General features: G+C 37.7%; 62 protein-coding genes, 1 riboswitch and 1 other annotated feature (1 of these 64 running past the window's edge). Of the genes, 43 read left to right on the top strand and 19 right to left on the bottom strand.

Translation table 11 applies throughout. The features are described from left to right. Both GSM42_RS18205 and GSM42_RS18200 read right to left on the bottom strand, forming a co-directional pair. Window positions 1-70, bottom strand: the beginning of a protein-coding gene (locus tag GSM42_RS18205; RefSeq protein WP_028778373.1) for a hypothetical protein. It extends 143 nt beyond the left edge of the window; the window shows 70 of its 213 coding nt (coding positions 1-70); the start codon lies at window positions 68-70; its stop codon lies beyond the left edge, outside the window. A 672-nt stretch (window positions 71-742) separates the two neighbouring features. Beyond that, window positions 743-943, bottom strand: coding sequence for a YgaP family membrane protein (locus tag GSM42_RS18200; protein WP_160802968.1), 201 nt, complete (start codon window positions 941-943; stop codon window positions 743-745). A 218-nt stretch (window positions 944-1,161) separates the two neighbouring features. Between GSM42_RS18200 and GSM42_RS18195 the strand changes: the two genes are divergently transcribed. The 3 genes from GSM42_RS18195 to GSM42_RS18185 all read left to right on the top strand — a co-directional run bounded on the left by GSM42_RS18195 (window position 1,162) and on the right by GSM42_RS18185 (window position 3,366). Continuing rightward, window positions 1,162-2,430: an O-antigen ligase family protein gene (locus GSM42_RS18195; protein ID WP_160802967.1), complete on the top strand. Its 1,269-nt coding sequence runs from the start codon at window positions 1,162-1,164 to the stop codon at window positions 2,428-2,430. A gap of 68 nt (window positions 2,431-2,498) precedes the next feature. Further along, complete coding sequence (locus GSM42_RS18190; protein ID WP_160802966.1) at window positions 2,499-3,122, top strand: 3D domain-containing protein; 624 nt, start codon at window positions 2,499-2,501, stop codon at window positions 3,120-3,122. 88 nt (window positions 3,123-3,210) lie between these two features. Continuing rightward, window positions 3,211-3,366 (top strand): hypothetical protein, encoded by a 156-nt coding sequence (locus GSM42_RS18185; protein ID WP_160802965.1) that lies wholly within the window; start codon window positions 3,211-3,213, stop codon window positions 3,364-3,366. Window positions 3,367-4,380: 1,014 nt separating this feature from the next. On the opposite strand, the gene GSM42_RS18180 is transcribed toward GSM42_RS18185, so the two are convergent. The 3 genes from GSM42_RS18180 to GSM42_RS18170 all read right to left on the bottom strand — a co-directional run bounded on the left by GSM42_RS18180 (window position 4,381) and on the right by GSM42_RS18170 (window position 8,659). Beyond that, complete coding sequence (locus GSM42_RS18180; protein WP_237446694.1) at window positions 4,381-5,403, bottom strand: NADP-dependent oxidoreductase; 1,023 nt, start codon at window positions 5,401-5,403, stop codon at window positions 4,381-4,383. Between the two features lie 1,332 nt (window positions 5,404-6,735). Beyond that, a complete protein-coding gene (locus GSM42_RS18175; protein ID WP_160802964.1) occupies window positions 6,736-7,653 on the bottom strand; it encodes a mechanosensitive ion channel family protein in 918 nt (305 codons plus the stop codon). 28 nt (window positions 7,654-7,681) lie between these two features. Then, a complete protein-coding gene (locus GSM42_RS18170; protein WP_160802963.1) occupies window positions 7,682-8,659 on the bottom strand; it encodes a metal-dependent hydrolase in 978 nt (325 codons plus the stop codon). Window positions 8,660-9,056: 397 nt separating this feature from the next. On the opposite strand from GSM42_RS18170, the gene mutY reads away from it, so the two are divergent. Both mutY and GSM42_RS21230 read left to right on the top strand, forming a co-directional pair. Next, a complete protein-coding gene (mutY, locus tag GSM42_RS18165) occupies window positions 9,057-10,130 on the top strand; it encodes an A/G-specific adenine glycosylase (protein WP_160802962.1) in 1,074 nt (357 codons plus the stop codon). A 13-nt stretch (window positions 10,131-10,143) separates the two neighbouring features. Then, window positions 10,144-11,310, top strand: coding sequence for a VanW family protein (locus GSM42_RS21230; RefSeq protein WP_160802961.1), 1,167 nt, complete (start codon window positions 10,144-10,146; stop codon window positions 11,308-11,310). A 76-nt stretch (window positions 11,311-11,386) separates the two neighbouring features. Here the strand turns inward: GSM42_RS21230 and GSM42_RS18155 are convergent, their stop codons facing one another. Continuing rightward, window positions 11,387-11,572: a cytosolic protein gene (locus GSM42_RS18155; protein ID WP_160802960.1), complete on the bottom strand. Its 186-nt coding sequence runs from the start codon at window positions 11,570-11,572 to the stop codon at window positions 11,387-11,389. Between the two features lie 126 nt (window positions 11,573-11,698). Between GSM42_RS18155 and GSM42_RS18150 the strand changes: the two genes are divergently transcribed. The 15 genes from GSM42_RS18150 (at window position 11,699) to GSM42_RS18085 (ending at window position 24,700) form a co-directional block, all read left to right on the top strand. Further along, a complete protein-coding gene (locus tag GSM42_RS18150) occupies window positions 11,699-12,379 on the top strand; it encodes a hypothetical protein (RefSeq protein WP_160802959.1) in 681 nt (226 codons plus the stop codon). A 46-nt stretch (window positions 12,380-12,425) separates the two neighbouring features. After that, window positions 12,426-12,631, top strand: a binding site (T-box leader). A 35-nt stretch (window positions 12,632-12,666) separates the two neighbouring features. Next, on the top strand, window positions 12,667-13,503 hold the full coding sequence (gene proC, locus GSM42_RS18145; RefSeq protein WP_160802958.1) for a pyrroline-5-carboxylate reductase: 837 nt from the start codon (window positions 12,667-12,669) through the stop codon (window positions 13,501-13,503). A gap of 140 nt (window positions 13,504-13,643) precedes the next feature. After that, a complete protein-coding gene (locus tag GSM42_RS18140) occupies window positions 13,644-14,210 on the top strand; it encodes a DUF402 domain-containing protein (RefSeq protein WP_160802957.1) in 567 nt (188 codons plus the stop codon). After that, complete coding sequence (lepB, locus tag GSM42_RS18135) at window positions 14,198-14,728, top strand: signal peptidase I (RefSeq protein ID WP_160802956.1); 531 nt, start codon at window positions 14,198-14,200, stop codon at window positions 14,726-14,728. The genes GSM42_RS18140 and lepB overlap by 13 nt, the downstream gene beginning before the upstream one ends. Window positions 14,729-14,952: 224 nt before the next feature. Beyond that, window positions 14,953-15,732, top strand: a complete 780-nt coding sequence (gene codY / locus GSM42_RS18130; protein ID WP_160802955.1) for a GTP-sensing pleiotropic transcriptional regulator CodY — start codon at window positions 14,953-14,955, stop codon at window positions 15,730-15,732. 404 nt (window positions 15,733-16,136) lie between these two features. Further along, window positions 16,137-17,057 carry a heme o synthase gene (cyoE, locus tag GSM42_RS18125; RefSeq protein WP_160802954.1) on the top strand — a complete coding sequence of 307 codons (921 nt, stop codon included), beginning with the start codon at window positions 16,137-16,139 and terminating at the stop codon, window positions 17,055-17,057. Then, on the top strand, window positions 16,964-18,088 hold the full coding sequence (coxB, locus tag GSM42_RS18120) for a cytochrome c oxidase subunit II (protein WP_338055335.1): 1,125 nt from the start codon (window positions 16,964-16,966) through the stop codon (window positions 18,086-18,088). Before cyoE ends, coxB begins: the two co-directional genes overlap by 94 nt. Window positions 18,089-18,290: 202 nt before the next feature. Next, window positions 18,291-20,153, top strand: a complete 1,863-nt coding sequence (gene ctaD / locus GSM42_RS18115) for a cytochrome c oxidase subunit I (protein ID WP_338055337.1) — start codon at window positions 18,291-18,293, stop codon at window positions 20,151-20,153. 2 nt (window positions 20,154-20,155) lie between these two features. Further along, the gene (locus tag GSM42_RS18110) at window positions 20,156-20,773 is read left to right on the top strand and encodes a cytochrome c oxidase subunit 3 (protein ID WP_160802952.1); all 618 of its coding nucleotides are present in this window, start codon (window positions 20,156-20,158) and stop codon (window positions 20,771-20,773) included. Window positions 20,774-20,776: 3 nt separating this feature from the next. Beyond that, on the top strand, window positions 20,777-21,073 hold the full coding sequence (locus GSM42_RS18105) for a cytochrome C oxidase subunit IV family protein (protein ID WP_160802951.1): 297 nt from the start codon (window positions 20,777-20,779) through the stop codon (window positions 21,071-21,073). Between the two features lie 62 nt (window positions 21,074-21,135). After that, window positions 21,136-21,690, top strand: coding sequence for a DUF420 domain-containing protein (locus tag GSM42_RS18100; protein ID WP_160802950.1), 555 nt, complete (start codon window positions 21,136-21,138; stop codon window positions 21,688-21,690). A gap of 160 nt (window positions 21,691-21,850) precedes the next feature. Further along, complete coding sequence (locus tag GSM42_RS18095; RefSeq protein WP_160802949.1) at window positions 21,851-22,522, top strand: L-2-amino-thiazoline-4-carboxylic acid hydrolase; 672 nt, start codon at window positions 21,851-21,853, stop codon at window positions 22,520-22,522. Then, a complete protein-coding gene (locus GSM42_RS18090; protein ID WP_160802948.1) occupies window positions 22,519-23,055 on the top strand; it encodes a PadR family transcriptional regulator in 537 nt (178 codons plus the stop codon). The genes GSM42_RS18095 and GSM42_RS18090 overlap by 4 nt, the downstream gene beginning before the upstream one ends. Window positions 23,056-23,088: 33 nt before the next feature. Next, complete coding sequence (locus GSM42_RS21075; RefSeq protein WP_275402172.1) at window positions 23,089-23,220, top strand: hypothetical protein; 132 nt, start codon at window positions 23,089-23,091, stop codon at window positions 23,218-23,220. 220 nt (window positions 23,221-23,440) lie between these two features. Continuing rightward, window positions 23,441-24,700 carry an alpha/beta hydrolase gene (locus GSM42_RS18085; protein ID WP_160802989.1) on the top strand — a complete coding sequence of 420 codons (1,260 nt, stop codon included), beginning with the start codon at window positions 23,441-23,443 and terminating at the stop codon, window positions 24,698-24,700. A 534-nt stretch (window positions 24,701-25,234) separates the two neighbouring features. Here GSM42_RS18085 and GSM42_RS18080 read toward each other — a convergent pair. Beyond that, window positions 25,235-26,413, bottom strand: a complete 1,179-nt coding sequence (locus tag GSM42_RS18080; RefSeq protein ID WP_160802988.1) for an MFS transporter — start codon at window positions 26,411-26,413, stop codon at window positions 25,235-25,237. 94 nt (window positions 26,414-26,507) lie between these two features. Then, window positions 26,508-27,089: a TetR/AcrR family transcriptional regulator gene (locus GSM42_RS18075; RefSeq protein WP_160802947.1), complete on the bottom strand. Its 582-nt coding sequence runs from the start codon at window positions 27,087-27,089 to the stop codon at window positions 26,508-26,510. 446 nt (window positions 27,090-27,535) lie between these two features. On the opposite strand from GSM42_RS18075, the gene GSM42_RS18070 reads away from it, so the two are divergent. After that, a complete protein-coding gene (locus GSM42_RS18070) occupies window positions 27,536-27,781 on the top strand; it encodes a hypothetical protein (RefSeq protein ID WP_160802946.1) in 246 nt (81 codons plus the stop codon). A 336-nt stretch (window positions 27,782-28,117) separates the two neighbouring features. On the opposite strand, the gene metA is transcribed toward GSM42_RS18070, so the two are convergent. Both metA and GSM42_RS18060 read right to left on the bottom strand, forming a co-directional pair. Beyond that, window positions 28,118-29,035 (bottom strand): homoserine O-acetyltransferase MetA, encoded by a 918-nt coding sequence (gene metA, locus GSM42_RS18065; protein WP_160802945.1) that lies wholly within the window; start codon window positions 29,033-29,035, stop codon window positions 28,118-28,120. 12 nt (window positions 29,036-29,047) lie between these two features. Continuing rightward, window positions 29,048-30,331 (bottom strand): homocysteine synthase, encoded by a 1,284-nt coding sequence (locus GSM42_RS18060; protein WP_420821012.1) that lies wholly within the window; start codon window positions 30,329-30,331, stop codon window positions 29,048-29,050. A gap of 71 nt (window positions 30,332-30,402) precedes the next feature. Then, window positions 30,403-30,514: riboswitch (SAM riboswitch) on the bottom strand. Window positions 30,515-31,173: 659 nt separating this feature from the next. Between GSM42_RS18060 and GSM42_RS21070 the strand changes: the two genes are divergently transcribed. Beyond that, window positions 31,174-31,425 (top strand): antibiotic biosynthesis monooxygenase, encoded by a 252-nt coding sequence (locus GSM42_RS21070; RefSeq protein WP_160802944.1) that lies wholly within the window; start codon window positions 31,174-31,176, stop codon window positions 31,423-31,425. A 162-nt stretch (window positions 31,426-31,587) separates the two neighbouring features. Here the strand turns inward: GSM42_RS21070 and GSM42_RS18050 are convergent, their stop codons facing one another. Genes GSM42_RS18050 through GSM42_RS18040 form a run of 3 tightly spaced genes read right to left on the bottom strand, consistent with a single transcriptional unit; the run spans window position 31,588 to window position 33,051 of the window. Next, the gene (locus GSM42_RS18050) at window positions 31,588-31,893 is read right to left on the bottom strand and encodes a hypothetical protein (protein ID WP_160802943.1); all 306 of its coding nucleotides are present in this window, start codon (window positions 31,891-31,893) and stop codon (window positions 31,588-31,590) included. A gap of 16 nt (window positions 31,894-31,909) precedes the next feature. Beyond that, the gene (locus GSM42_RS18045) at window positions 31,910-32,497 is read right to left on the bottom strand and encodes a hypothetical protein (RefSeq protein WP_160802942.1); all 588 of its coding nucleotides are present in this window, start codon (window positions 32,495-32,497) and stop codon (window positions 31,910-31,912) included. Window positions 32,498-32,523: 26 nt separating this feature from the next. Next, window positions 32,524-33,051 carry a DUF6557 family protein gene (locus GSM42_RS18040; RefSeq protein WP_160802941.1) on the bottom strand — a complete coding sequence of 176 codons (528 nt, stop codon included), beginning with the start codon at window positions 33,049-33,051 and terminating at the stop codon, window positions 32,524-32,526. Window positions 33,052-33,412: 361 nt separating this feature from the next. On the opposite strand from GSM42_RS18040, the gene GSM42_RS18035 reads away from it, so the two are divergent. Genes GSM42_RS18035 through GSM42_RS18025 form a run of 3 tightly spaced genes read left to right on the top strand, consistent with a single transcriptional unit; the run spans window position 33,413 to window position 39,014 of the window. Beyond that, window positions 33,413-35,137, top strand: a complete 1,725-nt coding sequence (locus GSM42_RS18035) for a fatty acyl-AMP ligase (RefSeq protein WP_160802940.1) — start codon at window positions 33,413-33,415, stop codon at window positions 35,135-35,137. After that, complete coding sequence (locus tag GSM42_RS18030; RefSeq protein ID WP_160802939.1) at window positions 35,124-38,255, top strand: type I polyketide synthase; 3,132 nt, start codon at window positions 35,124-35,126, stop codon at window positions 38,253-38,255. The genes GSM42_RS18035 and GSM42_RS18030 overlap by 14 nt, the downstream gene beginning before the upstream one ends. A 12-nt stretch (window positions 38,256-38,267) precedes the next feature. Continuing rightward, entirely contained in the window at window positions 38,268-39,014 is a 747-nt protein-coding gene (locus tag GSM42_RS18025; RefSeq protein WP_160802938.1) for a thioesterase II family protein, read from the top strand. 64 nt (window positions 39,015-39,078) lie between these two features. Here the strand turns inward: GSM42_RS18025 and GSM42_RS18020 are convergent, their stop codons facing one another. Both GSM42_RS18020 and GSM42_RS18015 read right to left on the bottom strand, forming a co-directional pair. Beyond that, complete coding sequence (locus GSM42_RS18020) at window positions 39,079-40,374, bottom strand: glutamate-1-semialdehyde 2,1-aminomutase (protein WP_160802937.1); 1,296 nt, start codon at window positions 40,372-40,374, stop codon at window positions 39,079-39,081. A 692-nt stretch (window positions 40,375-41,066) separates the two neighbouring features. Next, window positions 41,067-41,345, bottom strand: coding sequence for a hypothetical protein (locus tag GSM42_RS18015; RefSeq protein ID WP_160802936.1), 279 nt, complete (start codon window positions 41,343-41,345; stop codon window positions 41,067-41,069). 329 nt (window positions 41,346-41,674) lie between these two features. Here GSM42_RS18015 and GSM42_RS18010 point away from each other — a divergent pair, with 329 nt between their 5' ends. Genes GSM42_RS18010 through GSM42_RS18000 form a run of 3 tightly spaced genes read left to right on the top strand, consistent with a single transcriptional unit; the run spans window position 41,675 to window position 46,267 of the window. Continuing rightward, complete coding sequence (locus GSM42_RS18010; RefSeq protein WP_160802935.1) at window positions 41,675-44,707, top strand: hypothetical protein; 3,033 nt, start codon at window positions 41,675-41,677, stop codon at window positions 44,705-44,707. Window positions 44,708-44,751: 44 nt separating this feature from the next. Beyond that, window positions 44,752-45,495: a sporulation protein gene (locus GSM42_RS18005; protein WP_160802934.1), complete on the top strand. Its 744-nt coding sequence runs from the start codon at window positions 44,752-44,754 to the stop codon at window positions 45,493-45,495. Window positions 45,496-45,508: 13 nt separating this feature from the next. Continuing rightward, window positions 45,509-46,267, top strand: coding sequence for a sporulation protein (locus GSM42_RS18000; RefSeq protein ID WP_160802933.1), 759 nt, complete (start codon window positions 45,509-45,511; stop codon window positions 46,265-46,267). Window positions 46,268-46,404: 137 nt separating this feature from the next. Here GSM42_RS18000 and GSM42_RS17995 read toward each other — a convergent pair whose 3' ends face one another. Continuing rightward, on the bottom strand, window positions 46,405-46,701 hold the full coding sequence (locus tag GSM42_RS17995) for a hypothetical protein (protein ID WP_160802932.1): 297 nt from the start codon (window positions 46,699-46,701) through the stop codon (window positions 46,405-46,407). 137 nt (window positions 46,702-46,838) lie between these two features. After that, entirely contained in the window at window positions 46,839-47,117 is a 279-nt protein-coding gene (locus GSM42_RS17990) for a hypothetical protein (RefSeq protein WP_160802931.1), read from the bottom strand. Between the two features lie 268 nt (window positions 47,118-47,385). Here GSM42_RS17990 and GSM42_RS17985 point away from each other — a divergent pair, with 268 nt between their 5' ends. Genes GSM42_RS17985 through GSM42_RS17975 form a run of 3 tightly spaced genes read left to right on the top strand, consistent with a single transcriptional unit; the run spans window position 47,386 to window position 49,967 of the window. Further along, window positions 47,386-48,381, top strand: coding sequence for an ABC transporter ATP-binding protein (locus GSM42_RS17985; protein WP_160802930.1), 996 nt, complete (start codon window positions 47,386-47,388; stop codon window positions 48,379-48,381). A 7-nt stretch (window positions 48,382-48,388) separates the two neighbouring features. After that, on the top strand, window positions 48,389-49,180 hold the full coding sequence (locus GSM42_RS17980; protein ID WP_160802986.1) for an ABC transporter permease: 792 nt from the start codon (window positions 48,389-48,391) through the stop codon (window positions 49,178-49,180). Between the two features lies 1 nt (window position 49,181). Then, a complete protein-coding gene (locus GSM42_RS17975; RefSeq protein WP_160802929.1) occupies window positions 49,182-49,967 on the top strand; it encodes an ABC transporter permease in 786 nt (261 codons plus the stop codon). Here the strand turns inward: GSM42_RS17975 and gerPC are convergent. After that, on the bottom strand, window positions 49,879-50,247 hold the full coding sequence (gene gerPC, locus GSM42_RS17970) for a spore germination protein GerPC (RefSeq protein WP_160802928.1): 369 nt from the start codon (window positions 50,245-50,247) through the stop codon (window positions 49,879-49,881). The genes GSM42_RS17975 and gerPC overlap by 89 nt on opposite strands. A 106-nt stretch (window positions 50,248-50,353) precedes the next feature. Between gerPC and GSM42_RS17965 the strand changes: the two genes are divergently transcribed. The 8 genes from GSM42_RS17965 to perR all read left to right on the top strand — a co-directional run bounded on the left by GSM42_RS17965 (window position 50,354) and on the right by perR (window position 54,363). Continuing rightward, window positions 50,354-50,743 (top strand): Hsp20/alpha crystallin family protein, encoded by a 390-nt coding sequence (locus GSM42_RS17965; RefSeq protein ID WP_160802927.1) that lies wholly within the window; start codon window positions 50,354-50,356, stop codon window positions 50,741-50,743. Between the two features lie 15 nt (window positions 50,744-50,758). Next, window positions 50,759-50,977 carry a spore germination protein gene (locus GSM42_RS17960; protein WP_160802926.1) on the top strand — a complete coding sequence of 73 codons (219 nt, stop codon included), beginning with the start codon at window positions 50,759-50,761 and terminating at the stop codon, window positions 50,975-50,977. Then, a complete protein-coding gene (locus GSM42_RS17955; RefSeq protein ID WP_160802925.1) occupies window positions 50,977-51,225 on the top strand; it encodes a hypothetical protein in 249 nt (82 codons plus the stop codon). The genes GSM42_RS17960 and GSM42_RS17955 overlap by 1 nt, the downstream gene beginning before the upstream one ends. 149 nt (window positions 51,226-51,374) lie before the next feature. After that, entirely contained in the window at window positions 51,375-51,611 is a 237-nt protein-coding gene (locus GSM42_RS17950) for a hypothetical protein (protein ID WP_160802924.1), read from the top strand. Window positions 51,612-51,938: 327 nt separating this feature from the next. Further along, entirely contained in the window at window positions 51,939-52,406 is a 468-nt protein-coding gene (gene bcp, locus GSM42_RS17945; RefSeq protein WP_160802923.1) for a thioredoxin-dependent thiol peroxidase, read from the top strand. A 24-nt stretch (window positions 52,407-52,430) separates the two neighbouring features. Then, on the top strand, window positions 52,431-53,216 hold the full coding sequence (locus GSM42_RS17940) for a class I SAM-dependent methyltransferase (protein WP_160802922.1): 786 nt from the start codon (window positions 52,431-52,433) through the stop codon (window positions 53,214-53,216). A gap of 5 nt (window positions 53,217-53,221) precedes the next feature. After that, entirely contained in the window at window positions 53,222-53,869 is a 648-nt protein-coding gene (gene nth, locus GSM42_RS17935) for an endonuclease III (protein ID WP_275402171.1), read from the top strand. A gap of 44 nt (window positions 53,870-53,913) precedes the next feature. Further along, complete coding sequence (gene perR, locus GSM42_RS17930; protein WP_160802921.1) at window positions 53,914-54,363, top strand: peroxide-responsive transcriptional repressor PerR; 450 nt, start codon at window positions 53,914-53,916, stop codon at window positions 54,361-54,363. Window positions 54,364-54,365: 2 nt separating this feature from the next. On the opposite strand, the gene GSM42_RS17925 is transcribed toward perR, so the two are convergent. Further along, window positions 54,366-54,692 carry a DUF2614 family zinc ribbon-containing protein gene (locus GSM42_RS17925; RefSeq protein WP_160802920.1) on the bottom strand — a complete coding sequence of 109 codons (327 nt, stop codon included), beginning with the start codon at window positions 54,690-54,692 and terminating at the stop codon, window positions 54,366-54,368. 361 nt (window positions 54,693-55,053) lie between these two features. Here GSM42_RS17925 and GSM42_RS17920 point away from each other — a divergent pair, with 361 nt between their 5' ends. The 4 genes from GSM42_RS17920 to GSM42_RS21465 all read left to right on the top strand — a co-directional run bounded on the left by GSM42_RS17920 (window position 55,054) and on the right by GSM42_RS21465 (window position 57,598). Beyond that, window positions 55,054-56,391: an MATE family efflux transporter gene (locus GSM42_RS17920; protein WP_160802919.1), complete on the top strand. Its 1,338-nt coding sequence runs from the start codon at window positions 55,054-55,056 to the stop codon at window positions 56,389-56,391. Between the two features lie 606 nt (window positions 56,392-56,997). Next, entirely contained in the window at window positions 56,998-57,150 is a 153-nt protein-coding gene (locus GSM42_RS17915; RefSeq protein WP_160802918.1) for a hypothetical protein, read from the top strand. A 16-nt stretch (window positions 57,151-57,166) separates the two neighbouring features. After that, complete coding sequence (locus GSM42_RS17910) at window positions 57,167-57,367, top strand: hypothetical protein (RefSeq protein WP_160802917.1); 201 nt, start codon at window positions 57,167-57,169, stop codon at window positions 57,365-57,367. A gap of 126 nt (window positions 57,368-57,493) precedes the next feature. Continuing rightward, on the top strand, window positions 57,494-57,598 hold the full coding sequence (locus tag GSM42_RS21465) for a zinc ribbon domain-containing protein (protein ID WP_420821013.1): 105 nt from the start codon (window positions 57,494-57,496) through the stop codon (window positions 57,596-57,598). Window positions 57,599-57,671 lie beyond the last annotated feature (73 nt).

Below are 57,671 nucleotides of genomic sequence, written 5' to 3'. Positions count from 1 at the left end.
ATACGGTGGCAAGGTTTGTGGATTCATCAAACTGGATTACAGTTTCTTTTTCTTGCTCGCTTAGTGACATTATCTTCACTCCTCCATCCGATCTATACGATCGTATGTTCTTGTTTTTACATTCACCATTATAAGCCGATTGACTCCGAATTGCCACCATCAGAACTAATTAATTCTTACCTGTCTTTTTCGACGAAATATGACAATATGCCTTCTTTTTTTCGAAAAAAAATTGTCCTTTTTGCGAGAAAATTTTCAGAGAACCAATCAGCTTAGAAAATCCGCCAGTTTTGAAACATCTTTGTAGGGCTCAAAATTTTTGATTTAACCGACCGTTCGATTAATTACCATCATATATGGCAGATCTCCTACTATCTTGAAAACTATTATACAAAAAACTCAGAAAACAAGCAATAGATAAAGTTTTAGATTTGAATAGTTTTTATTGACGAAGAACAATACGCGAATGTAAGTTCTTATATAGTTTATAGCATACCGAAAAAAGTTTGGCAAGTATAAAAGATTATTAAATATTTATGAAGTTCGTTTTCCGTTCCTCCTTTTGAAAAAAGAAGAAACGAAAAACTATAATATTAATCATGAAAATTTATTTGCATACGCTTTCATTTAAACGGCAGATTCAAGTTGTGTCAAGCTATTGATCAGATTCGAAACGTACGTTTGCTGGTGAAAATGAAGATGACTTTTATTTGATGTGAAAAAGATGCATCTATATATGGCGTTATTCACTTTCGTTGTACAGTGCTTTGAGTGGACAAAATTTTGTTACTCCTTCTGCTACTTTCATTGCTGACATCATCGTAATCATTATCCCGATTGGAGACCAACATCTTCTACTCATTTTTGCAGTACCCCATGCTAAACCAGTTAATCCACAAGTGATTCGCATGATAGCTTCTACGGTGTTCAAATTTGGTTTCATTAAATCATCATCCTTTCCGTATTAGATTGCCTTCTTAGTTTGATCATAAAGTATGACAGGATATGTAATACAACTCTTGGTAAACCAGAGATTAGTTGGATTGTTTGTTGTATCGTTTTTCGTGAAATTGTAGAGTAATCTTCGACAAACTGTCATATGTTTGATAAAATAATTCGAGCGTTATACCAGAAACTATGCATTTTAGGGAGAGTACCCCTTTGAAACATTTACATAAACGACTCATTGAGTTGTTATATTTAACAATACTTTTATCTCCGTTTTTTCCACCAGTTGTATTACTGGTCATCGCAATTGTAACTATTACTTTTTATCGGACTCATTGGAGATTAAAAGCATGGCCAGAGAGCTTTTTTCTTTTACTTATTTTGATTTCGTGTATCAGTTGGTTAGTAGAGCCTTCATGGTTTAATGGCATACCAATTGTTGTCATCGTAGCGCTGTGTTTTGGGTTATATTACCTTCTAGCAGTCTGGTTTCGGAATGCCCTTGATTTCCACTGGACAGACGTTCAGAGGCTTTATTTGTCATTTTGGATAGGTGGCCTTTATTTAGTCTTTATCTGTCTTATACAGCAAGTAGATTGGCCATGGTTGATCAATTCACCGATCGGTGCACTCATGCAGTTCTATAAAGAATATCGGTTTCAGACAGAATCTGTTCGCAGTTTTGGAACAACAGGGAATTCAAATCTCACTGCGGCACTCTTAATATGTTTAGCACTCATTAGTATTTATGCTGCTTCGGTTTTAAAGTTAAAATGGCAAAAAATCGCAGGCTACGTCATGTTCTTTTTATTTTGTTATTCCATTTGGCTTACAGGTTCTCGTGGAGCTTGGGCTGGTTTAGTAGTTGGACTTGTGGTACAAGTTTGGATGACAGGTGCTAGAAGATGGACCGTAGGCATCTTTTTAAGTTTAGTTGCCCTAGTAACCTTTTTTCCAGAGTTGATCCCAAGGCAGGAGACAATTATTAGCACGATTCGTGAAAGGTTAGAAGTTTGGTTGACTGCTTTTGAGATATTTAAAGAACACTGGTTGCTGGGTGTTCTGCCACTTCATTTTAGTCAAATTTTTGAGCAGAAAGCTGATTTCTCTGTTATCCATGCTCATAATATCTTTTTAGGGATTGCTTCTGAATTTGGTATCTTTGGTTTGTTGGCTTTTCTGGCTTTGTTATTTGTTACCATTCAACGAGCAAGAAGATGGCGCAAAACTGCCAACTTAAAAGAGGAAAAACGATTGGCAGGTATGTTACTATCCCAGACAGTTGCTCTGATGGGGCATGGAATGTACGATTATCCCATTCTTTCTCCTCAAATTGGTGTGCTATTTTTTCTCAGTATGATTGTCATTCATACCCAGTATGAGCGTCGGTGTCTGACTCGACCAGAGTGGAGTGAACCAAAACGAGTATCAGATGAGATGAATGACAAGCTAGAGAGTAAAGTAGCAGCTATTGTAAAATAAATACAGGTATAAACCCCTTTCCCCATGAGAAAGATGGATATAGATTTACGGGGAAGGGGTTTATTTATTTGAAAACAAAAAGATTATTGGTTTTATTTCCTATTACTGCAGTTTTGTTACTAGGGGCCTTTGTAAATCAAAGTTCAGCGGAAAACCTAAAAACAGTAAGAGTACAACATGGTGATACGTTATATGGGCTAGCAAAGAAATACCGTCTAACAGTAGAGCAAATAGCAGAGGCAAATCAAATTACAGATCCTGCACTGATCCACATTGGCCAACAACTAAAAATTCCAATTTTAAAAACAAAAACTCCAATTCATACAAACAAGGATTCTTCCAGCACGATGACAAGTAGTGAAGTTTCAACTTTCTCAAGAGGAAAAGTGCTTGGTTCTTTTACACTAACAGCTTATACATCTGGGTACGAATCAACAGGAAAGAAGCCAGATGATCCGTTTTATGGAATAACGTCAAGTGGAGAACCTGTTCAAGATGGAGTAACAGTCGCAGTTGATCCAAAAGTTATCCCTATTGGTTCAAGAGTCTACATAGAAGGTATAGGCTACCGTATTGCCCAAGATGTGGGAGGGGCAATCAAAGGAAAGCGTATCGATGTCTATATATCTGATCTGCAATCTGCTAAAGCATTTGGGGTACAACATGGGAAACAGGTAGAGCTTGTTGATTAGTAGTAAATGAAACCACTTTTGAGTGGTTTTTTTTATGTGGGTAAGATGGTAAGCTAATTACTAATAGCAATCAGTTAGGAGAATGGGAATGGCAAAGAAGAAGAAAGTTCTAGAACCAAGAGTTGCGGCTGTTGATGATATAGGTGTGCTAAAACGAGATCTTGGTAAAATGATTATATGGATTATTGTATCTGTTGCTATCGCAGCAGTAGTGGCAGTTGGAGTAGAAAATTTTATTCTTTAGTTACCTTTACAAACGGTTCTATTGGTGGAATAACCCTAGTTGCTTGTGGAAAATAAGATAGTATAGAGGGTTGTGCAAAACAATCATTTGCACATAAAATGCTAGACAGAATTGCGAAAACCAAGCTGCCTGTCTATACTGTTCCTAGCAACAAAGAACCCTATTTAACCGTGGGACACACGGGTTAGCTTGGTAAGAAAATAGTCATGAAACTATCATCCCAAAAATCCCACAGTTTTAGTTGTGTGGTGTAGTGTCAATTTTAGTTATACATAATTACAGAAATCGATTTCTGAGTAATCTCATATGCAGTTTGTATATTTGGTGGTGTGCGGTATTTTAGCGATAAACGCACACCACTTTTTTGTGTAAGGTTTAATTGGACATCAATTATATTTGCAACAGCAGTAGGGAGAGTATCGCATTGTCAAAGGGGTTCTGTTCGCTGAGAGGTTTAGATCATGGTTTTATTATTTATCAGGCATATAAAAATAGATTGTACTCGAATAGATAATGTACAAATCGGGACTTTGAATAGGGAGTCCCAAACCTTGTTCTCACACTGCGCTACCTCTTCCAAATTCGGAAAACTCCTTCAACCGTATATTCATCTCAATTCGGTTGAAATCGATCAATAAAGAGGATTCTTTTTGATCGCTACTCGATTACTATTAAATGTAATATCATAGTCACCAACCTAGAGAAGGTGCTGACAGTAGCGGTTATGCCTAGAGGAACTTCAATCACCCAGATACTGCCAAGGTTATTCGGCAGATGGAGCGGAAGTAATGATTCATGTAAGAGGAACCTTTCCTATAGTCAGACTATTATGTTCTTTTGATTGTATTAGAATGTACATAATTAAATGATGTGAAGTGTGAAATTTATCGATTTTATGTCTCGAAAATTAAATAAAATACAAAGGATGCCGATTACACGAAGTTTCATTTCTCCGTGCAAACGGCTAATTTTATATAAAAGATACTGCATATCCCTATAATGAGGAAAATGAATTTAAACAGATGGATCAGCAACATGGACAAGTTGTTTGCCTAAATTTTCACCGGAAAACAATCCGAGAAATGCTTGTATTGTATTTTCAAAACCTTCAACGATGTTTTCCCGATATTTTAACTTTCCTTGCTGTAGCCATTGTGCTAACTGTGTTGTAGCTTCTTCAAATCTATCTGCAAATTCTCCAACGATAAAACCTCTCATCAAAGCGCTATTGATAAGCAGCTGTGATTGAATACGAGGGCCGACATCTGCATCTTTGATGTTGTACATGGAGATAAGTCCGCATAATGGAATACGGGCTTTGTAGTTAAGGTGGGAAAGGACAGCATCTGAAATCGTACCACCGACATTTTCAAAGTAGATATCTACACCTTTGGGACATGCATGTGCGATTGCATCTGTCATATTAGGTGTAGTTTTATAGTTGATGGTGGCATCAAACCCTAGTTCTTCTTGTAAGTATCTGTTTTTCTCATCGGAACCTGCAATACCTACAACTCGACATCCTTTGATTTTGGCTATTTGTCCAACGATCATTCCTACCGCACCAGCTGCACCTGATACTACAACGGTCTCTCCTTCTTTTGGCTGTCCGATTTCTAACAAACCAAAATAAGCAGTTAGACTAGGCATTCCTAGGATTCCAAGTGCAGTTGAGATTGGCGCGATGTCTGGATCAATTTTTCTTACTTGTTCGCTGCTTATCAAAGAATATTTCTGCCATCCAATATTACCTAAGATGATATCTCCTTTTATCAATGAAGGTGATTTGGATTTGATTACCTCCCCAATTACTCCACCTGTTATTACTTCGTTTAATTCATAAGGAGCTACGTATGATTTTTGATCATTCATTCTCCCTCTCATATAAGGATCAACCGATAAGTACAATGTGCGAATAAGTGCTTGTCCTTCTGCGGGCTCTGGGATGGGTTGTTTCACCCAACTAAAATTTTCCTCTTTCGGTAATCCATGAGGGCGACTAACGAGACGTATTTGCAAATTCATTTCAGTTGCCATAAATTAATCCTCCTTTTATCTAATGGAAGTATTCCCTAGAAATCGATGAATCGTACATTTACTTGGGGAGAGAGACTTTTTGGAAGTATATTTACAGACGTACATTATGGTTGGTGATACAATGGAGGGACAAGAACTTTTTCGGATAATCAAGGAATTTACAATTAATGAGTTATTATATTTGATGGGTGATGGGAAAATTTATGATGCAAAGTTACAAAAATCCCTACTTGGCAACCACATATGGGAAGACAAAATAAACAAGTGTAAATAGCAGTAAAATCACTACTGCGGACTGCATCTTTGTCAGAGGGATTTCATTTTTCCCTGCAAAATAACTTTGTATCGATTTCCATTTATATGGATTAGTTTAATATTTTGTCACACACACAAAAGGTAGAATAGAATGAAAAAAACAATAAAATTGATTACAATAAGTTTATAGAAATAAGTTCATATCATGGAATTTATTGTTCTAAATGAATATTATAAATAGAGTTTCAATGGCTGGATAATACCTGAGAAAACAAAAATTATACGTTTCGCCTCGATGAAGGAGTAATCAGTATCCAATGAATAAAGTGATCTTATTTTTCTACAATATAAAAGATCTAGTTGCTTTTGAGAAGTTTTATCTAGGGGAAATATTTCCAATCGTTCATATAAAGGATGGGATGGTATTATCTGCGTACATGTAACAACTCTCAAGACGCAGACAATTTAACAGGTATGCAACTTATGTTAAAAAACTTTACAAATTGGAGGCTGATATGTAAAGAGATCTGACTCACAAGAAAGTAAAGAACAAATGAAAATGATGGTTGGAAATTCTCTTGCTATTTTTATTTTTATATTGTTAAGGAACAAAGATTTGATTTTACAAACGAAGAAAAGTAAGATTATGCTTACTACTCAAGTGTAAAATGAACCTATAAACCTTCATTGCAGTAAATAAAGAGCCAATAGATGGAATACTTGAATGATGCGAGTTTTGAAACTGGTATCTTCCAAATATAAGGAATGAGTAGCATGGTAGAATTTATTCAATCTAAATATTTTATTTACGGTTGTGGGATTCTTTATCTTTTCTTTGCGCGATTTCAATTGAGAAAGAAACCAACTCAGCAATTTATGGTGGAAGTCCTTCTGAAGATTACGCTGATTTTCGGAGGATTTGTTAGTTACTTTATGCAAGATTATACATTTGGGCTACTTATGCATGGATTGTATCTTTTAGATTTGATCTTGTTTAGAAATTTTGGGACAGTTATTAAGAAAATAATAACATTATTTATTAGATAACTTTTAGAAAAACAAAAAATGACAGGGGGATTATTTCCCTGCTGTCATTTTTTGTGATGATTGGAGTTCATTTATTTGATCTGGGCTGTATAAGACACTTCTTGGATATGCGATATGGATGTTGTGCTGACGAAGAATCAAGACGCTCTCTTTGCGCATTTCTCTTTCTAAGTTCCAATATTCATCTGGATCACTCAGTGCAGTGATCGTAAACTGAACACCATTTTGATCGATATTGGTCACACCAACTACTTCGGGTTGTTCAACAAGATGATCTTTAAAGCGTACACCGATGCTTTGTACCACTTCTTCCAATGCTTTTGAGACAACATCGAGATTGGATTCATAAGGCACTGTGATGGGGACAATTGATCTCATTTTTTCTCGGTTATAGTTAGTAACTTGGGTGATGGTGCCATTTGGAAGATAGTGTAGCCTTTGATTGTATTCACGGATTTTTGTAATTCGTAGACCAACTTCTTCTACTGTACCACGGATAAATCCGTTGATCTCTACGATATCTCCTACTTCTAACTGACGTTCAAATAGCATGAAAAAACCTGTGATCACGTCTTTCACTAGACTTTGTGCGCCAAAACCGATGGCTAAGCCTAAAATTCCAGCTCCTGCTAGTACAGGTCCAAGATCGACTCCGAATTTCGATAATATGGTGAGCAGAGCAATAAAATATAAGGTATAGTGCACAACGGATTTAATCAGCTTTCGCAAAGTATGTGCTTTGTTGGTTTCTACTTTGCTCCATTTAAAAGTGTGGTCAACCACCCGATCTAGCAAGCGCACTGCTACATAAGTGAGTACGACAACAAACGCAATTTCCAATATCGGGGCGATAAAGTTGGAAACCGGGTCTTTTACGACAGAACTAAATAGACTTTTAGTGTGCTGGATCATGAGATCAAGCATGTTAGTTGCTAAAAATATGGACATTTTGTTTCACCTCGGTTAACAGTATAGCTTATTTTGCAATATTTTCAGCTCTTTTTTCTGCTTGTTTATCACTTAACCAGCCTACAAAGGAGCCAACGATATCATAATTTTGATCGAGGTGTGCTACAGCAACAAATGGAAATTGCTTTTTGTGGTAATATCGTACATCCAACCATTTCACTAGATACCCATTTTCCCTCGTTAAAACTTGGGGATATCCATAAGAAGTGAAAGAGAGGAAGGATGATACTGCATTGCATTCTTTCGATTTTAGTGTTGCTAAATGATTTTCGTCGGCACGGGAGATCCTTCCTGTCCAGTAGAAATTTCTTCTGCGGATTTCCCCCATTCGCACTTCATCTTCCATCTCAACAATTACGTTCCAATTGCGCAATCGATAGGTAGGGATAATGGTAAATTTCCCTTCTAACTTAGTTATGCGTTTTGTCCATTTGGTAATGCGGTGATGAGCGATGGTACGCCAGGCTACATACACCACCATGCAGACATAAATAACGGCAAAAATCACTCCAGCATTTGGTTGATAAATATACCAAATGAAAAAACCGATAAGGTGAAGAATGAAAATAACAGGATCAAATATGTTAATAATATTTAAGGAAATCCAATTGGATTTAAAAGGTCTAAGTGCTTGTGTTCCGTAGGTATTAAAGCAATCAATAAAGATGTGAATAAATACAGCAAGACAAGTCCATAGCCAAATAGTAAGCAGGGAAGATACAGGAACAAATAAGGAAATCAGAGCTGAAATAATAGTCGGCCATACGAGTACCATCAAAGATGAATGAGTCCAACCGCGATGATTTCGTACATAGGTAGCATTCCCTTTTAATCGATAGAGTGTATCTAGATCAGGTGCTTGTGATCCGATCACGGTTCCTAGCAAGGCTGCATAGAGCATATCTGGATTACTTGTTACGGCTGGATCCAGATGCGCTAGTCCATATAAGCCAATACCCATAACAAAGTGAGTACCAGTATCCATATATTCCTCCTTATCTTTATCAAGAGGTGCTCCAGTGATATAGTATTGTAAATTGATTTCGCTTTCATGCGGCATAAAAGTGAGAGCACGTAGTAACTAGTATAAATATACAATTTTCAATTAACTTTGTCCGTTAATGATTAATATCACAATCCAGTTTAATAGAATGAATCAATGGTGTTTTATATAAAATAACTCCTTTTGACCACTTACATTTTTAACGAATTCTATCATTCATTAGCTTATTTTGCATGTACTTGGGATGGAATTTATATTTTTCGATTGTTATTAAAACTTGGAATCCAAGTGAAGATTGTTCATAATAAGATTTCATCCCCTTGTTCCTTATTTCAAGATATAATAAATAAGGAATTAGATAGTAAAGGATGTAAAATAGATGGAAATAGGTGACAACAGGCTACACGATATTCAAGAGATGCTTCTTCAATGGTATCTAGAAAATCAACGAGACTTACCTTGGAGAAGGCATTCAAATGCATATTATACACTTGTATCTGAAATTATGTTACAACAGACAAAAGTGGCTACTGTAATTCCCTACTTTGAAAGATTTATTAAGCGGTTTCCCACCGTTTATGACTTAGCAGATGCCAGCGATGATGATGTAGTGAAGCTGTGGGAGGGGCTCGGGTACTATTCCCGTGCACGCAATTTACATGCTGCAATCAAAGAAGTAGTAGCAACTTATGATGGTGTGATTCCAAATGAAAAAGAAAAAATATCTAAATTAAAAGGGATTGGTCCATATACGACAGGTGCTGTTTTAAGTATTGCATATAAGCAAAAAGTTCCTGCAGTAGATGGAAATGTGATGCGTGTGTTTTCAAGGCTATTTGACATGGAAGATGATATCGCAAAACCTGCTACTCGAAAAAAAATGGAAGCCATAGCAGAACAGATTATACCTGATCGATCCCCTGGCGACTTTAACCAAGCATTGATGGAGTTAGGTGCTACTGTCTGTACTCCTAAATCGCCGGAATGTCTGTTTTGTCCTATACGCAATTTTTGTAAGGGTTACCAAGCAGGAAGAGAGCATATTTTGCCAATCAAGACGAAAGCAAAAGCACCAAAGAAAGCTTCTGTCATTATGTTTGGTGTAAAGTGGAACAACAAACTTTTGGTGCAAAAAAGACCATCAAGTGGTTTATTAGCAAATATGTGGGCGCTCCCAACAGAAAATCGGATGGAAGAAATGCCATATATTAGTCAAATAGAAGAATACTGTGAGATGAATCAATATTCTGCTAAAATTTCTGAAGATGTATATCGATTTGAACACATCTTTAGTCATCGACATTGGAAAATAATATTAATTTCAATGGAATTGTCTGAAAATCCTGTTTACCTTCCAAAGCGTTCCATTTGGGTGGATGAACAGAGTGTTTTAGAATTCGCTTTTCCGAAAGTATATCAAAAAGCATTAGAGCAATTAGGATATAGAAATTGAGGGAGAGAGAACGGTGAAAGAAAATAATAAGTCAAGTGAAGAAGGAGTTACAAATCGGACAGCAAAAGATAATTCCCAAGAGCAACAACTGGTTTTATTTCAACCTAATTTGCCAGAAACAGAAGAAGAAAAACACAATCGATTTTTACTTTGGTTTGCACAGAAAAAAGTTTTGCTTACTGCACTCATTAGCATGTTTTTCTTTGTAGGTAGTTTCTTTATTCTTGTTTCGTACAAGTGGGTGCTAGAGAGTGTTGCTGACAATAAGCGAGCAAATAAAGAGATTACTAGTCATTCACCTTCCTACATTATACTCAGATTGAATGGTAAAAAATATGAACTTAACTTAAGTAAGGTAGGATATGATGGAAGCGATGTTCATTCCATTAATAAGTCTGCACTTAAATTGTGGTTTGACCAAGTGAAGCGTCAAGTAAGCACTATTCCTAAAAATGCGGAGCAACACAAATTAGGCAGTCCAATTAAGCCTGAGCAACTTGGTTATACAGTAAATGATCAACAAATGAGTAGTTGGCTGAATGACCCTGAAAATATTATAAATAAGCCACAAGATATATCTTTGATTCCAAGAAAACCGACTATCACAAAGGCGATCTTACAGCGCATTAATGGAAAAGAAATTTCTAGTTATACTACTTATTACGATACTCGTAATACGGAGCGCACAACAAACTTAAAAGTTGCTTCTCAAGCAATTAACAATATCGTATTATTACCTGGTGAAATTTTCTCGTTCAATAAAATAATAGGTGAGCGTACAGTGAAGAAAGGTTACCGTATTGTTCGCGTCATCGTCAAAGGAGAATACAGTGAAGGACTAGGTGGTGGAATAAGCCAAGTATCATCTACGCTTTTTAATAGTGTAGATGAAGCTGGTCTGGTTATTTTACAACGTTTTTCTCTCAGTCCCAAAGCAACCTTTGTACCGGCTGGCAGAGATGCAACTGTACAATGGAGCGGTCCTGATTTTCGTTTTAAAAATAATCTCGATATGCCTATTGCGATTCGAGTCCAATTAACAAGGGGTAAATTGACTGTAAAAACCTATAGTGTTGCTGGAATAAAAATCACCAAGAAAAAGGTAAAACCTGCACCAGTTTCTATTTCGCAAGTCAGCGTGAATAGCAATAAACCAACTAAAAAGAAATCTAGAGCATAATCTGGGTTCATGTAGATTCAGATAAAAAACCAACCACTTTAAAAATGGTTGGTTTTTGTAAGTTTTGCCATCATAACTAAGGGTGTTGGTGATTTCCTCTCTTCATGATTTCATCGATCACTTGATGGTGTAAACTAACCCCTTGCTCATTTATTAAAGGGGACATTTGCGAGAACATATAATGATGATAAGATAGTTCATCAATTTCCCAGTCCTCGATGGGAATACTACTTAATTCTTCCAGATCTCTGCCAAAATACATTGTTTTATCACCTCACCTAACAGTATGTGAGATAATATGGGTAGAAAATACAGAAAAATTTTCTCGTAATAGGTATAATAATCTGAAAAAGAGCAAAAATGGTATCTATGGGAAGGGAGAGGTTCGATGAAAAGAAAGGTGGAAGCTATAGCAGAGAACAAAACATTCTTCCTGTGGAGTCTTCGTACCTCTGCTTGTTTTCTATTTCTGTCCGTCTTTTTTATATTGTTTGTACTCGTAGATGTCTGCCATGGTTCTATAGCGGAAAGATTTACCTATATTTCAGAAAACTATGTCCTGGTTCAAATTGCTTGGAGTTTAAATTTTGTTGCACTTTTTGCCATTTGTTTTGTCTTTACTATGCTTTTTTTTCACTTGAATCGAACTTACCGTCCTATTTTGCAAATGGCTTGGTTTATTAGTTTGGTGGCTCTTTGCGCCAGTACTTTGTATCACATAATTGAAATTGTATTGATGCCAAATTTGATGCAATGGTCCATGAGCATTTCAACTGAATCAGCACATGATACATTATTAGTGTGGGATCAAATACTTGACCACTTGGGAGGCATTTTTATTCCTACTAGTTTGGCAATAGGTGGTCTTATCTACACAGGAGTCATGTTTCAAACAAAAGAAATACCTTCCGTTCTCAGTTACTGGTCATTTTTGATTTGGAGTTTGGTGTTAATAGGGAGCTTTTTTGTTTCTTTTCTTGGGGTTTTTGTTTTATTTTTATTGTCGATTGTGATTTTGTTATATGTACCATTGATTTGGCAAATAGGAAAAATAGTGAAAAATTCTTGACGTATGATGGTTGAATTGATCATAATAATGCTTAAAACATAAACCAGTGAATACAACGATAAAGGCTAGTATGATTGGTAGCTTTGTTAAGAGAGCAAACTCAAAGGCTGAAAAGTTTGCCAAAGTAAAAATCAGAACCCACCTTTGGAGTATCAGGTAATTCTGCGGTTATGTCTTCCGTTATCAGACAATGAGGTGTCTTTTTGACACAAATTAAGGTGGTACCACGTGAGTAACTCTTTCGTCCTTTGGATGGAAGAGTTTTTTAATTGGAGGAGGAATACAAAATGAGAATTGGATTTATTGGTGCTGGAGCAATAGCAGAAGCCTTGTTAGTTGGTCTACTTGCTAACAACGAAGTAAAAGCAGAGGATGTATCTTTTATCAATCGTTCCAATTATGATCGTTTGAAATATTTGAGGGATAAATATCACTTACCAAGTATCGAAAGACAAAAAGAGATGCTTTTACATTCTGATGTGGTCCTATTAGCTGTCAAGCCTCAAATTGCAAATGAAATGCTGGAGGAATGGGGACCAAAATTTACTAGAAATCAACAAATCATTTCGGTGATTGCGGGAGTTACAACTAAGCATATTGAGTCTTTTCTTCAAGATGATATTTCTGTTATTCGTTCTATGCCAAATACATCAAGCACAATAGGTATGTCTGCTACAGCAATTACTGCTGGTACTCATGCAACAGCAGACGATATGAATCGAGCAGAAAAAATATTTCAAGGTGTTGGAACGGTCGTTTCACTGGAAGAAAACCTGATGGATGCAGTGACTGGATTGTCAGGAAGCGGACCAGCATATTTTTATCTTATGGTAGAAGGTCTGGAACTAGCTGCACAAAAAGTAGGGTTGCCAAGGGAAGTTTCAAGACAACTTATTTTGCAAACGTTGATTGGTGCTTCTCATATGTTGATGGAAACTGGTAAAAAACCGGAAGTTCTCCGACAAGAAATAACATCAGAAGGAGGAACAACAGCTGCTGGTTTACAAGTAATGGAAGACTACTTATTTTTAGAGGGTTTAGAGAAAACGATAGAAGCGGCAACCAAACGATCTCAAGAAATGGGTGAAATTGTTTGTGAAAATAAGAAATATAAAATTCGCTAATCGGCCTGATAGAGCTTAACTCAAAAAAGATTGAGTTAAGCCTTTTTTTGGTTGAAAAAAATAATTCTGATTTTTAGGTTTTAGAAACTTGCGTTATTGGAAATAAAGAGACTAAAGACATAACTAGGGAGAGACAAAAGATGATTCCATTTCAAGTGGGTGAGGTAATTGACATAAACAGTTATAAGCATGGCGGTGAATTTCATCGGCAGTGGGAAGGATCAAAGGTTTTATCATCAGATGAAATTCTTATAGTTTCCAACTATCATCCGAAAGTAACGGAGTCAGATGGTAGAATTCACTCTTATCCTGGTCTTTCTATTGCTCTTTTTTTTCCAGAAGAGTGGTGGAACATTGTGATGATTTATCGATATAACAAACGACTTGTTTCGTATTATTGCAATATCGCTTCTCCTTTTCGGATCGATAACCACAATGGATGCATTCACTATGTCGATTATGATATTGATTTGATTGTCAGACCAAACAAAAGTTTCAAAGTAGTCGATGAGAATGAATTTGTGGAAAATAGCCAAAAATACTCCTATCCAAACTCCATTTTAAAAAGAGTGGAACTAGCAGTGAAGCAATTGTCAGCATGGGTAAAAAGAGGACATATTCCTTTTACAAGTGAATTCGCTTCACACTGGTATCATCAGTATCTTTCCCTTGAACTTTCAGGGGTGAATGGAAGATGCAACATGTAGGATCGAAACGCTTTTTCCTTTGGGGAGTTATCATTCTCTTTTTACTTGTCTTTGTAATATTGGTAAATCAGTTTGTGATATCCTTATCCATAGTCAATGGCACTTCCATGCGACCCACATTGCAAAACGGAGACCGATTATTGGTTAACAAGTGGGAGCTATTATTTGGGCGACCACACAAAGGAGATGTCATTACTTTTGAAGATCCAAAGGAAAAGGGTAGATTTCTAGTAAAAAGAGTAGTTGGTATCCCAGGTGATACTATCGAAATCCGCGGGGGGAAGCTATATCGAAATGGTAAGTTAGCAAAAGAACCATATATTGATGTATCGATCGAAGATGGAGATTTTGGACCTACCAAGGTTGTATCAGGTACTGTATTTGTTATGGGGGACAATCGCCATCGGTATGCTAGTCGAGATAGCCGTTATCAAAGCATCGGATTGGTACCTTATGGTTTGATTAGCGGAAAAGTGGAAATAATCTTATGGAGACCATCTCTTTCAACATTCCTTTAAAAATATTGGTCAAAAATAAGAAAATCAAGTGAAATTCAAAAAATGTTCACAAAATCTGAATTGCCTTATCCACCAAATAACGGATAATGGTGAAAGTGCAGTGGGTCAAAAAAACTCAATAATTCAATTACCGCAACAAAATTTTTCCATAAAATATTTCGAATAACGATATATTTTATGACAAAATAAATAGTAAGGGTAATGGTTAACAAGGAGGAAAACACATGAATTTATTAAGTAAAACACGTAGAATTTCAAAAATACTTCAAAAAAACGCGGGTCACAATCTTGTGGATTTTGATGAGGTAGCACAAGCTCTGTGTGATGTGATAAGTTCTAACATTTATGTGGTTAATCCAGAAGGTAAAATGTTAGGACTTGCTATCAATCATGAATTCGATAACGACCGAATGAATGACTATATAGAAAAACGCAGTTTCCCAAGTGAATTCGCGGCTTTGTTGATGGAAGTCGGTAAAACCATGTCAAATCTTGGTATCGACAGTCCATATACTGCTTACCCAACTGAGTTGAAAAATCAATTTGGTAAAGCATTCACAACAGTTATTCCGATTATTAGTGGCGGTGATCACCTTGGAACACTTCTGCTGTCTCGTGTAGAAGAAGAATTTGTGGATGATGATTTAATTCTCGCTGAATATGGGGCGAATGTAGTAGGTATGGAAATTTTGCGTGAGCGTGCAGGTCAAGTGGAAGAAGAGGCTCGTAGTCGTGCAGTGGTGCAATTAGCAATCAATTCTCTTTCCTTTAGTGAATTGGAAGCTGCGGAGCATATCTTTAATGAATTAGACGGTTTGGAAGGTTTGTTGGTAGCAAGTAAGATTGCTGATCGTGTGGGTATTACGCGTTCTGTGATCGTAAACGCTCTACGAAAACTAGAAAGTGCTGGAGTTGTAGAGTCTCGTTCACTAGGGATGAAAGGTACTTACATTAAAATCTTAAATCCAAGATTATTGCCAGCTTTAGAAAAAGCCCGTCACTAAATTCAATTTCTATGAAATATCAAATAAATCCCTGTTGACGATGTTAACGGGGATTTTTGGTTCTATAAATCCAGTAGTTGATTTATAATTCAGTAGTTGATTTATAATTATTTGACAATTGAATAGCTAAAATGTGTCTAATTTACGAAAACTATATTTCCTGATGATGGAATCATGGAGTAGATTCCCGTTCTGTGGTCTTATTGCTTTCGTTCTTCTCTTGCGATTATGAAATGAATCATCTAAAATGATGATGATATTAGGCGTGTATTTTGTTTTCTCCCATATTTTTCTAGGGGAATGTAAGTCATAGACTTTTTGGCTATGATATTACATTTTTTGTATGTTATAACCTAATTAACCAAATCATTTTGCCTGTGTTTCTTGGGAAGGAGGTAAGAACGATGGAAAGATCCGCTGAACGTTATATAACCCCGCATACACTAGCTGATATTTGGAAAGATTTTATAGATATAACCAAACCTGGAATCAATGCTTCTAACTTACTTGCAACTTTTACAGGATATCTGTTAGCAGCAGGGTATACACATACTTTCGGATGGATGGTATTTATCTATACGATGATAGGAACAGCTTTGGTTATTGCAGGTGGATGTACCTTAAATAATTTTTATGATCGGGATATAGATCCCCATATGGAAAGGACTCGTATACGTGCAGTTCCAAGTGGGAGAATGAAGCCCCGTACTGCCCTTATATACGGTATAATCCTTACAGTAATAGGTCACTTGGTGTTAGCCTTTGGAGTCAATTTACTAGCAGCAATACTTGGGTTTATTGGATTTGGAGTGTATTTGTTTGTCTATACAATGTGGTTAAAGCGAACCAGTACATGGAATACAGTAGTAGGTGGTATATCAGGTGCAGTTCCTCCAGTAATTGGCTGGGTTGCGGTAACGGGAAGATTGGATTTAGCTGCTTGGGCACTATTTTTCATCTTATTCCTTTGGCAACCTCCACATTTCTTTGCACTTGCAATGCGCAAAGCAAAGGAATACAAAGCTGCTGGCATCCCAATGTTACCAGTAGTAAAGGGGAATGCTGAAACCAAGAAACAAATACTCATCTTTACCATTCTATTGTTACCTGCTACGATTCTTCTTTTTGCTACAGATGCTGTGGGATGGACTTTTCTTACAACAGCTATTATCCTTGATGTTATCTATGTGGTTTTAGCTATAAAAGGTTTTTCAAAACAAGATGAAGACTTGTGGGCAAAACAAATGTTTTTGTATTCTTTAGTCTATCTTACTATGATCCTATTTCTGATGATGGTAGATGTTTTGGTAAGACAGATATTTTAGTATGTGGTAGAAAGCGAGGTTTGGCTGTGGAAAGACTTCGAATATGGCGCATAGGACTTCTCATATCTCTTGTAATGATACTTTTAGCTGGATGTAGCGGTGATCCGACACTTAGCGTTCTGGATCCAAAGGGATCAGCTGCTAAAATTCAGCTGAATCTGATTTACTGGAGTCTAGGTCTTATGACCGTAGTATTTGTAATCGTTATTACTATTTTCGTGTATGTCTTAGTCCGTTACCGGAAACGTAAAGGACAAGATAGAATGCCCGAGCAAGTACATGGTAGTACAAAGTTGGAGATCATCTGGACTGTTATTCCTATCGCAGCACTCATCGCACTTGCTATTCCAACTGTACAGTACACTTTTGATTTGGCGGAAGCTCCTCCAGCAGAAGAAACTGTTATTATCGATGTTACCGGATATCAATTTTGGTGGGAATTTAAGTATCCTCAATATGGAATTACGACTGCGCAAGAAGTTCATATTCCAGTTGGTAAAAAGATACTTTTCCGAGTTCATGGGAAAGATGTTCTACACTCATTCTGGGTTCCTTCTCTTGGTGGGAAAGTAGACGTTGTACCTGGTCGTGTGAACACTGTTATTCTCGATGCAAAAGAAGCGGGTGTTTACCAAGGAAAATGTGCAGAGCTCTGTGGTAGCGGTCACGCTTTGATGGATTTTAAAGTATTTGCCAAAAATCAAGCTGATTTTGACAAATGGAAAGACCAGATGAAACAGCCTGCACCAACAGTTGCTACCACTTCTTCAGAAGCAAATGGAGAGAAAATCTTCCAGCAAAACTGTATTGGCTGCCATGCTGGTGTAAATCCAAACATACAAGGTCCAAACTTAAACAAATTTGCGACAAGGACTACAATTGCCGGAGTACTGCCTCATAACGATGAAAACTTAAAAATTTGGTTGCGTAATCCACAATCAGTAAAACCAGGAACGTTAATGCCTAAAATTGATTACTTAAACAAAGACGAGTTAAATGATCTTATCAAGTATCTAGATAGTAGAAAATAGGATCTCTTACTTGTTAGATAAGTAAAAGAATACTGCTTATCTACAAAGCGAGACTTGTTCCCTAGTCTGAGGTACATAAGTGCTACTAACCTCTGTCTGCGCTTAAAGACTTGCCAATCGGCAAGTATTCTTTATTCAAAAAGGAGGGACTACCTTGCCGACACTGATTGTTCTTCTTGTTCTTGCGCTGTTTCTAGCCGCTATTTTTACTGGTGGTTATAATAAACAGTTTTTCGAACGTGTACGTAGTAGTCGTACTTGGGATTGGCTGACTACTGTCGACCATAAGAAAATTGGTATTCTTTATTTGATGGCTGGTTTGTTTTTTTTCATCATTGGTGGAATTGAAGCTACATTAATGCGCTTACAGTTATTCGCTCCAGGTAACGAACTTTTTGTGGGGCGTACGTTTAATGAGCTATTAACCATGCACGGTACTACAATGATTTTCTTAGCAGCAATGCCATTGATATTTGCTATTATGAATGCTGTTGTACCATTGCAGATTGGTGCACGTGATGTTGCTTTCCCTTTTCTAAATTCACTTGGATTTTGGCTTTTCTTCTTTGGAGGATTACTCCTTAATTTAAGTTGGATATTTGGTGGGGCACCTGATGCAGGATGGACTTCTTATACAGGACTTGCATTAAATGAATATAGTCCCGGACCAGGTGTTGATTTTTATGTATTAGGTTTACAGATATCAGGTATTGGTACATTGATCGGGGGACTTAACTTCCTCGTAACTATTATCAATATGCGTGCGCCTGGAATGACATTTCTGCGTCTTCCATTGTTTACGTGGACTGCATTTGTAACATCTGGGCTTATCCTTTTTGCTTTTCCAGCTCTTACAGTGGCTCTTTTAATGTTGATGTTCGATCGACTCTTCGGATCTAATTTCTTTGATTACACGATGGGTGGGAGTACCGTAATTTGGGAGCATTTATTCTGGATTTTTGGTCACCCAGAAGTATATATCGTCATCCTTCCTGCTTTTGGAATTATGTCCGATGTGATAAGTACTTTCTCCAAAAAACGCTTATTTGGTTATAATTCCATGGTTTTTGCAACCGTATTAATTGGATTCCTCGGATTTATGGTGTGGGTACACCACATGTTTACGGTAGGACTTGGACCAATTACCAACTCTGTGTTTGCGGTTGCAACAATGGCGATTGCTGTTCCAACGGGTATTAAGGTATTTAACTGGTTGTTTACGATGTGGGGTGGAGAAATTCAGTTTAAAACGCCTATGCTTTGGGCAGTTGGATTTATCCCAACTTTTGTACTTGGTGGTATGACAGGAGTTATGTTAGCTTTGCCGCCTGCTGACTACCAGTATCAAGATAGTTACTTTGTAGTTGCCCACTTCCACTATGTTCTTGTTGGTGGTACTGTATTTGGTTTATTTGCAGGTATCTATTACTGGTGGCCAAAAATGTTTGGTCAAATGTTAAGTGAGCGTCTTGGAAAATGGCATTTCTGGACTTTCTTGATCGGTTTCCATCTCACATTCTTCCCGCAACACTTCTTAGGTCTATTTGGGATGCCACGTCGGGTATTTACATATCAAACCAATGTTGGCTTAGAGAGAATAAATGAGATAAGTACGATTGGTGTAGCAGGAATGGTCATAGGTACGATTTTCTTCTTGATCAATATCGTCTACACCTTAAGAAAAGGTAAGAAAGCAGAAGCAGATGCTTGGGGACTTGGTCGTACACTGGAATGGTCTATTCCATCACCACCACCTGAGTATAACTTTGCACAGACACCTTTGGTTCGAGGTTTTGACGCACTATGGGTGGAAAAAGAAGCTGGTAATAAATCGATGACACCTTCAGAACCATTAGGCTCGATTCATATGCCATCTCCTTCTTATATTCCGATCTTGATGTCCATTGGATTTTTCATAGCTGGATTTGGCTTTATTGTAAGAGGTATACCAGCAGCAGCTATTGGTTTGGTAGTCGTTTTTGCAGCGCTCTTCCTTCGATCATTTGACTATGATCATGGTTATCACGTTGAACCAGAAGATCCTGAGAAGGGAGGGAAAGAATAATCATGGCAAACCAGACTAATTCTAGTACAGAAATGCCAAATCATTTAGAGACAGCAACATTTGATGGGAAAAATAAAGTCTTAGGTTTTTGGTTATTTTTAGGTGCTGAAACAGTACTATTTGCTTGTTTATTCGGTACGTATCTTGCTCTTCGTAACCAGTCCCTAGAAGGTCCTACAACACAAGAGTTGTTTGATCTTAAGTTAGTAGCATTAGCAACTGCTTTGCTACTAACAAGTAGCTTGACGAGTGTACTTGCAATGATCAAGATGAACGAACGAAACTTAAAAGGTATGGTGACATGGCTAGTTATCACCTTAGTACTAGGCTTAGCATTTCTAGTCTTGGAAATATATGAGTTTCTGCATTACATTCACGAAGGGCATACTTTTATGAGCAGCGCTTTTGGCTCATCCTTCTATGCACTTGTAGGTACTCACGGTGCGCACGTAACATTTGGGATTATCTGGATCATTACTCTTATTGCGCAAGCGATACGACGTGGTATTACTACAGAAACTGCTCCTAAGCTTTTCGTAAGTAGTTTGTACTGGCACTTTATTGACGTAGTGTGGGTATTTATCTTCACGCTCGTCTACTTGCTAGGAAAGGTGGGCTAATCAGTGGCGAAAGAAAATAATCAAGCTATTAGTCGAAAACCTGAAAGTGCTGTGAAGCATATTTTATCTTTTGTATTGATGATTGCCTTTACTGCCGCTGCATTCTATATTGTTGTCTCAGATGTAGTACCGAGTGGTTGGGTTATACCTCTACTCTTGGTATTTGCAGCTATTCAAGTTTTCTTGCAACTATTTACGTTTATGCATCTAGACCAAAAAGGCACCGCTTTCTATACATTTTTTATGATAGCTGGTATCTTTATCGCAGTTATTTCAGCAGTTGGTATTCTCTTGATGTAAAAAGAACAGCTCTCCATATGTGTTACGGAGGGCTGTTTCTATTATGTAATGGAGTGATATAAGTGAGTTCGGATGATAAGAATCAACCCATCATTTCAAAAGACAAAAACTTTACTCCTTGGATTGTCACGATTACTATCGTACTTAACCTCGCCATCGTGCTCATTTTCTTCTTACCGAAGTACCAAGGATTAAACCATCTGGATCTGACATTTTTACCGATGATGAATGCTATATTCAATAGCTTTACCTTTATCTTCTTACTGACAGCTTTTTTCTTCATCCTGAAACGGAACGTTGTCTTACATCGTCGTTTTATTTATGCTGCCTTTACAACAACACTTCTTTTTCTCATTACATATGTGTTCTATCACATTAATGCGCCGAGTACATCTTATGGTGGTTCTGGCCCAATGAAGTATATTTACTTTTTCGTGCTGATTTCTCACATTGTTCTTTCAATTCCAACCGTTTTAATTGCATTGTTTACTGCTGTTTTTGGTCTGCAAGGGAAGTTAGAGAAACACAGGAAGATTGCTAGATGGACCATGCCTATTTGGCTGTATGTCAGTTTAAGTGGTGTTTTGGTTTATATTATGATATCTCCTTATTATTAAGGGTTATTTTTTCGAAAAAATGCAAGCACGTTCAAAAATGAACGTGCTTCTTTTTTATATAAATACTATTAAAATGAAATTTACAAAATGTATTGACTTTGTATAATAGTAACCCTATAATCAAATTTGGATATACAAATTTGGATATGAGGTGTTTATTATGGGAAAAATAAATCAAGAACAATATCATCCTGATCCTGCAATGGAGACACAAATGATAGTACAAATATTTTTGAATGTAATCGAGCAAGAATTGAAAGAAATAAATCAATCAAAAGAAATAATAAAAGAGATTAATTTAAAATCTAAAGAAATCCAAAATGATCATAGGGATTGGATTATAGACGAGCCTTCTCGGTATCATTTAGAGACTGTCGCAATAGTTCTTTCGACTTATCTTATTTTAAAATCGGTTTGGTCAAAAGAAGAGGCATTTCATTCTATCCGAAAAGCTTTTATAGAACCGTTTCGAGAGTATGGAAAAGAGAAAACTAATCTTACTTTAGATTCAGAAAATCCTTTCAGGCAAATTGTTGATTTATCTCGTATGAGAGAACAATACTTTTTTGGTTCAACCTTTACTTTTGAACGAGTACAAGATGATGAACATGCTTATTTATTGGATGTAACAAACTGCTTTTATCATAATTTCTTCTCTAAAAATAATGCACCAGAATTAACAGCTATTTTCTGTGAGTTTGATAATATATGGATCGATAGTATAGATACTAAAAAACATAAATTTTATTTTGAGAGGACAGAGACAATGGGACTTGGTGGGAAAAAATGCCCCTTTTACTTTTATCAAGGTGAGAAGAGGGATGATAAATGAATGCTCGTTTGATGATTCTTGGACTGTTATTTGAATCTGACAAACATGGATATGAAGTACAGAAATGGCTAGAAATAAGCAATACCGACTTGTGGGCAGATGTGAAATCAGGTTCCATTTACCATGCATTAAAAAAGATGGAGCAAGAAAAATTAATCGAAGTGAAAAATAGAGAAATGGTTGGAAATCGGCAACGATCTATCTATTCGATTACAGAAAATGGCAAGGAAACATTTTTGAATATGCTAGAAAATAGGTGGAAACAATCTTTGCACGCATTTCCGTCTACTATGTATGTACTACTTACTTTTTATGAATATTTGCCGATTTCAAAACGAAAGGTTTGTTTATCAACTCAGATCACTCTTTTAGAAGAGGAAATACAACAATGGAATAAAGGTAAAAAATTAAAAATGGAGGCAGAAGTTGTTCCGGAGTGGGGGAATTTGCTGTTTGATAACGGCTTAGCTCATTTAGAAGCAGATTTGCATTTGCTTCGATCATTGTTAGCAAAGTTAAATAATGAAGCTTGAGTTAGGTTCAGGTAATGGAGGAGTTATAACTTTTTGAGATACAAAGAATGGAAGCGAGATTTAAATACCACAGCAGGAAAACACAATATGTTTACAGATCATCAGCTTATCTTGCCTTCTTTAGAAAAGGACATTGACGTACCAAAAATATACAAAATGGGATGATCGGTATACCTAATCCTAGTAGAGTTGACCACTTGATGTATCTTCTCTCTGAAAGCTGGAGGGGACTTTTTTGTAGTTGCCAGTATTCACTTCTTAATAAACGAGAAGAGAAGCTTAAGTTTTTCTTCAGAATTTCTTTCATGATTTTTCTCTTTCATCCCTCATAGTAAAAATATCCCTTATTGAAGGGAGTTATTTTAGATAAAGGGAGAGAAGAAATATTTTTCACTTCAAAAAGAAATTCTATCGTAAGTGGTTAATCGGCTTAACAGCGGTCGTAGGTTTATGTCTCCTGAATGGAACTGTCATTGATGCAAAAGAAAAAGGCACATCGAGGGTAAATACTTCAAAGATTACTTACACACTGCCAAAACCTACTGGAAACTATAACATTGGAACAACTGAATTACATCTGGTAGATAAAACAAGAAAAGATTTTTGGACAGGCAAGCCAAACAGAGAGTTGATGATAAGTATCTGGTATCCTACCAAAAAAGAATATACCGGAAAGAAAGCACCTTATATGCATACCAAATCAGCGGCAATTACCGACAAAAATATTGCTCCTTCGCTAGGAGTACAAGTAGGGCAAATTGATTGGGCTAACTTCCAAACACATGCGTGGTTGGATGCACCCATTGAAAATAAGTTAGGGAAACGTCCAGTAATCTTATATTCTCCAGGTTTTGGCGTCCCACGAACAGCCGCTACTACACAAGTAGAGGAACTGGTGAGTCATGGATATATCGTGGTTACAATGGACCACACACATGAAACGGACGCCGTGCAATTTCCAGATGGAAGAGTAGAAGTACAACAATTACCAGCACAATCCGTTCAAAGGACTAGAGATGCAATGCAAGTACGAGAGCAAGATATAAAATTTGTGTTAGATCAACTAACCATTTTGAAAAATGGCGGAAATCCAGATGCAGCCAAAAAGAAAATGCCTCTTGGATTGAACAAAATATTGGATTTGTCTCATATTGGGATGTTTGGTCATTCTGCGGGTGGAATCAATGCAGCAGATGTGATGGAAAATGACAAACGTATTGATGCGGGAATAAATCTAGATGGTGCAATAAATGTACAAATTACAGAAAGTATTATGTCTCCAAGTAGCAAGGGATTACAACGTCCATTTCTATTGATGGGTGCCTCAAATACTCATGAATCGGATCTCGGATGGAAAGCATTTTGGGAGCATACAACTGAATGGAAGCGGGACTTAAACATCCCAACTGGCGGTCACTATTCATTTACGGATCATCAGCTTATCCTTCCGTACCTAGACAACGTTATCGATGTGCCGGATGCAGTACAAAAAGGAATGATAGGTGCATCTACTAATCTGGAAAGAGTAGCTCATTCTGTTCGCATCTACATTACAGCGTTTTTTAATCAACATTTGTTAGATCAGACGCAGACCATTTTTGATGGGAATTCACCAGAGCACCCAGATGTGAGATTTGTGGAGTAGTATATATTTGAATGAATTTGCAATATAACATAAAATAAGATTGTTAGTAGAATTCCTCCTCTTTGAAAGGCATAATCATGGCTCTCAGAACGATTGACATTGGGAATGTATTCTCATCAAAGTGGAAGGTTGAATCTAATCTCAGTAAGATCAGTCTAGAGCATGGAGTCCGAAATAATTGTGTTTACATTGATCTGAGTCGAGGAGTTAAACTTAAGATCAATAACGACTCCGTTGAAATCTCTGGTGGTGACTTTCGTAAGGAGACTACTCGAGGAACAAAGACATTTACAGATGGAAAGGGAAATACGGTCAAGGTAACTCGTAAGTAAAAAAAGATCGGTACCTTTATCGTTCCTCTATCAAGAAAGTCTGGGCAGTTCATACGGATAGTAACTGCCCAGACGCTAAATATAAGCTATTTACCGATATAAAGGAAAAGAATTAGATTTCTTGAATATACTGGAAGAAGAGGAGCTAGTTAAAACAGTTCTTCTTTCTTTTATATTTCTATAAATAACTATTGTTTGTATATTATACAACTTTTCTTATGGTTGGATGTTTAGCAGGAGGGAAATGAATTATTTCTCTCATAAAAGGAATAAGTGAAAGCAGACCAAGAGCTGCTAGAGCAAACCCTACCCATAAGGTAGATATTAGACCGAATCCCGCGTTGATGGCTAGTCCACCGATGGCCGAACCCATCACAATACCAAGGCTGATGATTGAACCATGAATGGCGTTGACCAATGTTCCAGTGTTAGCTGTTCTCATTACTCGAGTCGCCATTGCTGGATTCATCGGAACTCCAACAAAACCAAGCACAATAACGGCAATGATAGTGACAATAGGATTGTGGGCAAATAGTGCAAAAAGGAAGAGAGAAGCTGCTAGCAGCAGCAGACCCACAAACAAGGTCTGCATGGTGAATTTATCGGCGAGTCTCCCTGTTATCATATTGCCAATCACCGTTGCAGCTCCATAGACTGTTGTAATGATAGGAACCATAGAAGCTGAGAATCCGGTTATTTCTGTAAAGATCGGAGTAAAATAGCTAAATGCTGCAAAAGTAGCACCGATAATGAATCCGCTGGTAGTGAATGCAGCCCATAGTTTAAGATTTTTGAAGGCAGTGAACTCATTACGAAGGCTGATGGATTCAGGTTTAGGTAGGGTAGGAACAACCCATTGAACAACTAAAGTGGAAATAAATACCAAAATGACAACTGTCCAGAAACTAGCACGCCATCCAACTTGTTGGCTTATGAGTGTTGCTAACGGTAATCCAATCACTGTAGCTACCATTAATCCACCCAGAACAATGGAGGAAGCGCGGCCTCGTATATGGGGTTCAACTAGATTCACACAAATAGCAATGGAAACTGCAAAACCAGCCGCAGAAGCTATTCCGGTAATGATTCGCGCCACCATCATCATCTCATAGCTTGTAGCCAATGCACCTAGTGTTTGCCCTACCAAAAAGCTAAGGGCGAGTGTCATCAGCGCTTTTTTACGTGATACCTTTAATAAACCGATAGTTACTAATGGTCCACCTATAACCATGCCAGCAGCATAAGCAGAAATCAGATAACCGATATCAGCTATGGATACGTCAAATTCTTCTGCAAGTTGTGGCATCATTCCCCCGACCATAAATTCAGAAGTGGTCATTGCAAATATGAGCAGACCTAACATATAGACAGCAATTGGCATCATAAAAACTCCTTTGCACTTTATTTAATGATCATTACAAAATGAACCGCAAAGAGGCTGTTCAAAAGCCTTTTGCTAAATCAATGCGCTTGTTTTATAACGCTGCTAAGGTACCTTCTACTACATCTAGTAACAGATTACGATCTTGAACAACTTTATTAAGTACGCGTAGTCCATAGTAGCTACTTAAAAAAAGCCGAGCTAATTCCAAAGCAGGTCTTTTTGATTTTATTTCTCCTGACCGTTGCCCAAGTGCCATCACATGACATAGGGCTTGTTCGAGGTTTTTAATGTGATGGTCAACCAAGGCTGCAACACCAGGATCTTTTCCACCAAGTTCTACGGCTGAGTTTACAGTGAAGCAACCCCTACGCTCTGGTCCTTTTAGATCAAATTCGATTGCCCACTCCATCAAAATACGAAGTCTTCCTTTGATTGGACCAGGCTGCTCGAGGATCTTTATTTGTTCTTGAATACCAATCTCTTGGTATCGTTTCAAAGAAGCCTCAAATAGAGCATGTTTGCTTCCGAATGCATTGTATAAACTTCCTCGACCAAGACCGGTTTGTTCACATAGTTTTTGGGCTGAACTGGCTTCAAAGCCGTTTTTCCAAAATACATCCATTGCAGCATCTATTACTTCTGTGTTTTTAAATTCACGTGGTCTTCCACTCATTGTAATCAATCCTTTTATATCATGCTTTTTGTAAACTATAACATCCTTACACCTTCTAATCGTTTGATGATAGCCGTTGATACAAAATACCATGGCTCTATATCAGATATTATAATATTTTGTAATGATTAGTCAAATATATTTTGTATCGATTGATAAGAAATAAGATTGCATAAAGATAAAAATGAATATATTCAGCGAATGATCTCAGTGCACCAAATGAAGATTTGTATTGCAGAAAACAAGCACAATTGTGATCATGCACTCATACGGGAAGTAAAAATGCTGTCAATAATAATGGCTGTGATTATTTACGTATCTCCATAATTTTTGGGTAAATTTATTTATTGGTATGTGCAAATTATAAATATATATATAAAATAGATTTTGGCATCCAAAATGTTTTCCTATTAGATAGAAAGGTGTCTCTTGTGTCGGAGTTGACCATGATGAACAAAGAACTCAAATCGATTTGGCGAATTGAGTCAGAGGGTACATTTCGAGGCTTTGGTGTTAACGGATATACCATTCTAGTAAATAAGACGTTCATCACGGTTTTGAATAGCCGTCGAAATGTCATTGAAGAAGTTAAAAGCGAGGATCTCCAGGTTAACGTACCTCACCGAGTTCTAGATGGAACGGCGGAAGTCTGTAGAATCACCCTACTAAAGAAGGAAGCAGCAGGCCAATAGTCATATATCTAAAAGATCAAAGACTGGGCAATAGATACATTGTCCAGTCTCCAAATGTTCATATCTTTATGACAGTTTTTTCTCGTTCAACATAAAATGAGCTAGTACAGTTACGATAATAGGCATAATGTATACCAATACGGATGTTTGATCTGCGCTAACAAACTACACTCCAAAAGTAAATAATTCCATATAACACTAGCTGACATTAGTACGTTCATCACTACTATATTTTTCTAAATTCTTTATTAGACAACAAAGTTTTTTTCTGAACTATTAGCAAAAGGAGTCAGGCTTTAATCCTTACTCCTTTTTCATTTGAAAAAATTGAAAAAATCAATCGTTTGAGTTTAGTTTATAAGGCGTTTCCTGGTATACATAATAGTTCAGCCAATTCGCAAATAATAAATTTGCATGAGCACGCCAAGTTTGGATGGGTTCTTGGTTTGGATCATCGTGAGGGAAATAATGTTCTGGTAGTAAAGTAGAAATTCCCCTTTTCTTATCTCGAATATACTCTTCTTTTAGAGTGAGCAAATCGTATTCCGAATGACCTGTTACAAAAACTTGTCTTCCATCTCTACTCCCAATAATATAAATTCCCGCTTCTTCTGATTCTGATAAAATTTCCAACTCCGAAATTCGTTCAACGTCTTTGCGATGGATGTCAGTGTACCGAGAATGAGGCGCATGAAAAAGATCATCAAATCCACGTAATAACTTCGTATTCTGCTTAGAGACAGTATGAGCATATATCCCTGACAATTTTTTCGATAATGCATACTTCTGAATTCCATAATGGTAATAAAGAGCAGCTTGTGCACCCCAACAAATATGCAAGGTAGATGTGATGTGACTTATCTTCCAATTCATGACCTGTTTTAATTCGTCCCAATAATCTACTTGCTCAAATTCCAAATGCTCGACTGGTGCCCCTGTGATGATTAAGCCATCAAATTTTTGGTCTTTAATATCATCAAAATTTTGATAAAACATCGATAAATGGCTTGAGGGAGTATTTTTTGCAATATGTGTTTGTAGATGAAGGAAACTGACTTCTAATTGCAAGGGTGAATTGCTAAGTATTCGAAGCAACTGTGTTTCAGTTGCTATTTTTGTTGGCATGAGATTCAAGATTATTATTCGCAATGGGCGTATATCTTGATGAAAAGCCTGAAGTTCGTTCATTATAAAGATATTTTCATTTTGAAGGATTCCAGCAGCTGGAAGGTTATCTGGAATCTTAATCGGCACAACTTTTTCCTCCTACGATTGGCTTTTGGCAAGTGCTTGGTCTAAATCTTCAATAATATCATCGATTGATTCAATACCCACAGATAAGCGAATCAACTCTGGTGAAACGCCAGCGGCTTTTTGTTCTTCCTCTGTTAGCTGTTGATGCGTGGTACTGGCAGGGTGAATGACGAGTGACTTCGCATCTCCTACGTTTGCTAGATGTGAAAATAAGGACAAATGCTCAATAAATTTCTTTCCAGCTGCTAATCCTCCTTTAATTCCAAATGTAAAGATTGCCCCTTGGCCTTTTGGTAAATATTTTTTTGTTTTCGTATAAGACGGATGATTAATAAGACCAGGATGATTTACCCATGAAACATTTTCATGCCGTTCCAAATACTTTGCTACACGTAATGCATTATCGCTGTGCCGTTCCATTCTGAGATGAAGTGTTTCTAAACCTTGCAATAACAGAAAAGCATTAAAAGGAGAAATGGCAGCACCAGTATCTCGAAGCAATTGGACTCGTGCCTTAATAATGTATGCAAGTGGTCCTACTGCTTCGGTATAACGGACTCCATGGTAACTTGGATCAGGTTCCGTTAAGTCAGGGAACTTGCCGTTATTCCAATTGAATTTTCCAGAGTCAACAATAATTCCACCAATACTTGTTCCGTGTCCACCAATAAACTTTGTCGCAGAATGAACGATAATATCCGCTCCATAATCAAATGGTCTACTTAGGTATGGAGTAGCAAATGTATTGTCAATAATAAGTGGTATTTCTGCTTCATGGGCAATATTGGCAACTGCCTCTACATCTAATACATCCAATTGAGGATTACCAATAATTTCAGCAAATACAGCCTTTGTTTTGTCTGTTATTGCGCTTCGAAAATTTTCAGGATCAGACTGATCTACGAAGTGGACATGTATACCAAGTTTAGGTAGTGTGTGTCGAAACAAGTTGTATGTTCCTCCATATAGGCTACTAGAAGCTACGATCTCATCTCCTGATCGAGCAATATTTAAAATCGAATAGGTGATAGCAGCTTGCCCAGAGCTAGTTGCTAGTGCTCCGACGCCTCCTTCCAATTCGGTAACACGTTTTTCTAAAGTATCTGTTGTTGGGTTCATTATGCGTGTATAAATATTTCCAAATTCTTTTAGCGAAAATAGATCAGCGGCGTGTTGGGTATCGTTAAAAACATAAGAAGTTGTTTGATAAATAGGAAGAGCTCTGGAATTTGTAGTTGGATCTGGAACTTGCCCACCATGCACAGAAATAGTCTCAGGTCGAAATGTACTCATCATTTTGCCCCCTTATTGAAATAGCAAAAAAGCCTCTTCCTTATCCAGAAGAGGCTTTGGGTTTACTAGTCCTCCTCTTATCTGCTAGAGACTATCAGTCTCTACAGGAATTGGCACCTTCTAGTAATAAATCACTAGGGTTGCCGGGCATCATAGGGCCAGTCCCTCCGCCTCTCTGGATAAGAGATTCAAATATATAGATTAAAATATTTCATTTCCTTGATTATATGGAATTTACAGTCAGGCGTCAAGGGATAAAACACAATTTTATTGATAGGGATTGTTTGATTTAATTAGATTCAGATGTAATGCTATGTTTATTTAGTTTATTCGGATTGCTCTTCGAAGTGGTGAATGGATTAAAAAATACCAATAATTTATCGATATAGGTACAATCACAATCAATCGCGATGTTGATACATCCTATTTTTTTCGGTATTTATAATTGTTTTCTTCACGATAAACTTCGTAAGAGATCTTACTTCATTTCCTCATTCACTTAACGTATACATTTTTATCCAAAGAAGTGGGGTTTTTATTGAAACAAAAAGACAAACATCACCACGTAGGCAGTCATAAACAAAAAAAGCGAGGCAAAAACGTTTCGCAGAGAAGTGCAATTGCATTTTTAGAGGTGTTGAACTAAAACATGCTACCTTAAAGCAACAACTGAATTCACCAGAACTTTTATTAGATTTTTGTTGGGAACTTAAAGCGATCGAAATGGTGATAAATGTATATGTTCATTTATTTGACCTTTATGAATATGAAAAGATAGAAGCGGTTCTTGAAAATACTAAGGAAAGAGATCTTTCGATAAGCATTAATTATGAACCTCAAAATAAATGATGAGAAAGATAAGAACTGACAATATCGCTGATTATGTAGTTAGCCTTCTAATAATAAAAGTGCAACGAGGAAAAGAAGAGGTAGTAGTTATGGTACGGTGGGAATCAGAGGAACACTGGAAGCAATGGGAAAAAAGCGAAGCACATATAGTAAGCCATAAAGGAAAAATCGGTAATCCAAAACCGGAATATATTGTTAACATAGAAGTAGGAAAATACGAAGTAAACACAGTAAAAAAGAATAATTAATCTAGTAGGATCAAATATTTAATATAAGCATTGTTTTCTAATTCATATGTTTTATTGTTCTGTTTCAAATGTGTTTTTGCAGGTGTACCAATACGAAAAAGAGATTAGCATAAGACAATCATCCAATCAAAAATGGAATGTTTGTCTTATGCTAACTTTTATTTAAGAGGATAAGAATTGAAAGATTCCATATAGAACAGAGATAGAACAGAAGAGGCAAAGAGTAAAAAAGATCACAGATGACCAAATGTTACCTGTTGTTCCTGTATAAATAACTTCGGAGTTTTTGTCTTGATCTATACGGACTTTCTGAAAAATAATAAATGAATCGTCGTTCTCAAGACGAAGACTAAATTGACCGCCTTCTTCGTGTAATTTTTCTAATTCATGGATGGTATAAGCCAAATCATCTTTGTTCATATGTAGCGTTATTTGGTTGTCAGATTGATCGATTGTTGATTTGTTCATTATTTTCCCCTCTAGTCTAAGTGATAAGGCTCCAAATCTCAGCAATTACTAGATAGATGCCTACTAGAGTTCCGAATATAAACAAGAGAAACATAAAATTTTGTCCCCATTTTTTATATTTCTTACTCTCTCCTCCGATTAGGTGAACCGTCAAGTGTTTGTTTGGAGAAGTACCAAAATCAAAAGAAACCTTTTCTTCTAGATTTTTGTCTAATTCCTCCAACGTACTCCAAAAATGGAGCAGTTCATCTTCTGTTAATTGGATCACATATTGTTTTCCCATCGACTGTTCTTTTATTTCAAGTTTGCTTTCTGCTAAAGCTACTTTATAGAGCTCTTGTTGTTTTGGGTGGTTTCTTTCTTGATAAAAATCAAAGAACGGTATTTCCCACTTTAAAAGGGAGAAGAACCAGCCACTCAGGCTTATGGAGATAATGACAGATAGTATTTTGGGTACATATGAATCAATGGTGTAAATGAAGCCAGATGGAATCGGATAAGTTTGTTGTATAAATTGCCATATTAATTCCATAACGAATCTATCAATACATTTGTATAAGAAAAAGATAACCAAAATAAATAAAAGATAGCGTAAATATTTCATTTCTTGACCTCCATACAACCATGTTCTTAACCTGTATGGGCTTCAATACTTTGGTGTAGTTCCTCTAATGAAAATCCATTTGTTGTCATACTATAAAGTATAGCAGAAACGAGAGTTGGTTTTTCATATTGCAGGAGGGATTTGGACGAAATATAGTAAGCTAGAATATTATGCCACTCTTCATGATCAATCATATATTCTGTATAAGGATCTCCATCTTCTTTGGTGCAAACATCGATAAATGAACTCTTTTCGTTAATATAGAGGTGTAATTCGTAGTTTTTTTTTTCTAGATAATTAGCAGGTTCTAGTTTGAGTAGTACTCCATAAGCTAGCTTCATCTGAGAGAGCTCTCTTTTTTTGTCTAAAGAAAGTCGTATCATCTCCTTCTCCACATCTGTCCATGTCATGTTTTGGATCAGTTGGTGAAAGGACAATGGTGGTATAGTGGCAATGTTTTCTTCTTGGTAATGTTTACGTTTTTGATTTCGGATGATTAAGGTGACAAACAAACTAATGAGGATGATAATAGTACCAATACCTGCAACAATCATTTTTATAATCCTCCTTTTAGGAATAGTTTTATACTCATTATGTATTAGAGATAAGAAAAGTGAGATAACTTATACATAATATCATAATTATTGCTCGTTTTTTCAGACAGAAAACAGCAATAAGAATGGACTGACATTCGCAGTCTTTTCAAGTTGAATGCTAAAAAGAAATAATTTATAATAGTAATAACATAATATTTATTCTGTTATTACACATCTCGCAAACTCCAACCTATTTATCAACTATTATTTCTGTCTTCCATTCCCTCACTAAATTACTATTTACTCTACTTACAATAAAACATTTACACGCTAAAAAACATAATTAACCTACATTCCTAAGGAGGTATGTTTTCGATACATGGGTAAGAAAACGTGGATAGAAGTCATACAGGAGCAGTCAGCCATTCGCCCCGATAAAGTGATATTTACTTTTTTAAGAGATATCGATGGTGAAGATTCACGACTTACCTTTCGAGAATTGGAGCAGAAGATGGGATCAATTGGTGCCCATTTGGCACAGGGTGGTGCTACAGGTGAAAGAGTGCTTATACTCTTAGAACCCAGCATGAATTATATCCTGGCTTTTTTAGGTTGTCTGCATGCGAAAGCGATTGCAGTACCTGCATACCCACCGAGTATGAAAAAGCAATATGGAAGATTGCTTAATATTATTCAAGATGCACAGGCCAAATATGCAATTACTAGCCAAGCCATCTATGAAAAGTTGAAAGATTGGACTAAGGAAGAAACGCCAGATTTGAACTGGATTTTAATAGAAGAACTACCACTTATCACTTCTGCTGTACATTCTTTCGATTGGAGAGCAGATGATATTGCATTTCTCCAATATACCTCAGGATCTACCGGAAACCCAAAAGGTGTGATATTAAATCACACACATCTCATTGAAAATGGAAATCGCATGATAGAGCGTTGGGGTATCCATGAAGATGCCAAAATGGTGAGCTGGTTACCGCCTTATCATGATATGGGACTGATTGGAACGATTTTAACACCTATACTCGCAGGTGCAGAAGCTATTATGATGACGCCTTATCATTTTGTGCAGCGTCCTATTCGCTGGCTCCAAGCATTGTCAGACTATCGAGCAGAAATATCTGTTTCCCCAAACTTTGGTTTTGATTTATGTGTTGACAGAGTGAAAATAGAGCAGCGTGATCAGCTTGATTTGTCCAACTGGCGTGTGGCTGTTAATGGTTCAGAACCAGTTAGACCAGAGACATTACGAAAATTTGCGACTTATTTTGCGCCTGTTGGTTTCAAAGAAGAGGCGCTGTATCCAGGGTATGGAATTGCGGAGATGACCTTGATGATTTCAGGTGGAGATTGGAGAAAAAATCCGGTATATAAACATTTTGATTCTATTTTATTGGAACAAGGTCAAGCAAAAGTTGTAGTTTCCAATCATCCACATGCTAGAGAGTTAGTAGGGAATGGACAGGGTGTTTATGATCATGATGTTATTATTGTAGACCCTGAAACACATGTACAGCTATCAGATGGTTTAGTAGGAGAGATATGGTTAAGGGGACCATGTGTCTCCCTTGGTTACTGGAAAAAGGAAGAAGCAACAAAACAAGCATTTCATGCTTATACCAAAGATACAAAAGAGGGTCCTTTTTTGCGAACAGGTGATCAAGGGTTTTATTGGGAAGATGAATTGTATATTAATGCAAGGATCAAGGATTTAATTATTATCAATGGACGTAATTTTGCTCCACAAGATATTGAATGGGAAATCGAACGAGTACATGCTGGAATTCGAAAAAATTCCATTGCTGCTTTTTCCATTGATCACACAGGAGCCGAACGTTTGGTTGTTGTGTCAGAGTTGGAAAATCGGTTGCTCAAAGAAGTAGAAAATCCAAAGCAAATGCTAAGTAATATGATTCGTAGAGTTATTTCCCAAACATATCATATTCCGGTTTATGATATTGTCTTTATCAAACGAGGAACTATTTTAAAAACATCTAGTGGAAAAATCCAACGACAATCGATAAAAAAAGCATATATGAATAATGAATTAGAAAGAATAGGGGCCGCTAACCGTGACAAAAGATAAGCTGGTACAGTGGCTTCGCGGTCGTGTTGCTGAATCGTTGTATCTTTCACCTGATGACATAAAAGTTGATGAACCTTTGGAACACTATGGTTTAGGTTCCAAAGACAATCTCCTCTTATCAGGAGAGCTGGAAGATTTGTTAGAACGTGAATTGCCACACACGATCTTGTGGGATTATCCTACTATTGATTCCCTCACCTCTCATCTTGTTGGAGAAGGGATTAATGAGAGATCTAGCATAGATTTTTCTTCGGAAAATGAAGCGATTGCTATCATCGGAATCGGCTGTCGTTTTCCAGGAGCGAATTCTCCTGCACAGTTTTGGAAGATGTTGTTGGATGGGAAAGACCAAATAACAAAAGCTCCAGTCGGCAGATGGCCTTCTATTGAACTTGAAAAAAATCATATATGTTTTGGTGGGTTTTTACCACGAATAGATCAGTTTGACCCAGCTTTTTTCGGCATTTCTCCAAGAGAAGCCGAATTGATGGACCCACAGCAACGTATGTTATTAGAAGTAACATGGGAAGCATTGGAGGATGCTGGTCTTAAGGCGGAAAAGCTAAAAGGAACAAACACATCTGTCTATATGGGTGTGTCTGGAAAGGACTATACGGATGTTTTAACAAAGGAAACTGATTTCCATTATCTTACAGGGAATTCTTTTAGTATTGTAGCGAATCGAATTTCATACTTGATGGACTGGTATGGGCCGAGTATGTCTATTGATACTGCTTGCTCTTCTTCACTTGTGGCCGTAGATTTGGCTTGTCAAAGCTTACGTAGAGGTCAATCTTCGCTAGCTTTTGTTGGCGGTGTTAATCTTATGGTAACTCCAAGTAATTCGATCCGCTTTGCATCGGGAGGAGCACTAGCTTTAGATGGAAAATGCAAAACATTTGATATTTCAGCAGATGGATATGTTCGTGGAGAAGGTGCTGGTGTCATTGTTTTGAAGCCTTTGTCACAAGCGATACAAGACAAGAATCAAATTTATGCAGTCATTCATGGGTCTGCAGTAAATCAAGATGGACGAAGCAATGGACTGACTGCACCAAATGTACAAGCCCAAAAAGCTTTGCTAAGATCTGCGTCCAATGCAGCAGGTGTAAAACCTTCTGATATTTATTATGTAGAGGCTCATGGAACAGGAACACCACTCGGAGATCCAATTGAAGTAAGGGCTTTAGCAGAAGTGTATGCAAGTGATCGTAGGGAAGCACTTTATATTGGATCTGTTAAAACAAATATTGGACATCTGGAAGCAGCAGCTGGAATAGCGGGTGTTATCAAAACGGCACTTTCGTTTCGGCATAAGTGTATACCTCCACATTTGAACTTTGAACAATGGAATCCACAAATACCAGTAGATAACTATCCTTTAGAAGTGGTAACGAAAACAAGGGAGCTCCCTGAACGTGCTTATATAGGAGTTAGTTCTTTTGGATTTGGTGGTACAAATGCTCATGTCATACTTGGAGAAAGCCCATCTTTGCCAAAAGAATTACCAACTAAATCGAGTAAACGTGATTTTACACTACTACCACTGTCTGCAAGGAGTAATCGGTCTTTGCAAACAAAAGTATCTCAATATAAACATTACTTAAAAAAAGATGCACTGTCTTTCGATTCAGTCGCTGCCGATGCTTGGTTTAAAAGAGACCATCATAATGATCGCATGATGATTGTAGCAAAAGACATAGAGGAAGCAATCGAGTTGTTGTCTATTCAGGAAAAAAACCAAAAACACGATCAAATTTATTTATCTCAAACAAAAAAGGCAGGTAACATTGTATTTGTGTTCTCTGGCCAAGGACCTAAAATTTCACTGAAAGAAGATTTATTTGAATCAGATCCTGTTTTCCAACAGACTATCTTGGAGGTAGATAGAGCACTGCCTAAAGATATTTCATGGTCTCTATTAGAAGGATTAACATTTGATCAGCTTCAGAAGAGTACCACTATAGTGGAAACGCAAATTCTCTCTTTTGCTATTCAAATAGCCCTAGCAAAAATGTGGATTTCTTGGGGCATAAAGCCATCAGCGGTGGTGGGTCATAGTCTTGGTGAAGTAGCAGCTGCATATATTGCTGGTGCATTAGATCTAGAAGATGCGATAAATATCGTTATCCATCGTAGTCAATGTGCTGAGAAGATGGTGAATAAAGGAAGACTGTTAGTAGTACAAGTGGATAAAACGACTGCACGTGATCTGGTTGATCAGTCGCAAGGCAGGATAGCGATTTCTGTGTATAACAGTCCAACCAGCCATGTCTTATCTGGAGATATCACATATTTAACAGAGATAAAAAGTGAACTGGAAGCGAAAGGGGTATTTGCTAGATTTATTGAAACTTTATCCTATCCATCTCATAGTTTTTATATGCAAGAAATAGAAGCAGAACTATATCAGAGATTGAGTAAGGTTAGACCGACTAAAACAAGTATACCTTTTGTATCTACTGTAACAGGAAATCTCCTTTCTGGTGATCAACTTGACGCAAAGTATTGGTGCAATAATATTTGTAAAGAGGTGCTGTTTCAAGATGCGATACAGACTCTTTTTCATGAGGACAAGAGTCTTTTTTTAGAGATATCCGTTCACCCTACCCTCATCCATCCCATGTTGGAGTGTGCTGAGTTTTATAGACAAGATATTCAAGTATTACCTTCCTTGCAAAGAGGGGAATCTAGCTACTTTCGATTACTATCCACAGTAGCAGAAATCTACTGCAATGGTCTTTCCTTTGATTGGAATGCAGTAATGGGCACTGCTTCTGTCACAGGTAATTCATTACCAATTTATCCTTGGGATCATCAACGTTATTGGATAGATTCAGATATGGAGCAAGAAATGATTGTTTCAAATATAGAAGAACAAGACATCCTAAAGCCACAGAAAATAGATGAATATATAACAAGTTTAATAAGTACAATCCTCAAAATACCAGTAAGTAAAATACCATTAAATAAGCCTATTACTCATTTGGGACTGGACTCTATTCTAGCGATGCGCTTAAAAAGTAAAGTGGAACAAGATCTTAATGTGAAAATTTCTATCGTTCCTATTTTACAAGGATGCTCCTTAGAAGATCTTATTAAATCTATTTCACGATAAGAGAGGGATCACATGTGGTACCATTGTTTTCCTTCCTCTATGAATCGGAAAGGAAGGTTAGTCTGTTTTCATCATGCTGGAGGTAATCCACACATATTTGAACCATGGACAGCATGGCTCGGGTTGTCACTTGACATTATTTCGATCGAATTGCCAGGCCATGGAATTCGCTTTGGAGAAGAACTGATCCCTACAGCGGAAGAAATTGCTCGTCACTTAGTGCCTGAGTTACTGCCTTTTTTTGATGAACCTATCTTCTTTTTGGGACATAGTATGGGAGCGATACTTGCCTTTGAGATAGTTAGACAGTTAATACAAGTGGAAGCAAAACCAGATCATCTCTACCTTATCAGTGCATACCCTCCACATATTAGAAAGAAAAAAATCTCTCATAAAAAGGATAGTTCTTTTCTGAGAGATTTGCAGCAATTAGGAGGTATGCACCCTGAGCTTTTAAAAGATGCAGAATTGATGTCATTTCTATTGCCTATTCTCCGCAACGATATTCGGGTAGTAGAAGGCTATCAACAAAAAACAGAGAAATTTGATTGTCCTATTACAGTGTATGGTGGAGTCCAAGATATTATTTTGGAACGAGATTTAGTAAGATGGCAGGAAATGAACCCTGTACACTTTTCCCTTCAAATGTTCGAAGGAAGCCATTTCTTTTTACATGAGGATCACCATATATTTCAAACCGAATTGCATAAGTCACTCTACAAACAACTTCATGGGAATTCCAGAGACAGATTTGCATAAAAACGAGTGCTAGGGTAAATCTAGCACTCGTTTTTATTCTTTCTATCTGCTCTATAGAAGAATGTTAGGAATGAGGTAAATTCTTGAAGGATTTATAGATAGCCTCAATAGTTTTATTTATATCCTCCTGACTATGTGCAGTCGTTAGAAACCAAGCTTCGTACTTAGAAGGAGCTAAATAGATACCTTCTTGTAACATCAGATGGAAGAACTGACCAAACTTTTTGCTGTCTGATTTTTGTGCTCCATCATAGTCCGTTACAGGTTGATCACAAAAATAGACGGTGAGAGCTCCACTTTGACGGTTTAACTGGATAGTATGATTATATTTTTTAGCAGCATTCCATATTTCTGATTCTAGCTGTTCTCCCATACTAGCTAATTGATCATAAGTACCTTCTTGGGATAACTCTGTTAAGCATGCCATACCAGCAGAGATGGAAAGAGGATTTCCTGCCATTGTTCCTGCTTGATACATCGGTCCCATTGGAGCTACTTTCTCCATGATTTTCTTTTTTCCGCCATAAGCACCAATTGGGAGTCCACCGCCAATGATTTTACCAAGTGCTGTGAGATCTGGTTCCACTTGGTACATCGTCTGCACTCCACCAAAGTGAAAGCGAAAAGCAGTTATCACCTCATCATAGATAACAAGAGCTCCAGCTTGGTGTGCGAGTTGGTTTACTTGTTGCAAAAATTCTGGCTGTGGGGGTACGATTCCGAAATTACCTACTAATGGTTCTACTAGTATGCCAGCTACTTGATCACTCCAATGATCCAAAGCAAGACTCAGTGCTTCGGGATCGTTAAAAGGGACAGTGATCACTTCTCCTGCAATACTCGCTGGAATTCCGGCGCTATCAGGAATACCAAGTGTAGATGGTCCAGAACCAGCTGCTACTAAAACAAGGTCAGAGTGCCCATGATAACATCCAGCAAATTTAATAATTTTGTCTCGACCTGTATATGCTCTAGCTAATCGTATGGTGGTCATCACTGCTTCTGTTCCACTATTAACAAAGCGGATTTGCTCCATAGAAGGAATCGCGTTTCGAATCATCTGAGCAAATCGAACTTCTTTTTCTGTAGGTGTCCCATACAAAATGCCCTGTTCTGTAACGTCTTGGATTGCTTTTGTTATAACTGGATGAGCATGTCCAAGAATTATAGGTCCAAAGGCTGCCAGATAGTCGATATATTGATTATCGTCTTCGTCCCAAAAATAAGCACCTTTCGCACTTTTCATAAAAATTGGATAATCACCACCAACAGCTCGAAAAGAACGCGATGGACTATTTACTCCTCCAACAATGACATCAAGTGCTTCATGATAGAGGGATTGTGAAGTGGTAGTATGCATTTTCTTTCTCCTTTCATTTCAACACCTTGACTATTATAGCACTGCATCTGAGTTGATCAGAGATAAAATGATAGGAAAGGAAAGCCTTACAACAGAATCCATAGAATGAAAAAGAACGAGCTAATTTTGTACGAATTAAAAATATTTTAATTATTAATATACATTGATCTTAAATTTATGTTAAAATAAATCTATGCGAAATAAAAATATGTAGGAGGTCAATATTGTTGTAGTTAATGTAAGGTAAGGTAAGTCTGTATATATTGAATGTGAAGAGCTCAAATATGCATTTTCGCATGTAATAATGGTAACGATTACATTTTAAAATAAGATATGATGGTTTTACGAGGATAGTCCACACCAAAACTGCTGTTATATTCAGCAGTTTTTTTATATAGGATAACACCAAAATAAGGTGTTGTTTATTTATTTTTAAAACTATTTCCACTATATTTCGTGTAAAATGAGGTTCATTGTAAAAACTAGATACACCATAAAAAAATTAGTTATGTGAATGCAGCTTCCATTTTATCCAAAATAGAAATCCTAATAGATGGAACATTTTGGTTTTATCAGCAGATAGATAGGATTGAAAAAATTATTTTAGGAAAAACAGCACTGGTCGCCTGAAAAAATCAAATGACAAGTATAGTCTACATACTGAGATCAATTTCTCAAGAGGAGCGAGTAAATCAGACCGTGATGCAGGGATACAAAATCACCCACATCTCCATTTCTGTGAGTCGTGTAGACCAGTCGCTCAGCCGCATGATCGCACTGAGCTCTTCCTCTGTTTTACACTGATTATGATGCGTTCGCGAATACGGTCTGCTTCCAACTCGACTAGTGAAAAAGTGTCGATCCTTCTCCCGACGGAGTAACTTGATGACGATGTCGTATGCACTCTCCTCGAAGCTGGTGCTCTTCTCTCTACACAGATAAAGCAGAGTCTCTGCATTCGTAGCTGTCAAGCTGTAAGCGTGAATCTCATTGTTCAGCAAGTTGAAGTGTCAGGCATACTTCTTTTTTTCATCGGTAATGATTTTGTTAATTTTTCATATAGTTTTCTGACAAATAAATCAATTACTTCAGAGTATTAATTATTTTTGATATAAGAATATTTGTATATTTTTGTGCTTACACATACCTATCATCAAAAGAATTTATTTCTTGCTATCCAATGGTAAAATACGGTTCTTTCAGTGTATTGTGAATGCAAGTGTTCTTATGATATCCTTAAGCTATTCATCAATTTATCATATTATTTTACAAATTTTGCTAGTGAATAGGAGGTTGTAGCATGGCTTTCTTTGAAGTAGGCGGTGTATATCGACAAAAATATTTGATAGAGAGCGTTGTTCCCTTCTTTCAAGGAGAACTGGCGATTGCAGTATATGAAGACAAAAGATACTACTTACAATCTGCAAGTTTAAATAGACAAGCCCCACTTCGAGCTATATCGCAATATCGTAATTTAAAATTGCCACAAGTGATCCCATATTTAGACGTTTTTGATGAACCTGGTATGTTAGTATTTATTCGACCATATGTGGAAATTCGACCACTACGCGAGATCATCACTACACAAGAATTGTCAGAAGAACAGGTAGTAAAATGGGTTAAGGAGTTGCTTCATGTTGAAGCGGTTCTTCGATCAAAACCGATGTCGATGTACTTATTGCTTGATTTGAGAAATGTTGGCATAGATAGTCAAAATGAATTGAAACTTTTCTTTTGTGGACTAGAACAGATAATGGTTTATGAATCAAAATTAGATTGGGGAACATTTATCTATAGTATGCTATCTGGACAATTTCTAGATGGACCTATCTTAAAACTACCACGAAATTTTAAAGTATCTAGACCAATGGCTCGATTGATTCAAAAATCATTCAAAGAGTACAAGGTTCCACCAGTATTAGAGCAAGTAGAAATTTTTGAAAACAAAAACACGAGTGGTGGGCTTTTGGGAAAGTTTTGGGGAGAAAAAAAAGAAGAGAATTCAACACTTCTAGTACCAACAACAAGTAAAAGTAAAAGTTCCGCTGATACTTATTTTACCCCTACTAACAGACCCATTCATCGTGCGGATCGAACGGTTGAAGAACCAGTCATTCGAAAAAGCTTCTCACCATCTACTACCACAGTAACACATAAATCGCTCTATAACGAAACAGATCAAGAACGCGTAGTTATACAGGAAAGGGGCAGCTTGGTGAAAGAAGATGATACAAAAAGTTTGGAACAAACAGAAAATACACCCTCAAATGACCAGACAGAATCTTCTGTAGCTACTGTGTTTCAAGATGAAGCCAAAGAAGAAACAATTGTACAAGAACCTGTCGAACAAGAAATAGAACCAGAAGATCCATCTGTCTGGGAAACGGATGAAGATGATTTCTCATTCGAAGAACCATTAGTTGGTGTAAAAGACGAAGCGAGTGAAATCGGTAAAGAGACGAGACCAGTTTTTCAAACAGAAATTCCAACAAAGGCAGATGAGGAAGAAGGTCAAGTAACTTTTAGAGAAATCGAAGTAGCTCCTTCTGTTTCCGATAAAACAGAAGAGACTATTTCTCCATTAGCCGATCAGCTTAAAGAAGAGTCGAAACCAACCGTAGAGGAAATTTCTTCAGAAGAAAAGCCTGTAGAAGAAACGAAGAAAGAGCAAGCAAAAGAAGAAGAATCGATTAAAGAAGAATCAAAGAAAACACATCCAGATGCAAATCTAACAACAATTAAGGTATCTCCTGCATTAGCACAGTTAGAAGGACAAGATTTATCCCAGTCTTTTGTACTGAAACTGAACAAACAACAAGAAGAGTTGGAGAAGGAACAGCAAGAGCGTCTGAAAAAGATGCGTGAAGAATACGAACGTCGTGAACGGGAGTTAATTGAAGAACATAGAAGAAAATTAGAGGTAGAACAGAAGCGATTGTTGGAAGAACAAAGACAAAAATTAGCGAAGTTACAAGAGGAAGCAAGACTTGCCAAAGAACGAAAACGAAAAGAAGAGCTGCGCAAAGCAAAACTAGCAAAGGTCCGCAAACAATTTGTCGAAAAACAAAAAGCGATATTGGAGAAGGAAGAAAAGGCATATAAAGAGCGTCAAGAAGTATTACTCGCGAAATTACTAATTGAATATGAAGAGCGAAAAGCAGCTTTATTAAAGCAACAAGAAGAAGAATATCATTCTCGTACGAAGGCCCAACTAGCAGCTTTGCAGGAAGAACAAGAACGAATAGAAGCAACCATAAACGAGGAAGAGCTTATTGAAAAACCAAAAGCAGCCAATCCCTCGATGGTAGAAGAATCAGCTAAAAAGGAAAACAAAGTAGAAATTACTCCTCAAGTAGAATTTACGTTTGAGGAAGAAAAATCATCAGCAGAAATAACTTCTGAATCAGATGATCTAATATGGAACGACCCCAAGGATTCAAATGATCAAGTTGTTGATACTGTAGACGAAAGTGCCATCTTCAAAGAAACGGAACCAGTTTCAAAAGAAGAAAATGCAGAGATTGAAAATGTTTTTGCTGAAGTATTGCCACCAAACAAAGTAGAGTCCGAAAAAGAACCAAAAGAGACAGAAAAACCAAAAGAAACAATAGTAAAAGATTCAGTGCAAGTAATCGAGCCAAAAGAAAAGAATTTAGAGGAAGCTTCACATGAATCAGAAGTAGTTACTGCCAAACCGGAAAAAGTAGGGAAAGATTCAGAAGAAAAACGAGTGATCGAAACAGAGTCGAAACCAGAGGTAGAAACAAGACAAGAAGATTCAACCGAAGAAGATGAGAGTTCCGATGAGACTCAAGAAGCTACTGGTGAAGATGCACCAAAGAAGAAACGTCGTCGAAGAAGACGGAGAAGAAAGAAAAAGACAACAGATGGGGCAGATGGAGTAACAGAAGAAGTAGCAGCTGCCGTTTCAAGCAGTACACAAGAGTCAAACTCAAGCAGTAGCGAAGAAACCAATTCGATGGAAGAAGCAAGAAAAAGACGAGAACTTGAGCTGCAACAAATGGAACAGGAACTCTTGGAGATGGAACAGAAAGATGCTTTGATGAATCCAAAATCAAAGCCGGAAAAGAAACCAAAGGAAAAACAATCAAATAAGAAACCAGCTAATAAATCTACAAAACCAAAACAAGAAGAAAAACCGAACCAGGAAGAGCAGGCTAAAAAAGTAGTCGAACCAAAACAATCAGAAGTGTCTCAAACACCTGTTGTAGCTAAAAAAACGGAAGTACCCATAGTAAAAGATACAACAGAGCATGCAACACTTGCCAAACAGTTCGAACAGTATTTAAAATTGTTTAAAAAGAAGAAATAGGAGGCATAAAGCCCTCCTATTTTCTTATGAAAGGAGTTTATTTCTTGTTTAATTGGATGTCTAGTATAGGAATAGGCGCTGCTACTGTAGATACACATCTAGAGAGAGACCAATATGCACCTGGTGATATTGCAACGGGTGAAGTAGTGATTAAAGGAGGGGTCGGGACTCAGGTTTTTAGTCATATTGAATTGCAACTGATGTTGGAATACCATTTAGAAGGAGAAATGAAAAATAAAACATATCAAGCCGAAACTTTTCAAATTTCAGGACCGATTGAGATTCATCAGCATGAAATCAAGAGGATACCATTTCAGTTGACATTACCAGATATGCTACCAATGTCTACAGGTCATTTTCCTATTTATATTAGAACCGTTTTAGATGCCAGATTTGCAGTTGATCCAAAGGACGAAGATAGAATAACAGTTCTTCCAGCAAAATTGGTACAACATATTTTGAAAGTCATAGAAGATGCAGGATTTATCTTATATAAGATCGAGAACTTAGAGCTTGTTGAAAAGCCTAAAGATGGTATTCCGTTTATGCAAATTTTTGTATTTCGACCTACCGGATCGAATCATGGAGTAATTGATGAGTATTCGGTGGTATTCACACATACCGCAACTTCATTTAGAATGGAAATGGAAATCCTACGTGCAGAACAAGCTCTACAGAGTACATTTGAATGGAATCATCGTGATCCGGAAAGCACATTTCGAATAAACGGAAACCCTGCGGAAGGGAATCCATTTGAGAAACTCAGAACATTGTTAAAGAGAAAATAGGGGAGAACACCATATGAATTTATTTCGGAAATCATTAGCTACTTTTGGAGTTGGTTCTGCAAAAGTAGACACGAGATTAGAGAAGTCTACTTATATGCAAGGAGAAATCGTAAATGGTAAAGTTTATGTTTTAGGTGGACAAGCGGAACAACAAGTAGATGAGATTTACCTCCATCTCCTCTTACAGTATGAGCTAGATGGAAATTTATCAGAGTACTTAATAGAAAAAATATTGATTACAGAACCATTTACGATAGGACCAAAAGAAGAAAGACAGTTTACTTTTGACTTTCAACTGCCTTTTGATGCACCTGTTTCTACTTCAGGTGCCCCCATCTATCTACAAACAGGTTTAGAAATAAAGTTAGCCAAAGACCCACTCGATGTTGATGGAATTGAAGTACTTCCTCATCCATACATAGATATGATATTAGAGGCAATAGAACTAAATCATTTACGTCTATCCAAAGTATCTTTCGATTTTGAACACCATTTTTCTCGCCATCCATTTGTACAAATGTACCACTGTGAACCTACTCCTGAGATGGAATTTAACTTAGATCGAGCTGCATTTGTGTTTTTTGCTCATCAAAATGAAGTAGAAGTAATCATGCATTTGGATAAAAAAGGAGATGATCTATTCAGCTCCATGGAAGAAGCCTTCCAATTGGATGAGAGATTGGGAAGATTTATTATTCATTTAGAGGAAATCCATCAAGGGAAAGAATTTCTTGCCCACCGGGTGAAAGAGGAGATCTTGAAATCTATATAGCAGCAAATTAGTTGACTTGTTCAGGAAGAAAGGTTTCCTAAGAAAGAGGATTCTGATTTCCAATAGAGCCAATGTATCTCCTTTATGTAAAGCAGTCACCCGATGCTATTGTTCAGCATCGGGTGTTTTTACTGAGGCTATTTGCAGTTTTGTATAAAACAGATTCCTTTCTGTGCGACAAGCAGAAGCTCATTCTTCAATACGGCTTCTTGATCCGAAGAAAGATTCTGTTTTTTCTTTTCGCTCTGCACAATCTGATCGATGATCCCCTCGTCTGTCGTAGGACGGTAGATCGAGATTGGAATCATTAGCCCTTGTACCACTCGAGACATCATCCGGCTAAAATCGGACTTTCCAGGAACATGCCAATGTATTTTTGTGATGTTCCCCTCGGCTGATGTTTCCAGATGATAGTGGATATCGAACTTGGACATGTGATCTCCTCAGTTTTCAAGGAGTTTTTCCTTGTTATCTACAGTATACGCAATGTTTGTTTTTTATGATAAGGTAAGGTGTTTTTATTTTGTACCCAGTGTACATCATTTTGGTTGTCTGTACACTAGGTAAGGAGTTAGGAACAACCCCCATAGCAGATGTTTATGTTTTGTACATGGATAGTATTCTGAAGCTCATTTCTAAGTGATTTCATTTGTGAGTGGTTGAGTTGAAGTCGCAATGTTTCATTTGCAACAATCAACTGGATGATCCCATCAGGTGAATTATCCACTTGTCCATTCCATACCTTTTGCATCACAAGAGACATCTTTTTTGTACGCTCATTGTTCCCAACTACATGCCAATGAATTTTGGAAACTTTTCCATCATCTGATCGATCAAGGAAGTATGTCATGTGAATATTTCCCATGAAGGCCTCAAATCATTGTATTTGAAAATGAAATCTAACAAATAAATAATATAATACGAATCTCATTTTAGCTATGACCTACCAGTACTGTGGAAATGCATAGACAATTGTGGACGAACTGTCAGATTTATATAACTAAATATTCTGTGATTAAATTCGTGTTTGCAGAATCGTTAAATCTACTTTACAATAGTAAGTGATCTGATGTTCGTCTTTTTCAAAGACGAGCGTTTTTAATGTGGAGGAAATAGGAATGAATGCTATACAAGCAGAAAAATTGACAAAAGAATTTCAAATTTATCAAAGTCGGAAAGGGTTATCAGGGGCTTTTCGAGATCTATTCAATCGAAATTACCGGACGATTCGTGCCGTTAATGAAGTTAATATCAGCATTCCTCAAGGGGAGATGGTCGGATATATAGGGGAAAATGGTGCTGGGAAATCTACCACAATCAAAATGTTGACGGGTATTTTGCAGCCTACTTCGGGCGATTTAAAAGTAAATGGCTTTGATCCCCATAATCAGCGAGAAGAGTTCGTGAAAACGATCGGGGTGGTATTCGGACAACGAAGTCAGTTGTGGTGGGATATCGCGGTTCAAGAATCATTTACTTTGCTTCAAAAAGTGTATCGAGTAGATAATCAAAAATTACTCGATCGCATGATAGATGTATTAAACATTGGAGAGCTATTGGATCAACCCGTGCGAAAGTTAAGTTTAGGTCAGCGTATGCGTTGTGAGTTAGTTGCTTCCTTGATCCATCAACCTTCGCTATTATTTTTAGATGAACCCACTATTGGCTTGGATGTATTGGTCAAAGAAAATATCCGTCAGTTTTTGCGGGAAATGAATAAAGAATTTGGAACTACTATATTGCTTACCACACATGATCTAACTGATATAGAAGCATTGTGCAGTCGAGTGATTATGCTAGATAAAGGTAATATTATTTACGATGGAGATTTGACGAGATTGAAGCAAGAATGGGGTGAAGGGAAAAAGATTCACTTGGAGTTAGATCAAGAAGTTTCCCTTTCTCATTTAGGTCAATTGACTGAATCTCTCCCTGTTACGTGGAGCAAAAATGAAGTTAATAAAAATTTATTCACAGCACAATTGAAAGGCAATTCCATTACTGCTTCTGAAGTATTGTCTCTACTAGTAACCTCAGGGGTACCTATTCACGAAATGCAGATCCAAGAAGTCTCAACGGAAGAAATCGTGCGGAAGATTTATCAGGAGGGTTAAGAAGTTGCTGGCAATGTATAGAGAGGTAATCCGCATTCGATTTTTGATGATGTTGGCTTACCGTGTTAATTATTATAGTGGAATTATCATTTACAGTATCAACATTGGAGCCTATGTATTTTTATGGCAGGCTGTCTATGGTGGGAAACCCAGCATAGAAGGATTTTCTGCTATTCAAATGGCAACTTATATTGCAGTATCTTGGATGGCTCGAGCTTTTTATTATAATAACTTGGATCGTGAGATAGCAGAGGAAATCCGAGATGGATCAGTCGCGATTCAAATCATCCGCCCTTACAGTTATCTGATGGTGAAAGTGTTTCAAGGGTTTGGAGAAGGTTTATTTCGATTACTCCTCTTCAGTGTACCGGGTATGATTATTGTGTCTTTTATTTATCCGATTCAACTAACAGCTGATCCTATCGTTTGGATTCAGTTTCTCATTAGTTTATTGTTTGGTTTCATTGTTAATGTAGAAGTAAATTTAATTGTAGGGCTGTTTGCGTTTTTTGTTTTAAATAATCAAGGGATACTATGGGCAAAAAGATTTTTGGTGGATCTTTTATCTGGTTTAATCATTCCCATTTCTTTCTTCCCTTCCGTACTTCAAAAAATATTTGCTTTTTTACCATTCCAAGCTATCAGTTATATTCCAAGCAATACTTTAGTCAAGGGTTTGAGCTTCGATAAATGGCTGCCAGCTATCGGTGTTCAATTTGTTTGGACTATTATTTTAGCTTTCATTTGTTGGGGAATCTGGGTAAAAGCACGTAGAACGTTAATTGTGCAAGGTGGTTGAGATGGTACAACTTCAAATATTTGGTCAATACTTAAAACAGTACATGAAAGCAAGATTAGCTTATCGCCTCGATTTAATCGTTAAATTTATTACAGACTTAATCTCACAGTCCTTCAATTTGATTTTTATCGTTGTGGTTTTTGGACATACCAAACAGCTGGGTGGTTGGAGTCAAGCAGAGGTTATCTTTATTTATGGATATTTTCTTTTGCCATGGGCTATCTTTGGTACGTTTTTCAACTTATGGAGTTTCAATGATCGCTATATCATCAAAGGGGAGCTGGACAGAGTATTAACACGACCTGTTCATAGTCTCCTCCAGATCATCATGGAATCCATGACTCCAGAATCTCTGATTGGAGTTTTTACAGGTTTAGCTGTAATGGGTTATGGTGCATCTCAATTGGACCTGTATTGGGCATGGTATGATCCTATCTTGTTAATCGTGTTTACTTTAGGCGGTGTCTTGGTTTACGGAGGTATATTTATTGCGCTGACCAGTATCAGTTTGTATACGGACTCCAAAACAGACATACAGCCAATTGTATTCAATGTGAGTAACTATGGTCGTTATCCAGTTAACATTTACAATCGCATCGTACAGTTCGTGTTGACATGGCTACTGCCGTTTGCTTTTGTTGGTTTTTATCCAGCGAGTTATTTACTAGATCGCGGAGATTGGCGCTTTTATGCCTATCTCACCCCTCTGGTTGGTGTGGTTTATTTTGCGATTGCGGTTCTGCTGTGGAATCGGGGAATTCGTCATTATCGGGGAGCGGGTAATTAGCCTGCTCTTTTTTTGTACCAAAATCGATAGCAATCCCTTCCTCTTGTATAATTTTCTCTGCAAGTTCCGAGATGTTTTCCCCATCTCCATTGAGACTTAATCCAAGATTTAACATTCCACTCAACGTCTGTATATTTAGCTCTTGGATTTTGTATTCCATTTTTTCTACTTTAATTGGTTTTAGTTCTTCTACTTGTTTTCGTAATAATTCATTTTCATGACGAATTTTCTCTATTTCTTGTCTGAGGTATTCAAAATACTGCCAGTAAGGGTCATACATAAGATTATCCTCCATGAAATTAGTCATTTCTTTTAGTATATGGAGTGACCATCTCTTCTCATGACGCATAAACTAGGCTAACGACAGGATAGAGGGGGAGAGAATCATGAAAAAACATAATTTTTCTCAAGTACATGAGTTGGCGAAAGCTTTTCTTGGAGAAGATTTTTTTAACGAAATGGGTCAAATCAGTTCTTCTCCCCCCTCAGAACCGATTGCAGATGTTTACCACTCACGAAATGAAGTGATTGTTGTGATCAACTTGCCTGGGATGGAAAATATTCATACTGTTGACTTCCAAGTAGAAGATACAGATCTTAAGATAAAGGGCTCATTTGAATCCCCCTATGAGGCGTATGAGTCTTCGTTGATGGAGCGAAAACGCGGCGTGTTTGAAAGAACGATACCACTTCGGGATAAAGTTTTTCAGAAGTATTCATCAGCGCGTTATAAAAAAGGTGTTTTGGAATTACGTTACCGTAAACAACCTGGATGATAGGAGGAGGAGACGGTGGGAACGATCAACAATATTTTTAACCTTCGAATCAACAGTGTGTCCAGCTCCGCCTCCGTAAACTTTGGTAACACAATTAATGTTGGGGCAGAGAGCCACACCAAATCAGTCGGTGGTTCATCTCCTGTGGGTGATTTTTCCAGAAATGCTGATTTTGAACGAAATATCAATATTGATCCTGATTTAGCCGATCAGTCGAAGGTTGTGCCCATTTAATGATTCACATAAAAATTGGTTGTATCAAAATAAACCTTTTACAGGATTGTTCTTCTTTTAACATAGGGACAGTCATTAATACACAAAATCAATCACATACTGAAAACTACACGTATGAACAACCAAAGGAGACTCTACCACCTACAAAGGAAGAAGAAAGACGTGGGGAACAACCAGAAAGACCAGAGGCGCCAGTCAGGCGTCCTCCGATAACCCCACCAAGACCTGGGCCGGTAGGCCCGCCGTAATAGAGTTCTAAAAAGCACTTCCAAATGGTTAGAAGTGCTTTTTCTTTTGTAGTCAGAGGGACGGATAACAAGAATTATAATGACTATTTCATAAATTAAAAGTATAATGTAATTGTTCCAACGTCGATTCGACCTAGTTTGGAGGAGTCATGGCAACATCCTTGGATCCTAAGACATGTCGTGAGATCACGAATAAACTCAGAGAAGGATCTCGGCCACTGAAGGATGCGGCTGCTGTGTTTCATGCCATGAGCATTTTCTCAGCGGAGTTTGCAAAAGCAAATCTGGGCAACTTTGTTTTTCCAGCTTGGGATTCGCTTACTAGGAAGGATATAGAAATCCTTGATGAAGTGACCAAGATGGCCGGTCTTCAACACCCAGAGTGAGAATCGCTTTGCAGGAAGGTCGAGAACTTGATCTTCCTGCAACATACATAATGCAAAAGAGCCACTTGCCACCAAGTGTAGATGCGGAAGTTAGTTAGATATAGTAGACGAGAGTCGTCATAAGACGGCTTTTTTAATTTTTAAAAAACGAAACCTTCCTTGATTTTTTTACCCAATAATATTTTAATCTTTACTATTATTTTAGTTTCATTAATCGAAGTGAATCGTATGTAATTTGATCGAGCATAATGAGAAACAGTACTCTTATAGCGGAGTATCAAGCAAAATGATAAAATAATATGATGCTTGTTTTGGAGGTGTTTCGACATGATTAATGAAGGAGATATTGCACCAGATTTTACGCTGCTCTCCAATAAAGGACCCGAGGTGTCCCTGTCAGATTTTCGCGGGAAAAACGTAGTTTTATATTTTTATCCAAAAGATAACACACCAGGTTGTACGACAGAAGCTTGTGATTTTCGTGATGCACACCAGCATTTTGCAGATGTAAATGCAGTCATACTCGGAGTTAGTAGAGATAACGCAGCATCACACCGTAAATTCGTAGATAAATATGATCTACCATTTTTACTGCTAAGTGATACAGAAGAAACTGTTTGCAAAGAGTATGACGTATTGAAAGAAAAGACGATGTTTGGTAAAACAGGTGTTGGAATTGAACGATCAACCTTTATCATTGATGGAGAAGGAAAAATTGTAAAGATTTTTCGAAAAGTGAAAGTAAAGGACCATGTAGCAGAAGCTTTGAGTTATATAAAAGAAAACCTTACCTAGATAGAGAAGAGAGGAAGGAACTAAATGGGGAGAAATTTGGAACCCATTATGACCGACTATTACAATTTTTTCAGTGGCAGTACAAATGACTTTGATCAAGATATCACTTATTTTGTGGAATTAGCAAAGCAAATTGGCGGGCCGGTTATTGAACTAGGTTGTGGGACAGGTCGTTGTAGCATTGCGATTGCACAAGAGGGTATTGAAGTTTTTGGAGTAGACTTTAGTGCAGAAAAGCTAAAGATTGCAAAGAAAAAAGCAGACGATCTAGGTCTCGGTCACAAAATCAAATGGGTAGAGGCTAGTATCACTAATTTTCATGTCCCAGGTAAAACCTTCCCATTAGTCATCATGCCTGACCGGTCATTTTTGCAGTTAATCAATGTTCGTGATCAACTCAGTGCATTGAAAAGTATACGACGGCATTTAGATGAAGGGGGCATGTTTGCATTTCATGTTTTTGTTCCTCATTTACGTAAGTTGACAGAAATGGAAGGGAAATATACTTTCCGCGGAACTTTTCCTGCTGGTGAGGACGAGATTGAAGTATACGATTTTATGGAGTTAGACACTTTTAATCAAATTGCTCATATCACTAGGTATACGGAACGATTTAATATTCGTGGCGAGTCATTGAATCGACAAAAAACAAAAATTCGTCTACGTTATGCTTTTCCATCGGAGCTCAGTCATTTGTTAGCTGTCTGTGGTTTTAAAATACAAAACCGCTATGGTTCTTTTTATCATGCACCATTTGATGCCGCTAGTGAAGAATTGGTTGTAGAAGCAGTGAAGATAGCAAGGAGGTAGGACAGTTGCGAGTCTCAGCAAAGAAAATACTAGAAACTTTAGCTAATATGTATCCAGACGCCCATTGCGAGCTCGAATTTGACACTCCATTTCAACTATTAATTGCAACAATTCTCTCTGCGCAGTCTACAGATGTACAAGTAAATAAAGTGACAAAAGGTTTGTTTGAGAAATATCCAACAGCAGAAGTTATGTTGACCATGACTGAAGCTCAATTAGCAAACGAAATAAGAGGATTGGGATTGTTTCGTAATAAAAGTAAAAATATTTATCAAACCTGTCGCATACTAGTAGAAGAATACAATGGACAAGTTCCAATGGAACGCGAAGCATTAGAAGCATTGCCTGGAGTAGGGAGGAAAACTGCAAGTGTGGTGCTGAGTAACGCATTCGGTATCCCAGCGTTAGCGGTTGATACACATGTGCAGAGGGTTTCTAACCGGTTAGCCTTAGTGAAAAGTGAAACACCAATAGAGACAGAGAAACAGCTGACAAAAAAGATTGCAAAGAAAAAGTGGTTGGATACTCATCACCAACTTATTTGGCATGGTCGAAGACTTTGCATGGCAAGAAATCCCAAATGTTCACGCTGTGATCTGTTGCCCTTGTGCAAATATGGGCAATCAAACATTGACAAGATTATAAGCAAATAGTTATTCTAAAGTTAGAATCATTTTTATAATCGAGGTGAACGGAAATGGCGGACGGCCGATTGATGGAGGCAGTGGAAACTTTAAAGGTACAGGGAGTTCGCATGACCCCTCAGAGGCATGCCATTCTGCAATATTTGTTGTCCAGCATACATCATCCAACTGCTGATGATATATATAAGTCTTTATCTGGTAACTTCCCAAATATGAGTGTTGCAACTGTATACAATAATTTGCGATTGTTTCGAGAGGCTGGCTTAGTTCGAGAACTTACCTATGGTGATGCATCGAGCCGATTTGATGCCAATATGGATGATCATTATCATGTTATCTGTCATAACTGCGGGCATATTACAGATTTCGATTATCCGGTCTTGTCCCAAGTAGAAGAATCAGCGAGTGAAATGACTGGATATCAAGTGAATACACATCGGCTTGAATTTTATGGTACCTGTCCTGTGTGTCAAAAAGAATTAAATAAAAAAGAAGAGCACTAGTCTTAAGACAGTGGCTCTTCTTTTTTATTTTCCGGTGCATCTTTTGGGTCCACTGATAAAATCGCTTTACAGTGCATGCATTGATCTTTGCGACCAAGTACTTTGGTTGGTTTCCCGCATTCTGGACAGGTAACAGGTAATGATTGCGTAGATAAAATACCAACCCAAAAATAGATTCCCACACTGCCCATCACAAACAGAATTCCCAAAGCAAAAAATAAAGGCATCCAACTAGGCGCTAGGAAACCAATGTACATAACTCCTACCCCTAAAAAAATCAAGAGCAGGGCAAAAGTACGTATTTTATTTAACTTGCCTGAAAGTAGCATAAAGAGACCTCCTACAAGCAATTATTGTACCATAGGTGAAAATAGTTCAGAAAGGTAAGGTGTTTTTTTCTTTTCTATTGTATACTATGGATAATGATAATCGTTCTCAACTAATGAAGGATATAGGATGAATCGCGGAAAGCACAGGAAAAGCCCTCGTGGGAAGCACCGAAAGACACCTGCCTATATGGGAGTGCTGAGTAAGACCAAGTGGTCTTCCTTCACAAAAATATTGACCGACTTGGGAGATTTCATCAATATGGCGCTTATCGCACCTTCAGGTATGATGGCGATCTCTGGCGTCGCTGCAACTGCCATTATTTACTTTTTCTTTGTGAGCATCGACAAAAACGGCATCAAGATGGTGACTGGTAGATATATCGGACAGTCGACCAGTGAAAAGCTAGCTAATCTGCCTGCTTGTCTGGAAAAAGTAAAAGTGGATGCAGGAAATGGTCGTGGCGTAGTACTCGATAAAGCAAAAGAGGAAGCAAGAATTAATCCTGGGATGGTGCTGATACAGTACATCACCTACAACTCCCTCTACTCTAGTCTGATGCTGGGTTTGCTGGTTGGTGGACTTGCGATTGCGTTTCCTACAGAAATTTTGGAACTTGGGGGAGCAGAGCACGCAGTAGCTGTGCAAGGAGCACCCTATTTCCAAGTTATTATCGGATGCGTAGTTTTTAGTTCGATCGCCAGTAGCCTCACAAGTACACTTAACAGCCTCAAAAAAACAAAGAGTGTTACGATTGCAGCATCTTGTCTGCTCCTGACCCATCTTACGCTCGGAATTATTGCAGTGAAGGTTTTCGATCTCGGACTTAGGGGTGTGGCATGTGCAAATGTAGTTGCGATTGCGATTCAGGTCTTTGCTCTCGCTATCATGTTGCGCCGACATCCGGTATTTTCCAATCGCGTCGTCAAACTACGCCTAGACTGGAGCTTTCAATGGCATACATGCAAAGAAGCTTGGCCTTTGATTTTCGACAAGCTGACTTTCCAAGCCTGTATTGCGCTCTTTTGGCATATTCTCCAAAGCCATGGAGCAGATCTGATGGCTTCTCAGCGGATCGCTAACCAGATCACACTAGTCCCCCTTGCGCTTTTTACGGGGTTGTATCCAGTGATCGGTGCCTATGTCTCTAATTATTATGGGGACGAAGATTACATAGAAATCCGCCGCTTTACTAGGACGACACTTCTAGTGGGCACACTCAGCAGTATCGTTGTACTGATGGGAACTTATCTCATTGGTCCATGGGTGACTACATTGTTCTTTACGGACGACAAGAGTCTTGTAGAGATGACGCAGATGTGGCTCTTGTTTCTCGTGTTTGCCCATGGGCTCAATCAAACTCATCAGATCCTGACACATTCTCTAAGGCAGGTAAAGTCGAAACAGATCATTTCGACCAGTGCTTTGGTGGTGAATGGATCGTGGGGCGTTACCCTTCTCTTCTGGGGGAAAGAGATGGACTTGATCTGGGTTTCCTCACTTCAAATAGTGGCAACGCTGATGAAAATCATCCTGTTGGGATGGTATTTCTATACTGATCGGTGGGTGCCTAAACCATTTAAGCCAGGCTTGCTTGTCTGCCTTCGTGTGGGATGGTGCTTCTATTCCCAGAGGTGGTGGCAAATGACTCCAAAGCAAAAGCCGTTTAGGGTGGTTGAGTACCTGCTAATCGAAAAGTAATAGAAATCAAAGCACCCCATCTACGCTTGTAGGAGGGGTGCAGAAATTTTTAACAAATAGGCGACAGAATCCTCCCGCTTTTACAAGCGGTGAGATGAATGGTGCTTCAGACGAGATCTGGCACCCAAAACGGAGTGCCAATCGAAAGTTTGACAATCTTTGGTTTTTATTATTTATTCTCTTTTTTTGGTATATTCAGTATCCAGATCGTTTGTTCCTGTATGTAGCGAGGAGGTGAAGATGATGATACGCAGTAAAAAAGTGCCGTTTCGCGCATCTACCAGCGACCTAGATTGCGTACAAATCGCGAAATATTTTGGGCTGAATCATGGCGGAAAGTGAATCTCCAAAACCCAATTGCAACGTGCCACCAAGCGACAATTTCATTTGTATAGCCAATCGACGCAAGTCGTTTGCCATACATATCTTTTCGCACGAGAAAGTGCATGACAAGCGCTGCGCAAAAAAGTCAAAGGGATATGTTATCCTTATTGGCAAAAACAACACTTCAATACCAAATGGGCAAAAGATGGATTTGTAATCCATGCGGATGGCAAAATCGCGCTGAGTATGGGGAGTCATGATGGGAAACGGGAAAAGTCGATTGTGATACGTACGCGCAATTTGCCGGAAGGCGTTGATCAAAGAGAAAACGAACTTTATCTTTCGGTTACCTATGAAGACAGTATTACAGCTGAGCCATATCAGCAACAGCGAGCAGTCAAGGTCGATTCGGGGGAGATTTCTGCCTTTTTGTGAAAAAGGGGATGCAGTCGTGATCACAGGACGTAAAGTGCGCTCGATTCACCGTTTGCGCAATAAAAAATTGGCTGCCATTTCGCGTTTATTAGCGAAATGTAAAAAAGGATTGCGTAATTGGAAGCGATATCAAAAGGTGAAACAATTTATTCGTACGGAATCGAAACGACAATTGCGCGATGCGTTGCACCAGACAACGAAGCAATTCGTCGATTGATACTTAGCGCAAGAAGTTTCGGATGTACACCTCGGTGGATCCGATGGCGTACAGCGACATACACGAAAGAAAAAGAAGGCGAGTCGAAAACAAGCACAGCGTTTGTTGAATTGGTCCTTTGGAAAAGTGCATGCTTATTTAGCGTATAAGCTGGAGATACAAGGGATTCGCTTACATGGAGTAAAGGAGTTTTACACCAGTCATACATGTCCTGTCTGCAAGGAGAATTAGCAAGAAACTCCCACTTCTATAAGTGGGAGAGGTTCATATGAATAGTACAGATAACATCGGGAAAGACTTTTTT

The sequence above is a fragment of the Shimazuella alba genome (genome assembly GCF_009831235.1).
In the GTDB taxonomy this organism is placed as follows: Bacteria; Bacillota; Bacilli; order Thermoactinomycetales; family Thermoactinomycetaceae; genus Shimazuella; species Shimazuella alba.
Note: the sequence above shows the minus strand (reverse complement) of the source record. Positions and strands in the feature narration are given on the sequence as shown.

What these genes read in the sequence shown, in the direction of transcription:
- codY (WP_160802955.1), top strand. Translation starts at nt 14,953, where the DNA reads ATGAATTTATTAAGTAAAACACGTAGAATTTCAAAAATACTTCAAAAA.
- GSM42_RS17940 (WP_160802922.1), top strand. Translation starts at nt 52,431, where the DNA reads ATGGGGAGAAATTTGGAACCCATTATGACCGACTATTACAATTTTTTC.
- GSM42_RS18000 (WP_160802933.1), top strand. Translation starts at nt 45,509, where the DNA reads ATGAATTTATTTCGGAAATCATTAGCTACTTTTGGAGTTGGTTCTGCA.
- cyoE (WP_160802954.1), top strand. Translation starts at nt 16,137, where the DNA reads ATGGAAAGATCCGCTGAACGTTATATAACCCCGCATACACTAGCTGAT.
- GSM42_RS17995 (WP_160802932.1), bottom strand. Translation starts at nt 46,701, where the DNA reads ATGTCCAAGTTCGATATCCACTATCATCTGGAAACATCAGCCGAGGGG.
- GSM42_RS18170 (WP_160802963.1), bottom strand. Translation starts at nt 8,659, where the DNA reads ATGGATACTGGTACTCACTTTGTTATGGGTATTGGCTTATATGGACTA.
- GSM42_RS18140 (WP_160802957.1), top strand. Translation starts at nt 13,644, where the DNA reads ATGATTCCATTTCAAGTGGGTGAGGTAATTGACATAAACAGTTATAAG.
- GSM42_RS18155 (WP_160802960.1), bottom strand. Translation starts at nt 11,572, where the DNA reads ATGTATTTTGGCAGAGATCTGGAAGAATTAAGTAGTATTCCCATCGAG.
- GSM42_RS17955 (WP_160802925.1), top strand. Translation starts at nt 50,977, where the DNA reads ATGATTCACATAAAAATTGGTTGTATCAAAATAAACCTTTTACAGGAT.
- GSM42_RS17920 (WP_160802919.1), top strand. Translation starts at nt 55,054, where the DNA reads ATGGTGACTGGTAGATATATCGGACAGTCGACCAGTGAAAAGCTAGCT.
- GSM42_RS21070 (WP_160802944.1), top strand. Translation starts at nt 31,174, where the DNA reads ATGATGAGAAAGATAAGAACTGACAATATCGCTGATTATGTAGTTAGC.
- GSM42_RS18050 (WP_160802943.1), bottom strand. Translation starts at nt 31,893, where the DNA reads ATGAACAAATCAACAATCGATCAATCTGACAACCAAATAACGCTACAT.
- GSM42_RS18035 (WP_160802940.1), top strand. Translation starts at nt 33,413, where the DNA reads ATGGGTAAGAAAACGTGGATAGAAGTCATACAGGAGCAGTCAGCCATT.
- GSM42_RS17925 (WP_160802920.1), bottom strand. Translation starts at nt 54,692, where the DNA reads ATGCTACTTTCAGGCAAGTTAAATAAAATACGTACTTTTGCCCTGCTC.
- mutY (WP_160802962.1), top strand. Translation starts at nt 9,057, where the DNA reads ATGGAAATAGGTGACAACAGGCTACACGATATTCAAGAGATGCTTCTT.
- GSM42_RS18200 (WP_160802968.1), bottom strand. Translation starts at nt 943, where the DNA reads ATGAAACCAAATTTGAACACCGTAGAAGCTATCATGCGAATCACTTGT.
- lepB (WP_160802956.1), top strand. Translation starts at nt 14,198, where the DNA reads ATGCAACATGTAGGATCGAAACGCTTTTTCCTTTGGGGAGTTATCATT.
- GSM42_RS18095 (WP_160802949.1), top strand. Translation starts at nt 21,851, where the DNA reads ATGGGAAAAATAAATCAAGAACAATATCATCCTGATCCTGCAATGGAG.
- GSM42_RS18185 (WP_160802965.1), top strand. Translation starts at nt 3,211, where the DNA reads ATGGCAAAGAAGAAGAAAGTTCTAGAACCAAGAGTTGCGGCTGTTGAT.
- GSM42_RS18090 (WP_160802948.1), top strand. Translation starts at nt 22,519, where the DNA reads ATGAATGCTCGTTTGATGATTCTTGGACTGTTATTTGAATCTGACAAA.
- GSM42_RS18070 (WP_160802946.1), top strand. Translation starts at nt 27,536, where the DNA reads ATGATGAACAAAGAACTCAAATCGATTTGGCGAATTGAGTCAGAGGGT.
- GSM42_RS18150 (WP_160802959.1), top strand. Translation starts at nt 11,699, where the DNA reads ATGAAAAGAAAGGTGGAAGCTATAGCAGAGAACAAAACATTCTTCCTG.
- GSM42_RS18080 (WP_160802988.1), bottom strand. Translation starts at nt 26,413, where the DNA reads ATGCCAATTGCTGTCTATATGTTAGGTCTGCTCATATTTGCAATGACC.
- GSM42_RS18180 (WP_237446694.1), bottom strand. Translation starts at nt 5,403, where the DNA reads ATGGCAACTGAAATGAATTTGCAAATACGTCTCGTTAGTCGCCCTCAT.
- GSM42_RS18110 (WP_160802952.1), top strand. Translation starts at nt 20,156, where the DNA reads ATGGCAAACCAGACTAATTCTAGTACAGAAATGCCAAATCATTTAGAG.
- perR (WP_160802921.1), top strand. Translation starts at nt 53,914, where the DNA reads ATGGCGGACGGCCGATTGATGGAGGCAGTGGAAACTTTAAAGGTACAG.
- GSM42_RS17975 (WP_160802929.1), top strand. Translation starts at nt 49,182, where the DNA reads ATGGTACAACTTCAAATATTTGGTCAATACTTAAAACAGTACATGAAA.
- GSM42_RS18020 (WP_160802937.1), bottom strand. Translation starts at nt 40,374, where the DNA reads ATGCATACTACCACTTCACAATCCCTCTATCATGAAGCACTTGATGTC.
- GSM42_RS17985 (WP_160802930.1), top strand. Translation starts at nt 47,386, where the DNA reads ATGAATGCTATACAAGCAGAAAAATTGACAAAAGAATTTCAAATTTAT.
- GSM42_RS17990 (WP_160802931.1), bottom strand. Translation starts at nt 47,117, where the DNA reads ATGACATACTTCCTTGATCGATCAGATGATGGAAAAGTTTCCAAAATT.
- GSM42_RS18010 (WP_160802935.1), top strand. Translation starts at nt 41,675, where the DNA reads ATGGCTTTCTTTGAAGTAGGCGGTGTATATCGACAAAAATATTTGATA.
- gerPC (WP_160802928.1), bottom strand. Translation starts at nt 50,247, where the DNA reads ATGTATGACCCTTACTGGCAGTATTTTGAATACCTCAGACAAGAAATA.
- proC (WP_160802958.1), top strand. Translation starts at nt 12,667, where the DNA reads ATGAGAATTGGATTTATTGGTGCTGGAGCAATAGCAGAAGCCTTGTTA.
- GSM42_RS18075 (WP_160802947.1), bottom strand. Translation starts at nt 27,089, where the DNA reads ATGAGTGGAAGACCACGTGAATTTAAAAACACAGAAGTAATAGATGCT.
- GSM42_RS18040 (WP_160802941.1), bottom strand. Translation starts at nt 33,051, where the DNA reads ATGATTGTTGCAGGTATTGGTACTATTATCATCCTCATTAGTTTGTTT.
- GSM42_RS18175 (WP_160802964.1), bottom strand. Translation starts at nt 7,653, where the DNA reads ATGTCCATATTTTTAGCAACTAACATGCTTGATCTCATGATCCAGCAC.
- GSM42_RS18060 (WP_420821012.1), bottom strand. Translation starts at nt 30,331, where the DNA reads ATGATGAGTACATTTCGACCTGAGACTATTTCTGTGCATGGTGGGCAA.
- GSM42_RS18045 (WP_160802942.1), bottom strand. Translation starts at nt 32,497, where the DNA reads ATGAAATATTTACGCTATCTTTTATTTATTTTGGTTATCTTTTTCTTA.
- GSM42_RS17965 (WP_160802927.1), top strand. Translation starts at nt 50,354, where the DNA reads ATGAAAAAACATAATTTTTCTCAAGTACATGAGTTGGCGAAAGCTTTT.
- GSM42_RS18025 (WP_160802938.1), top strand. Translation starts at nt 38,268, where the DNA reads ATGTGGTACCATTGTTTTCCTTCCTCTATGAATCGGAAAGGAAGGTTA.
- bcp (WP_160802923.1), top strand. Translation starts at nt 51,939, where the DNA reads ATGATTAATGAAGGAGATATTGCACCAGATTTTACGCTGCTCTCCAAT.
- GSM42_RS17950 (WP_160802924.1), top strand. Translation starts at nt 51,375, where the DNA reads ATGGCAACATCCTTGGATCCTAAGACATGTCGTGAGATCACGAATAAA.